The 56445-nt window shown below is 63.6% G+C and carries 53 protein-coding genes, 2 tRNA genes and 3 pseudogenes (2 of these 58 running past the window's edge); 32 read left to right on the forward strand and 26 right to left on the reverse strand.

Annotation, left to right across the window (positions count from 1 at the left end; genetic code table 11):
• Nucleotides 1-140, reverse strand: the start of a protein-coding gene (locus tag JYG34_RS24345) for a sarcosine oxidase subunit beta family protein (protein ID WP_011536148.1). It extends 1111 nt beyond the left edge of the window; the window shows 140 of its 1251 coding nt (coding positions 1-140); it begins with the start codon at nt 138-140; its stop codon lies beyond the left edge, outside the window.
• 15 nt (nt 141-155) lie between these two features.
• Entirely contained in the window at nt 156-1409 is a 1254-nt protein-coding gene (locus JYG34_RS24350) for a serine hydroxymethyltransferase (RefSeq protein WP_213658706.1), read from the reverse strand.
• Between the two features lie 327 nt (nt 1410-1736).
• Here JYG34_RS24350 and JYG34_RS24355 point away from each other — a divergent pair, with 327 nt between their 5' ends.
• Nucleotides 1737-2777: a threonine aldolase family protein gene (locus tag JYG34_RS24355; protein ID WP_213658707.1), complete on the forward strand. Its 1041-nt coding sequence runs from the start codon at nt 1737-1739 to the stop codon at nt 2775-2777.
• 92 nt (nt 2778-2869) lie between these two features.
• Here JYG34_RS24355 and JYG34_RS26780 read toward each other — a convergent pair whose 3' ends face one another.
• The 4 genes and pseudogenes from JYG34_RS26780 to JYG34_RS24370 form a co-directional block, all read right to left on the reverse strand.
• Nucleotides 2870-3607 carry a methyl-accepting chemotaxis protein gene (locus tag JYG34_RS26780; RefSeq protein ID WP_434011796.1) on the reverse strand — a complete coding sequence of 246 codons (738 nt, stop codon included), beginning with the start codon at nt 3605-3607 and terminating at the stop codon, nt 2870-2872.
• Nucleotides 3608-3733: 126 nt separating this feature from the next.
• Nucleotides 3734-4807, reverse strand: a pseudogene (locus JYG34_RS26785) (HAMP domain-containing protein); the annotation flags it as partial.
• A 131-nt stretch (nt 4808-4938) separates the two neighbouring features.
• Nucleotides 4939-5241, reverse strand: coding sequence for a cell division protein ZapA (locus tag JYG34_RS24365; protein ID WP_011536152.1), 303 nt, complete (start codon nt 5239-5241; stop codon nt 4939-4941).
• Nucleotides 5238-5468, reverse strand: coding sequence for a hypothetical protein (locus JYG34_RS24370; protein ID WP_011536153.1), 231 nt, complete (start codon nt 5466-5468; stop codon nt 5238-5240). The genes JYG34_RS24365 and JYG34_RS24370 overlap by 4 nt, the downstream gene beginning before the upstream one ends.
• Nucleotides 5469-5759: 291 nt before the next feature.
• Here JYG34_RS24370 and JYG34_RS26790 point away from each other — a divergent pair.
• Both JYG34_RS26790 and JYG34_RS26795 read left to right on the forward strand, forming a co-directional pair.
• Nucleotides 5760-6515: pseudogene (locus JYG34_RS26790) on the forward strand (MCP four helix bundle domain-containing protein); the annotation flags it as partial.
• The gene (locus JYG34_RS26795) at nt 6507-7370 is read left to right on the forward strand and encodes a methyl-accepting chemotaxis protein (RefSeq protein WP_431196970.1); all 864 of its coding nucleotides are present in this window, start codon (nt 6507-6509) and stop codon (nt 7368-7370) included. The pseudogene JYG34_RS26790 and the gene JYG34_RS26795, both read left to right, overlap by 9 nt.
• A gap of 123 nt (nt 7371-7493) precedes the next feature.
• On the opposite strand, the gene gbcB is transcribed toward JYG34_RS26795, so the two are convergent.
• Nucleotides 7494-8594 (reverse strand): glycine-betaine demethylase subunit GbcB, encoded by a 1101-nt coding sequence (gene gbcB / locus JYG34_RS24380; protein WP_213658710.1) that lies wholly within the window; start codon nt 8592-8594, stop codon nt 7494-7496.
• Between the two features lie 298 nt (nt 8595-8892).
• Here gbcB and gbcA point away from each other — a divergent pair, with 298 nt between their 5' ends.
• The gene (gbcA, locus tag JYG34_RS24385; RefSeq protein ID WP_011536156.1) at nt 8893-10185 is read left to right on the forward strand and encodes a glycine-betaine demethylase subunit GbcA; all 1293 of its coding nucleotides are present in this window, start codon (nt 8893-8895) and stop codon (nt 10183-10185) included.
• 817 nt (nt 10186-11002) lie between these two features.
• Here gbcA and JYG34_RS24390 read toward each other — a convergent pair.
• From JYG34_RS24390 to JYG34_RS24415, 6 genes are all read right to left on the reverse strand, one after another.
• Nucleotides 11003-11773: an electron transfer flavoprotein subunit beta gene (locus JYG34_RS24390; protein ID WP_213658711.1), complete on the reverse strand. Its 771-nt coding sequence runs from the start codon at nt 11771-11773 to the stop codon at nt 11003-11005.
• An 11-nt stretch (nt 11774-11784) separates the two neighbouring features.
• The gene (locus JYG34_RS24395; RefSeq protein ID WP_213658712.1) at nt 11785-13017 is read right to left on the reverse strand and encodes an electron transfer flavoprotein subunit alpha/FixB family protein; all 1233 of its coding nucleotides are present in this window, start codon (nt 13015-13017) and stop codon (nt 11785-11787) included.
• Complete coding sequence (dgcB, locus tag JYG34_RS24400) at nt 13017-14969, reverse strand: dimethylglycine demethylation protein DgcB (RefSeq protein ID WP_213658713.1); 1953 nt, start codon at nt 14967-14969, stop codon at nt 13017-13019. Before dgcB ends, JYG34_RS24395 begins: the two co-directional genes overlap by 1 nt.
• Before the next feature lie 177 nt (nt 14970-15146).
• Complete coding sequence (dgcA, locus tag JYG34_RS24405) at nt 15147-17207, reverse strand: dimethylglycine demethylation protein DgcA (protein WP_213658714.1); 2061 nt, start codon at nt 17205-17207, stop codon at nt 15147-15149.
• Nucleotides 17208-17222: 15 nt separating this feature from the next.
• Nucleotides 17223-17753, reverse strand: coding sequence for a DUF5943 domain-containing protein (locus tag JYG34_RS24410; RefSeq protein WP_028688448.1), 531 nt, complete (start codon nt 17751-17753; stop codon nt 17223-17225).
• Nucleotides 17754-17831: 78 nt separating this feature from the next.
• Entirely contained in the window at nt 17832-18809 is a 978-nt protein-coding gene (locus JYG34_RS24415) for a dipeptidase (RefSeq protein ID WP_011536164.1), read from the reverse strand.
• 286 nt (nt 18810-19095) lie between these two features.
• Here JYG34_RS24415 and JYG34_RS24420 point away from each other — a divergent pair, with 286 nt between their 5' ends.
• Complete coding sequence (locus tag JYG34_RS24420; protein ID WP_213658715.1) at nt 19096-19497, forward strand: lysozyme inhibitor LprI family protein; 402 nt, start codon at nt 19096-19098, stop codon at nt 19495-19497.
• 116 nt (nt 19498-19613) lie between these two features.
• Here JYG34_RS24420 and JYG34_RS24425 read toward each other — a convergent pair whose 3' ends face one another.
• Both JYG34_RS24425 and JYG34_RS24430 read right to left on the reverse strand, forming a co-directional pair.
• Nucleotides 19614-20708, reverse strand: coding sequence for a metallophosphoesterase family protein (locus JYG34_RS24425; RefSeq protein ID WP_213658716.1), 1095 nt, complete (start codon nt 20706-20708; stop codon nt 19614-19616).
• Between the two features lie 76 nt (nt 20709-20784).
• Nucleotides 20785-21735 carry a GlxA family transcriptional regulator gene (locus JYG34_RS24430; protein WP_213658717.1) on the reverse strand — a complete coding sequence of 317 codons (951 nt, stop codon included), beginning with the start codon at nt 21733-21735 and terminating at the stop codon, nt 20785-20787.
• A 145-nt stretch (nt 21736-21880) separates the two neighbouring features.
• On the opposite strand from JYG34_RS24430, the gene choX reads away from it, so the two are divergent.
• The 5 genes from choX (at nt 21881) to JYG34_RS24455 (ending at nt 26017) form a co-directional block, all read left to right on the forward strand.
• The gene (gene choX, locus JYG34_RS24435) at nt 21881-22825 is read left to right on the forward strand and encodes a choline ABC transporter substrate-binding protein (RefSeq protein ID WP_213658718.1); all 945 of its coding nucleotides are present in this window, start codon (nt 21881-21883) and stop codon (nt 22823-22825) included.
• A 111-nt stretch (nt 22826-22936) separates the two neighbouring features.
• Complete coding sequence (locus JYG34_RS24440) at nt 22937-23821, forward strand: 3-keto-5-aminohexanoate cleavage protein (protein WP_213658719.1); 885 nt, start codon at nt 22937-22939, stop codon at nt 23819-23821.
• 127 nt (nt 23822-23948) lie between these two features.
• Entirely contained in the window at nt 23949-24914 is a 966-nt protein-coding gene (locus JYG34_RS24445) for an L-carnitine dehydrogenase (protein WP_213658720.1), read from the forward strand.
• Between the two features lie 10 nt (nt 24915-24924).
• Nucleotides 24925-25395 carry a thioesterase family protein gene (locus JYG34_RS24450; RefSeq protein ID WP_213658721.1) on the forward strand — a complete coding sequence of 157 codons (471 nt, stop codon included), beginning with the start codon at nt 24925-24927 and terminating at the stop codon, nt 25393-25395.
• Nucleotides 25396-25759: 364 nt separating this feature from the next.
• Complete coding sequence (locus tag JYG34_RS24455; RefSeq protein ID WP_213658722.1) at nt 25760-26017, forward strand: hypothetical protein; 258 nt, start codon at nt 25760-25762, stop codon at nt 26015-26017.
• A gap of 118 nt (nt 26018-26135) precedes the next feature.
• Here JYG34_RS24455 and JYG34_RS24460 read toward each other — a convergent pair whose 3' ends face one another.
• Nucleotides 26136-27242, reverse strand: coding sequence for a GlxA family transcriptional regulator (locus JYG34_RS24460; RefSeq protein WP_011536172.1), 1107 nt, complete (start codon nt 27240-27242; stop codon nt 26136-26138).
• A gap of 389 nt (nt 27243-27631) precedes the next feature.
• The gene (locus JYG34_RS24465; protein WP_213658723.1) at nt 27632-29008 is read right to left on the reverse strand and encodes an L-serine ammonia-lyase; all 1377 of its coding nucleotides are present in this window, start codon (nt 29006-29008) and stop codon (nt 27632-27634) included.
• A 443-nt stretch (nt 29009-29451) separates the two neighbouring features.
• Between JYG34_RS24465 and JYG34_RS24470 the strand changes: the two genes are divergently transcribed.
• From JYG34_RS24470 to choV, 3 genes are all read left to right on the forward strand, one after another.
• The gene (locus tag JYG34_RS24470) at nt 29452-30399 is read left to right on the forward strand and encodes a choline ABC transporter substrate-binding protein (protein WP_213658724.1); all 948 of its coding nucleotides are present in this window, start codon (nt 29452-29454) and stop codon (nt 30397-30399) included.
• Between the two features lie 81 nt (nt 30400-30480).
• On the forward strand, nt 30481-31329 hold the full coding sequence (choW, locus tag JYG34_RS24475; protein ID WP_193383931.1) for a choline ABC transporter permease subunit: 849 nt from the start codon (nt 30481-30483) through the stop codon (nt 31327-31329).
• Nucleotides 31326-32504 (forward strand): choline ABC transporter ATP-binding protein, encoded by a 1179-nt coding sequence (choV, locus tag JYG34_RS24480; RefSeq protein WP_213658725.1) that lies wholly within the window; start codon nt 31326-31328, stop codon nt 32502-32504. The genes choW and choV overlap by 4 nt, the downstream gene beginning before the upstream one ends.
• Before the next feature lie 115 nt (nt 32505-32619).
• On the opposite strand, the gene hisF is transcribed toward choV, so the two are convergent.
• The 6 genes from hisF to JYG34_RS24510 form a co-directional block, all read right to left on the reverse strand.
• Nucleotides 32620-33390 carry an imidazole glycerol phosphate synthase subunit HisF gene (gene hisF, locus JYG34_RS24485; protein WP_011536177.1) on the reverse strand — a complete coding sequence of 257 codons (771 nt, stop codon included), beginning with the start codon at nt 33388-33390 and terminating at the stop codon, nt 32620-32622.
• Between the two features lie 9 nt (nt 33391-33399).
• On the reverse strand, nt 33400-34137 hold the full coding sequence (gene hisA / locus JYG34_RS24490) for a 1-(5-phosphoribosyl)-5-[(5-phosphoribosylamino)methylideneamino]imidazole-4-carboxamide isomerase (RefSeq protein ID WP_213658726.1): 738 nt from the start codon (nt 34135-34137) through the stop codon (nt 33400-33402).
• 27 nt (nt 34138-34164) lie between these two features.
• Nucleotides 34165-34425: a DUF2164 domain-containing protein gene (locus JYG34_RS24495; protein ID WP_213658727.1), complete on the reverse strand. Its 261-nt coding sequence runs from the start codon at nt 34423-34425 to the stop codon at nt 34165-34167.
• Nucleotides 34426-35064 carry an imidazole glycerol phosphate synthase subunit HisH gene (gene hisH, locus JYG34_RS24500; protein WP_213658728.1) on the reverse strand — a complete coding sequence of 213 codons (639 nt, stop codon included), beginning with the start codon at nt 35062-35064 and terminating at the stop codon, nt 34426-34428.
• A complete protein-coding gene (hisB, locus tag JYG34_RS24505) occupies nt 35065-35658 on the reverse strand; it encodes an imidazoleglycerol-phosphate dehydratase HisB (RefSeq protein WP_011536181.1) in 594 nt (197 codons plus the stop codon).
• Between the two features lie 200 nt (nt 35659-35858).
• Nucleotides 35859-37517, reverse strand: coding sequence for an OFA family MFS transporter (locus tag JYG34_RS24510; RefSeq protein WP_213658729.1), 1659 nt, complete (start codon nt 37515-37517; stop codon nt 35859-35861).
• A gap of 372 nt (nt 37518-37889) precedes the next feature.
• Between JYG34_RS24510 and JYG34_RS24515 the strand changes: the two genes are divergently transcribed.
• The 6 genes from JYG34_RS24515 to JYG34_RS24540 all read left to right on the forward strand — a co-directional run bounded on the left by JYG34_RS24515 (nt 37890) and on the right by JYG34_RS24540 (nt 43396).
• Nucleotides 37890-40139, forward strand: coding sequence for an AsmA family protein (locus JYG34_RS24515; protein WP_213658730.1), 2250 nt, complete (start codon nt 37890-37892; stop codon nt 40137-40139).
• Nucleotides 40136-41203 (forward strand): A/G-specific adenine glycosylase, encoded by a 1068-nt coding sequence (gene mutY, locus JYG34_RS24520; RefSeq protein WP_213658731.1) that lies wholly within the window; start codon nt 40136-40138, stop codon nt 41201-41203. Before JYG34_RS24515 ends, mutY begins: the two co-directional genes overlap by 4 nt.
• Nucleotides 41200-41472 (forward strand): oxidative damage protection protein, encoded by a 273-nt coding sequence (locus JYG34_RS24525; protein WP_011536185.1) that lies wholly within the window; start codon nt 41200-41202, stop codon nt 41470-41472. Before mutY ends, JYG34_RS24525 begins: the two co-directional genes overlap by 4 nt.
• Nucleotides 41473-41562: 90 nt before the next feature.
• A tRNA-Phe gene (locus JYG34_RS24530) sits at nt 41563-41638 on the forward strand.
• 175 nt (nt 41639-41813) lie between these two features.
• Nucleotides 41814-42815 carry a polyphosphate kinase 2 gene (gene ppk2, locus JYG34_RS24535; protein WP_249746198.1) on the forward strand — a complete coding sequence of 334 codons (1002 nt, stop codon included), beginning with the start codon at nt 41814-41816 and terminating at the stop codon, nt 42813-42815.
• 137 nt (nt 42816-42952) lie between these two features.
• Nucleotides 42953-43396, forward strand: a complete 444-nt coding sequence (locus JYG34_RS24540; protein WP_213658732.1) for a hypothetical protein — start codon at nt 42953-42955, stop codon at nt 43394-43396.
• Between the two features lie 126 nt (nt 43397-43522).
• Here the strand turns inward: JYG34_RS24540 and gabP are convergent, their stop codons facing one another.
• Nucleotides 43523-44908, reverse strand: coding sequence for a GABA permease (gene gabP / locus JYG34_RS24545; RefSeq protein ID WP_213658733.1), 1386 nt, complete (start codon nt 44906-44908; stop codon nt 43523-43525).
• A 606-nt stretch (nt 44909-45514) separates the two neighbouring features.
• Between gabP and JYG34_RS24550 the strand changes: the two genes are divergently transcribed.
• The 5 genes from JYG34_RS24550 (at nt 45515) to JYG34_RS24570 (ending at nt 49847) form a co-directional block, all read left to right on the forward strand.
• Nucleotides 45515-46288 (forward strand): ABC transporter ATP-binding protein, encoded by a 774-nt coding sequence (locus tag JYG34_RS24550; protein WP_213658734.1) that lies wholly within the window; start codon nt 45515-45517, stop codon nt 46286-46288.
• An 11-nt stretch (nt 46289-46299) separates the two neighbouring features.
• The gene (locus JYG34_RS24555; protein WP_213658735.1) at nt 46300-47061 is read left to right on the forward strand and encodes an ABC transporter substrate-binding protein; all 762 of its coding nucleotides are present in this window, start codon (nt 46300-46302) and stop codon (nt 47059-47061) included.
• Between the two features lie 57 nt (nt 47062-47118).
• Entirely contained in the window at nt 47119-47811 is a 693-nt protein-coding gene (locus JYG34_RS24560; protein WP_011536194.1) for an ABC transporter permease, read from the forward strand.
• A complete protein-coding gene (locus JYG34_RS24565; protein ID WP_011536195.1) occupies nt 47812-48501 on the forward strand; it encodes an ABC transporter permease in 690 nt (229 codons plus the stop codon).
• A 110-nt stretch (nt 48502-48611) separates the two neighbouring features.
• Nucleotides 48612-49847 (forward strand): methyltransferase, encoded by a 1236-nt coding sequence (locus tag JYG34_RS24570; protein ID WP_213658736.1) that lies wholly within the window; start codon nt 48612-48614, stop codon nt 49845-49847.
• Between the two features lie 235 nt (nt 49848-50082).
• On the opposite strand, the gene mdtI is transcribed toward JYG34_RS24570, so the two are convergent.
• Nucleotides 50083-50400, reverse strand: a complete 318-nt coding sequence (gene mdtI, locus JYG34_RS24575; protein ID WP_011536197.1) for a multidrug/spermidine efflux SMR transporter subunit MdtI — start codon at nt 50398-50400, stop codon at nt 50083-50085.
• Nucleotides 50394-50753, reverse strand: coding sequence for an SMR family transporter (locus JYG34_RS24580; RefSeq protein ID WP_213658737.1), 360 nt, complete (start codon nt 50751-50753; stop codon nt 50394-50396). The genes mdtI and JYG34_RS24580 overlap by 7 nt, the downstream gene beginning before the upstream one ends.
• Nucleotides 50754-51236: 483 nt before the next feature.
• On the opposite strand from JYG34_RS24580, the gene JYG34_RS24585 reads away from it, so the two are divergent.
• From JYG34_RS24585 to JYG34_RS26400, 8 genes and pseudogenes are all read left to right on the forward strand, one after another.
• Complete coding sequence (locus tag JYG34_RS24585; protein WP_213658738.1) at nt 51237-51815, forward strand: hypothetical protein; 579 nt, start codon at nt 51237-51239, stop codon at nt 51813-51815.
• A 9-nt stretch (nt 51816-51824) separates the two neighbouring features.
• Nucleotides 51825-52031 (forward strand): helix-turn-helix domain-containing protein, encoded by a 207-nt coding sequence (locus JYG34_RS24590; RefSeq protein WP_023629980.1) that lies wholly within the window; start codon nt 51825-51827, stop codon nt 52029-52031.
• 18 nt (nt 52032-52049) lie between these two features.
• Nucleotides 52050-52430 (forward strand): hypothetical protein, encoded by a 381-nt coding sequence (locus JYG34_RS24595; protein ID WP_011536201.1) that lies wholly within the window; start codon nt 52050-52052, stop codon nt 52428-52430.
• Nucleotides 52431-52451: 21 nt separating this feature from the next.
• A complete protein-coding gene (locus JYG34_RS24600; RefSeq protein WP_213658739.1) occupies nt 52452-52703 on the forward strand; it encodes a hypothetical protein in 252 nt (83 codons plus the stop codon).
• 98 nt (nt 52704-52801) lie between these two features.
• Nucleotides 52802-52877: transfer RNA gene (locus JYG34_RS24605), tRNA-Thr, on the forward strand.
• A 163-nt stretch (nt 52878-53040) separates the two neighbouring features.
• Nucleotides 53041-54360 (forward strand): tyrosine-type recombinase/integrase, encoded by a 1320-nt coding sequence (locus tag JYG34_RS24610; RefSeq protein ID WP_213658740.1) that lies wholly within the window; start codon nt 53041-53043, stop codon nt 54358-54360.
• Between the two features lie 928 nt (nt 54361-55288).
• The gene (locus JYG34_RS24615; RefSeq protein WP_213658741.1) at nt 55289-56269 is read left to right on the forward strand and encodes an integrase domain-containing protein; all 981 of its coding nucleotides are present in this window, start codon (nt 55289-55291) and stop codon (nt 56267-56269) included.
• A pseudogene (locus JYG34_RS26400) lies at nt 56266-56445 on the forward strand (hypothetical protein) (its annotated part continues 90 nt past the right edge of the window); the annotation flags it as partial. The gene JYG34_RS24615 and the pseudogene JYG34_RS26400, both read left to right, overlap by 4 nt.

The following is a 56445-nucleotide window of genomic DNA, read 5'->3' on the forward strand; positions in this document are numbered from 1 at the left end:
GTGGCCAGGCCATGGCCGCCACCGCCGACGATGACCACGTCATAGACCTTTTTCGGGGTTGGCGTGCGCCACATGCGCTGCCAGTTCTCGTGGTGGCTGAGGGAGTGCTTGAAGAGGCCGAAGCCTGAATAACGTTGCATGGTGTTCTGCTCCACTCAGCGGTAGACCGGGAAGTCGGCGCACAGGGCGGCGACGTTCTTGGCCACATCGGCCTCGACATCGGCGTCGCCCAGGTTGTCCAGCACATCGCAGATCCAGCCGGCCAGCGCCACGCACTGGGCGACCTTGAAGCCACGGGTGGTGACGGCCGGGGTGCCGATGCGCAGGCCCGAGGTGACGAACGGCGACTGCGGGTCGTTGGGCACGGCGTTCTTGTTGACGGTGATGTGGGCGCGGCCCAGAGCGGCGTCGGCGTCCTTGCCGGTCAGGCCCTGGCGAATCAGGCTGACCAGGAACAGGTGGTTGTCGGTGCCGCCGGAGACCACGTCGTAGCCGCGGTCGATGAACACCTGGGCCATGGCCTGGGCGTTTTCGATCACCTGCTTCTGGTAGGCCTTGAAGCCTGGTTCCAGCGCTTCCTTGAAGCACACCGCCTTGGCGGCGATCACGTGCATCAGCGGGCCGCCCTGGGCGCCGGGGAACACCGCGGCGTTGAGCTTCTTCTCGATCTCTTCGTTGCTCTTGGCCAGGATCAGGCCGCCACGCGGACCGCGCAGGGTCTTGTGGGTGGTGGTGGTGACCACGTCGGCGAACGGGATCGGATTCGGGTACAGGCCGGCGGCGACCAGGCCAGCAACATGGGCCATGTCGACGAACAGCAGCGCGCCGACTTTATCGGCGATCTGGCGGAAGCGTGGGAAATCGAGGGTCTTCGAGTAGGCCGAGAAGCCGGCGACGATCATTTTCGGTTTGTGCTCGACGGCCAGGCGCTCGACTTCGTCGTAGTCGATCAGGCCGGTGGTGGTGTCGATACCATATTGAACGGCGTTGTACAGCTTGCCCGAGGACGACACCTTGGCGCCGTGGGTCAGGTGGCCGCCGTGGGCCAGGCTCATGCCCAGGATGGTGTCGCCGGCCTGCAGCAGGGCGAGATACACGGCGCTGTTGGCCGAGGAGCCGGAGTGTGGCTGGACGTTGGCGTAGTCGGCGCCGAACAGCTGCTTGGCGCGCTCGATGGCCAGGGCTTCCACCTTGTCGACGTGCTCGCAACCACCGTAGTAGCGCTTGCCCGGATAGCCCTCGGCGTACTTGTTGGTCAGGCCGCTGCCCTGGGCCTGCATCACGCGCTTGCTGGTGTAGTTCTCCGAGGCGATCAGCTCGATGTGATCTTCCTGGCGCTGCTCCTCGGCATTCATCGCCGCCAGCAGTGCGTCGTCGTAACCCTGGATCTGGTCTTGCTTGCTGAACATCGTGTATCTCCCGGCAGCGATCGTTTCTTGTCTGGTGAGGGTTTTCCCACCCTTTGCAGCGATGGTATGACCGGGCACGGCGGTACAGATGCCTGCGCGCGCCTTGCAATGGCGCGTTTACGACATTCACCTGCAGACTTCGCGAATCCTCTGCAGGAGCGGCTTCAGCCGCGAAAGGGCTGCACCGCAGCCCCCAACGATTCGCGCCTTGCCATGGATCCAGGGGCCGCTTCGCGCCCCTTTCGCGGCTGAAGCCGCTCCTGCATAGGCAACCGCTGAATCGATGGTTTAGAGTGCGTTCCTGCGTCGTACAAAAGGACAGGCGTCATGACCGATAACAACCAACAATTCGCCAGCGACAACTACTCCGGCATCTGCCCCGAAGCCTGGGCGGCCATGGAAAAGGCCAACCACGGCCACCAACGCGCCTACGGCGACGACCAGTGGACCGAACGCGCCTCGGAATACTTCCGCAAGCTGTTCGAGACCGACTGCGAGGTGTTCTTCGCCTTCAACGGCACCGCCGCCAACTCCCTGGCCCTGGCCTCGCTGTGCCAGAGCTACCACAGCGTGATCTGCTCCGAGACCGCCCACGTCGAGACCGACGAATGCGGCGCGCCGGAGTTCTTCTCCAACGGCTCCAAGCTGCTGACCGCCGCCAGCGTCAACGGCAAGCTGACGCCTGATTCGATCCGCGAAGTGGCGCTCAAGCGCCAAGACATCCACTACCCCAAGCCCCGCGTGGTGACCATCACCCAGGCCACCGAAGTGGGCACCGTGTATCGCCCTGAAGAGCTCAAGGCGATCAGCGCAACATGCAAGGAGCTGGGCCTGAACCTGCACATGGATGGCGCGCGCTTCACCAACGCCTGCTCGTTCCTCGGCTGCTCGCCGGCCGAGCTGACCTGGAAGGCCGGCGTCGATGTGCTGTGCTTCGGTGGCACCAAGAACGGCATGGCGGTGGGCGAGGCGATCCTGTTCTTCAACCGCCAGCTGGCCGAGGACTTCGACTACCGCTGCAAGCAGGCCGGGCAACTGGCGTCGAAGATGCGCTTCCTGTCGGCGCCGTGGGTGGGCCTGCTGGAAGATGGCGCCTGGCTGCGCCATGGCAAGCACGCCAACCACTGCGCGCAGTTGCTGGCAACGTTGGTGAGTGACTTGCAGGGGGTGGAACTGATGTTCCCGGTGGAAGCCAACGGGGTGTTCCTGCAGATGCCGGAGCATGCACTGGAGGCCCTGCGCAACAAGGGCTGGCGCTTCTATACCTTCATTGGTAGCGGTGGCGCGCGGTTCATGTGTTCGTGGGATACGCAGGAGTCGCGGGTGCGCGAACTGGCGGCGGACATCCGCGCCATCTTCGGCGCCTGACAGGCCTCATTCGCGGCTAAACCCGCTCCCACAGGGCTCGACGAAACGCCTGTGGGAGCGGGTTTACCCGCGAAGAGGCCAGCACCCTATGCCTAAAGCCTGAACCCACCCATCTGCCGCGCCAGGTCATCGGCCAACCCACGCAACGCCTGGCACTCCTCGCGACACCCCTGCACTTCACTGGCCGTCTGCCGCGCCAGGTCGGAAATCCCCTGCACGTTGCGGTTGATCTCCTCGGTCACCGCCGACTGTTCCTCGGTCGCCGTGGCCACCTGGTGGTTCATGTCGCTGATGCGCTCGACCTGGTCGGTGATCGCCCCCAGCGACGTGCCCGTACGCTGGCTTGCTTCGACACCGCTACCGGTTGCCTGCTGTCCCGCCTGCATCGACGCCACGGCGGTGCCCGCGCCTTGCTTGAGACGGTGGATCATCTGCTGCACCTCGTCGGTGGACACCTGGGTGCGCCGCGCCAGGGTGCGCACCTCATCGGCGACGACAGCGAAGCCACGCCCCATTTCGCCAGCCCGCGCAGCCTCGATGGCGGCATTGAGCGCCAGCAGGTTGGTCTGTTCGGAAATGCTGCGGATCACCGCCAACACCTCATCGATCGAGGCGACTTCGTCGGCCAGTTGCGCGACGGCCTCGGCGGCACGGCCGATCTCGCCGGACATGCCCTCGATACCGTGGATCGAACGACGCACCACCTCCCGCGCCTGCAACGCCTCGTCGCGTGCAGACTGCGAAGCGTGCGCGGCAGCGCCAGCGTTCTGCGCGATGTCCTGCACGGTCAGGCCCATCTCATGCACCGCAGTGGCGACCATCTCGGTCATTTCCTGCTGCCGCCCGGAGCGGTCGGCGGTGTTGTCCACCACCTGGGTCACCTGCTCGACCGACAGGTGCAGGCGCTCGGTGGTGCGCAGCACTTCGCCGATCAGCCCGCGCTGGCTGTCGAGGAAGCGATTGAAGCCCCGGGCCAGGTCGCCCAGTTCGTCCTGGCGCGAGTCGTCCAGGCGATGGCTGAGGTCGCCTCCACCGCTGCCAATCTGCACCAACGCCGCGGTGACCTGACGGATCGGCCGCACCAACCCGCGGGCCAGCAGCACCACCAGCAACAGCGACACCAGCGCGACCGCGCCGCCAATCAGGCTGGTCAGCCAGACGGCATGGCGCATCTGTGCATAGATCTCGGCTTCCGGGACCTCGGCGACCAGGGTCCAGTTCAGGTCGCGCAGGGGCAGGCCCAGTGCCAGATAACGCTCCCCGTCGCGGTCGAAGCGGGTGTTGCGCAGTCCAGCGGCGCCGCTCATCACAGCCTTGGCCGCCTCCGCGTCCAACTGCTCGGCCAACTGACGCTTGCCGCTGAACTGCTGGTCGGGATGGACCTGGATCAAGCCGTCGTTGCGCACCAGGAACACCTTGCCGTGCTCGCCGAAGCTGAAGTCATGGATCAGCTTCGACAGTTCGGTCATGCGCAGGCCCATGCCGGCCACGCCGACCAGTTGGCCAGCCTTCTCCACTCGATAATCGATGAACAGCGCCAACTCGCCCGTGGAGCCATCGATGTCGATGTTGATCAGGCGCTCGGCGCCACTGTCGATGTAACCGTAGAACCACTTGTCCTTGGGGTTGGCGCGGCTGAGGGTGCGGTCCAGCCCCTTCTCGTTGTAGTAGTGGCCGGTGCTGGTGGAGGCGAACAAGGTGGTGAAGGCCTTGTTGCGCTGCTTGGCGGCCTCCAGGTATTCGATGAAGCGCGGCAGCTCGGCGGGATCTTCCCCGGCAGCCAGCCAGTCACGCAGCAGGGTGTTGCCGGCAATGTCCGCCGCCGCCACCAGCGGCTGGCCGAGCATGCGCTCGATGTCATTGCGAATCGCCTCGACGCTGGCCGGCAGCGCCGTGTCGACCAGGTAGCGCTCGGTGAGGCGGTTGACCGCCACCGTATAGATCGCCACCACTACCAGAATGCTCGCCAGCAGGGCGCCGCCCATGCTCGCGATCAGTTGCCACTGGATACTCCGCCGCCAGATACGCATGCCAATCTTCCCCGCCAATTATTGTTTTTGGGAAAGTGTATACACTCAAGTATCCGATCAATCCACCGATATTGAACAATACAAATACCCCCTGTAGGAGCCGGCTCCTACAGGGGTTGCGCATTCTTTTGTTATTGGTCGCCGATGGTTCGGCTGATGGCATCGACGGTGGCGTCGATCTGCGCCTGGGTGCGCTCGAGGGTGCGGTCGTGCTCGCGCTGCAACTCGATCTGCTTGGAGCACAGGTTCAGGGCCGCCAGCACCAGCAGCTTGTCGCCGATCAGGGTCGGGAACTGGCGCTTGGTCTCGGCCAGCGCGACATTGAGCATGCGCACGGCCTGGTTCAGGGTGTCTTCCTGGCCCTCGGGGGCCTTCAGCGAATAGTCGTTGCCGAGGATCGACACGACATTGATCGGCTGTTCTGGCCGTCTCATGCGTTCACGACACCCGCGCTGGCGCGCTCGACCAGGGCCTGGATGCGGGCGGCGGTGGCGCCGTGCTTCTCTTCCTGTTCCATCAGCGACAACTGCAGGCTGTCGTTCTCTTCCTTGGCCTGGGCCAGTTCCTGGCTGAGGCTGGCGTTCTGCTCGGCCAGTTGCGCGTTCTTGTGCATCAGGTCGCTGACCAGTTGCTCGAGTTGATTCAGGGAAGTTTCCAACATGCGTCTATCTCGGGTTGTTGCAAAGGGCGCACACGATAAGGAAAAACCTGCGCCCCCGCCATTAAATATCGGATTCAAAAGGTTTTTGCCTGGGGAGGTTGACCGGATATCGCCCCCCTTGTTCCAACCTGCGGCAACCGCTGGTCAGGAAGTTCGTTAGCGACTTCACACTTTCACCATCGGCCACTCAAGACTGGCCGGTCACGACCGATAGGCAGGTAGGTCTTTTTCCGTCGCATGGATCGCGGCCCCCTCACTGCCTTGGATACCGCCTCCATGTCCCTACGCAACATGAACATCGCCCCGCGTGCGCTGCTCGGGTTTTCGGTCATCGGCCTGCTGATGCTCGGCCTGGGTGTGTTCTCCCTGATCCAGATGGGCAACATCCGCCAGGCCGGCGTGACCATCGAAGAAGTCAGCGTGCCCAGCATCAAGACCCTCGATGAGCTGACCGCGCTGAACCTGCGCCTGCGCACCCTCTCCTACCGCCTGCTGCTCAACCGCGAGCCCGCCACCCAGCAGGAGACGCTGCGCCTGCTGGACGAACGCAACGCCCAGATCGACAAGGCCCGCCGTGCCTACGAGCCGCTGATCAGCGCCGCCGACGAACAGTCCGCCTACGACCAGTACAGCCAGTTGCTGAACCAGTACCGCCAGCTCGAGGCGCGTATGCGCACCCTGGGCCAGGCCGGCGACCTCGACGCCCTGCGCGACCTGCTCAACCGTGAGCTGCTGGACAACTCCGAGCAGATCAACAAGGTCATGGACACCCTGGTACGTATCAACACCGACCAGACCAGCGCCACCAATGAAGCCGCCGCCAGCCAGTACAGCGGCGCCTTCGGCCTGGTGATCAGCCTGCTGGTGGCCGCCACCGTGCTGACCCTGCTGTTCGCCTTCCTGCTCACCCGCAGCATCGTCAAGCCCATCGACGAAGCGCTGAAATCCGCCGAGCAGATCGCCGAGGGAGACCTCACCCACCACATCGACGCCGAAGGCACCGACGAGGCCGCGCGCCTGTTGAAAGCCATGGCCAAGATGCAGGACAAGCTGCGCGACACCCTGCAGTTGATCGCCGGTTCCGCCACCCAACTGGCCTCGGCCGCCGAGGAGCTCAACAGCGTCACCGACGAGAGCGCCCGTGGCCTGCAGCAGCAGAACAACGAGATCGAGCAGGCCGCCACCGCCGTCACCGAAATGACCAGCGCGGTCGAGGAAGTGGCGCGCAACGCGGTGAGCACCTCGGAGGCCTCCAGCGAAGCCAGCCGTTCGGCCGGCGATGGTCGTGACCTGGTGATGGAGACCGTGGGCGCCATCGAGCGCATGAGCGGCGACGTGCAGGCCACCGCCAAGCTGATCACCCACCTGGCCGAGCAATCGCGCGATATCGGCAAGGTGCTCGACGTGATCCGTGGCCTGGCCGACCAGACCAACCTGCTGGCGCTCAACGCTGCCATCGAAGCCGCCCGCGCCGGTGAAGCCGGCCGTGGCTTCGCCGTGGTCGCCGACGAGGTACGCGCCCTGGCGCATCGCACCCAGCAGTCCACCAGCGAGATCGAGCGGATGATCGGCAGCATCCAGGGTGGTACCGAGCAGGCCGTGGACTCGATGCGCACCAGCACCGAGCGCGCCGAGTCGACCCTGAACATCGCCCGTGGCGCGGGCCTTGCGCTGGATACCATTGCCGGGGCGGTGGCGCAGATCAACGAGCGCAACCTGGTGATCGCCAGCGCCGCCGAGGAGCAGGCCCAGGTCGCCCGCGAGGTGGACCGCAACCTGGTGAACATCAACGACCTGTCGGTGCAGAGCGCCACCGGGGCGAACCAGACCAGCGCGGCGAGCGCCGAGCTGTCGCGCCTGGCGGTGGACCTGAGCGGGCTGGTGGCCCGGTTCCGTACCTGAAAAAGCCGGGGCCGCTTTGCGGCCCTTTCGCGGCACAAGGCCGCACCTACAGGAAAACGCGTAACCCTGTAGGAGCGGCCTTGTGCCGCGATGGGCTGCGCAGCAGCCCCATGCACTCTCGGATCAGTACTCGATCCGCACATCCCCCTTCGGTACGCTGCAGCACGACAGGATGTAGCCCTCGGCCTCATCCTCTTCAGTGATCCCGCCGTTGTGCTCCATCTCCACTTCGCCACCCAGCTTGAGCACCTTGCAGGTGCCGCAGATCCCCATCCCGCAGGCCTTGGGAATCATCAGCCCGACCTTGGCCGCCGCCGCGTGCACGGTCTCGCCCGGGGCCACGCGGATGCTCTTGTCGCTGCCGACGAACTCCACCAGGTTGAGGTCGGCCACATCCACTTCCGGTGCATCGGCGGCCTGCTCGGCGTGCTCGACCGCATCGGCCTTGGCCTCTGGCGGCGTCGCGCCGAACGATTCCTCGTGGTAATTCTTCATGTCGAAACCGACGGCTTCGAGCATGCGCTTGACCGCGCTCATATAGGGCGTCGGGCCGCAGCAGAAGATGGTGCGTTCGAGGTAGTCCGGGGCGATCAGCTCCATCAACCGCTGGTTCAGGTAGCCGCGATAGCCCGCCCACGGCTCGCCCAGCCCGTGCTTCTCGCAAATGATGTGCAGGCTGAAGTTGGGGATGCGCGAGGCCATCTGCTCCAGCTCGCGGTGGTAGATGATGTCCTTCGGTGAACGGGCACTGTGCACGAACACCATGTCGACATTGGCGTTGGTGTCGTAGAACCAGCGCGCCATGGACATCACCGGGGTGATGCCGACACCGCCGGAGAGGTAGAGCACCTTGCCCGCCGGGTAGTCGATGGCGTTGAACAGCCCCACCGGCCCGTGCACCGGCAGCTCTGCGCCTTCGTGCATGGTGTCGTGGAGGAAGTTCGACACCAGCCCGCCCGGCACGCGCTTGACGGTGATGGAGAAGCTGTAGGGCACCGACGGCGAACTGGAGATGGTGTACGAGCGCATCACCGGCTTGCCTTCGATCTCCAGTTCAAGAGTGACGAACTGCCCGGGCTTGAAGAAGAACATGATCGGCTGGTCGGCCATGAAGCAGAAGGTGCGCACGTCCCAGGTCTCCTGGATGACCTTGACGCAGCGCACGATGTGGCGGCCATTGGCCCAGGTCTGGGTGGTGACCGGATTGAGGAAGGTATCGGACATGTTCATCTCCAGCAGCCGACTGTCGGCCTTTCTTATGGCTCCGATAATGCGCAAGCCTGGGGCTGTGTACATTCCCATCCGCGACATCGGCGTGCTTATCGCGACCAGCCCCGCGCTACAAGGGTTGGCGCGTCGGAATTCGATTCGGCCATGTCGCCCGTGGACATGGCCGTTTCCCGGCTCGAACGCACACTCCGGCAAAAGAACAGGTTGTTTATCCACAGCAGCCTTGCGGCATAAAAACAACGAAACGATTAGCCACCTTTCGCCGGCCGACCACGGCCCTGAGGACCACACGATGGACGTCACCGCAACCCTGAGCCTGGGCGATCCACTGGAACCTGCACGCAAGGCCACCGCCGAGATGCTGCAGACCCGCGAGCGCACCTACTCGCTGCCGCAACCGTTCTACAGCGACGAACGCCTGTTCCAGATCGACATGCAGGAGATCTTCCACAAGGAGTGGCTGATCGCCGGCCTGGTATGCGAGATCCCGGCCAAGGGCAACTACATCACCCTGCAGATCGGCAAGAACCCGATCATCGTGGTGCGTGGCGCGGAAGGTAAGGTGCATGCCTTCCACAACGTCTGCCGCCACCGCGGCTCGCGCCTGTGCGTCAGTGAAAAGGGCAAGGTGGCCAAACTGGTGTGCCCGTACCACCAGTGGACCTACGAGCTCGACGGCCGCCTGCTGTTCGCCGGCACCGAGATGGGCGCCGACTTCGACATGAACCAGTACGGCCTCAAGCCTGTGAACGTGAAGGTGGCCGGTGGCTACATCTTCATCAGCCTGGCCGAGAACCCGCCGGCCATCGACGAGTTCCTGGCAACGCTCGACCACTACATGGAACCGTACGACATGGAGAACACCAAGGTGGCGGTGCAGACCACCTTGATGGAAAAGGCCAACTGGAAGCTGGTGCTGGAGAACAACCGCGAGTGCTACCACTGCAACGGCTCGCACCCCGAGCTGCTGAAGACGCTGCTGGAGTGGGACGACACCAACGACCCCCGCGCCAGCCAGGAGTTCAAGGACCACGTGGCCGCCTCCGCCGCCGCCTGGGAAGCCGAGAAGATCCCGTACCTGCACAAGAGCCACGGCCTGCGTAACCGCATCGTGCGCATGCCGCTGCTCAAGGGCACGGTGTCGATGACCATGGACGGCAAGCAGGCCTGCCAGAAGCTGATGGGCCGCATCAAGAACCCGGACCTGGGCTCGATGCGCATCCTGCACCTGCCGCATTCGTGGAACCACTGCATGGGCGACCACATGATCGTGTTCACCGTGTGGCCGATCAGCGCGCAGGAGACCATGGTCACCACCAAGTGGCTGGTGCACAAGGATGCGGTGGAGGGGGTCGACTACAACCCCGAGGACATGCGCAAGGTCTGGGACGCGACCAACGACCAGGACCGCCGCCTGGCCGAAGAGAACCAGCGCGGGATCAACTCCACGGCTTACCAGCCAGGGCCCTATTCGAAGACCTATGAATTCGGCGTGGTGAACTTCATCGACTGGTACAGCCAGCGTTTGTTGAACAATCTTGGCGCCGAGCCTGCGTCCTACCTCAAGGAGATCAAGGCGCAATAATCTGTAAACACTCCCCATCCCGTAGGAGCCAGCCTGCTGGCTCCTACACGGGTTGCGCTGCCTACGTTACATCCAGCCTCAATGTCGCGCCGCCCCCAGATAGTCCGATATCCAGACGCTCCCCTGCGCAGAGGAGATCACGGATGACAATCGCCCGCCCATGCCCACCGCTTGAGAACTACCCGCTATAGCGTTCGCAACGCAGCTTGCGCAACTATCCACACGGGGACGCGGTGTGGCTCTGATCAAAAAACGTTCAAAATCTTGCAGCCCACGTCCCTCAAGGCGCGCAGATACCCACCAACACTTTATCCACAGCGCGACCAACAGCAACTGTGGAAACTCTTCGGAAAACTGCAAGCACTAAACTGATCAAATTTCGATCAATTTTGTGTAAGCCAATGAATTCAATGGTTCCAGAGTTATCCAAACAACTTGTCCACACCTTCGCCAACAGACTTTGTGAGCAAAACGGTCCCTGTGTGAAAATCTACTGTGGATAACGCCACAACCCCCTGAAAATACTGATTTCCAGGCAGAACGAAGGCCTACTGATCACTTTTTGACCAAAACTGTCAAAGCCAATGAAATCAATGCCTGTAGCGCACACCAAACATATTATCCACAGACCAGCCAACAGCCATTGTGGGCAATATTCACTCTCCACCCCAGCGCAGAAACGAAAAAGCCACGAACGGGTCGTGGCTTTAACTGATCAAAAATCGACCAACACCTTGTAAGCCCTATGAACAAAGGCCTGCAGCAATACGCAAACACTTTATCCACAGACCCCCCAACAGATTTTGGGTACAACAGGTCAGCGCAGCACCCCCTCCTCCACCAGCAGTTTGAGGATGGCCTCAGCCCCTTCCTGTGGAGAAACATCCTTGAGCACCTTGCCGCCTCCACCACTGGCCTTGGCCGTGGCAGCCTTCATGCGGTCGGCGCCACTCTTGGCCTTGATCACCTTGAGCCGTTTCGGCCGTGGACGAGCGGGTTGCAGGGCATCTTCGCCCAGCACCGGGTCCTCCACCACCGTCACGTTGCGCGCCGCCAACACACCTCGACGCGCCGGGCCAAAAGCACTCTGGCGTGGTTTGGGCGCGGCGTTATCCACAGTCGCCAGCAACGGCAGGCGCACTTTCAAGCGACGCCGCTGACCCCGGGGCAAGGCCTGCAGCACCTGCGCGGTGCCGTTCTCGATGGATTCCACCTCGGCCAGCCCGACCACCAACGGCCAACCCAGCTTCTCGGCCAGCAGGAACGGCAGCATGCCCGAACCTTCACCCGTCTCGGCCTGGCTGCCTGCCAGCACCAGCTGGGCGCCGGCATCACGCAGGTAGTCGCCCAGCACGCCGAGCACATCGGCGCCGGCAGGCTGCTCCAGGACATCCAGATGCGCCAGGCCCATGCCCAGGTATGCACGCAGGGCCTCTTCACGCGGATCGCCGGCATGTACTACCAGCAAGTTATCCCCAGCCAGCTGCAAACCCAGTTCCACGGCGCGCGCGTCCTGCTCAGCGCGGCGGGCGCGGCCGGAGCTGGGGTGGGCGCCGATCGAGACCAGGCTGATGACTTTCGTACTCATGCTCGCTGCCCCTATGCCGCGTCGCGCTGGCCGCCGCTGCGGTAGTTATCCACAGCGTCGATCAATGCCTGAAGAATTGCCGAGCTGTCGCCGATCACCGACAGGTCGGCCCGCTTGATCATGTCGCAACCCGGGTCCATGTTGATCGCCACCACCTTGTCGCAGGCGCCGATGCCCTGCAGGTGCTGGATGGCGCCGGAGATACCCACAGCCACGTACACCCGCGCCGTGACCCAGGTTCCGGTGGCTCCGACCTGGCGATTGCGCGGCATGAAGCCGTCATCCACCGCTACCCGCGAGGCGCCTTCGGTGGCGCCGAGCGCCGCCGTGGCCTTGTGGTACAGGTCCCAGTCCTTGACGCCGTTGCCACCCGAGACAATGAACTCGGCCTCGGCCATGGCGATGGCGGCCGGGTCCACGGCCACCGAACCAAGGTCCTCGATGCGCGACAGGCTGCGCGCCACACCTGTGGACAACTCCACGGGCAGCGCTTCGTGGCGGGTTTCGCTAACCGGTTCGGCGCATTCGGTGGCGCCCAGGATCAACCGTGGCAGATCGCGTTGAATATCTTGCTGACCGGCCCCGGCACGGCCGATGCACTGGCCATCCTTGACCTGCCACACCCGCGTCGCCGGGCGCTCGCCCAGGGCCGCGGCGAAACGCCGGCCCAGTTCGCCGCCACCGCTGCGGCTGTCGGGTAGCAGCCAGTGGCGTGGGGAGAACTGGTTATCCACAGCGCGCAGGCCCTGCACCAGCTGCTCCGGTGCATACCCCTCGAACGCCTCGCCCTCGATGACCAGCAAACGGTCGACGCCGGCTGTGGAAAAGTTGTTTTCCTTATGTTCGCCAAAGACGATGGCCAGCACCGCGCCGTGGCTGCCGGCCAAACTGTGGGCCAGGCCGAGCAGGTCGCGGTCGTGGCTGCCCAGGCGGCCGCCGACCATGTCCGGCACCACGGCGATGTAGAAGGCAGGCTCCGCCACCTGGTGCAGCGGCAACTGCACCTCGGCGGCAGCCGTGCGCCGCCCTCCCACGCCGGTGCCCTGCTGGGCGCCGCTGCGGTCGATGCGCTTGAGACCGTTGGGGCCGATGAAACCGGCGGCGATCGCGTGCGGGTTCTTGCGGATGACGCCATTGGGGCCCATCCAGCTGGTCTGTTGCGTCTGCATCGCCGCATGCAAAGGGTGCAGGCGGTTACGGGCGATCCACTCGGCGCGTGGGTCGCGGCGGATGATGTCGCTCATCAATGCACCTCCGCAGGTTCACGTTTTGCGGCCTGCGCCTTGGCGGTTGCAGGCGCGTCTTCTTCGATCAGCACGTCGGCCACCAGCTCGGCGATATCCTTGATCTGTGGGCGCGGTTCGACCACGCCCTCGAGCATCGCCGTGCACTGTGGACACCCCACCGCCACCAGCTCTGCCTGGGTCTCGCGGATATCGTCCATGCGCATGTCGGGAATGCGCTGCTTGCCGGGAATATCGGTGATCGGCGCACCGCCGCCGCCACCGCAGCAACGGGAGCGGAAGCCCGAACGTTGCATTTCGCGCACTTCGATGCCCAATGCCCTGAGCACGTCGCGCGGGGCTTCGTACTCGCCGTTGTAGCGGCCCAGGTAGCAAGGGTCGTGATAGGTGACACTGCCGCCCTTGTGCTGCCCGAGGTTGAGTTTGCTCGCGGCGATCAGTTCGGCGATGTAGGTGCTGTGGTGCTGCACCTGGTACTCGCCGCCCAACGCGCCGTACTCGTTCTTCAGCACATGGAAACTGTGCGGGTCGCAGGTGACGATGCGCTGGAACCGGTACTTGGCCAGGGTCTGGATATTGCGTTTGGCCAGTTGCTGGAAGGTCGCCTCGTCGCCCAGGCGCCGGGCCACGTCGCCACTGTCGCGCTCTTCCAGGCCGAGCACGGCGAAGTCCACGCCCGAGGCCTTGAGCACTTTGACGAACGCACGCAGGGTGCGCTGGTTGCGCATGTCGAAGGCGCCGTCGCCGACCCAGAACAGCACGTCGGTGCGCTTCACGTCGGACAACAGTTTCAGGTTGAGGTCGGCAGCCCAGTTCATCCGACCGCCAGGGGCGAAGCCGCCAGGGTTGTCAGTGGCGATCAGGTTGTCCAGCACCTCGGCGCCCTTGTTCGGGGTGGCGCCCTTCTCCAGGGTCAGGTGGCGGCGCATGTCGACGATCGCGTCGACGTGCTCGATCATCATCGGGCACTCCTCCACGCAAGCGCGGCAGGTGGTGCACGACCACAGCGTCTCGGCGTCGACCAGGCCGTTGACGATCGGCTGGTGCGGGTGGCCGCCATGCTCACCGACCGGCTTGCCCGGATAAGGGCTGCCAGCGAACTGCGCATCGGTGCCACCGGCCAGGCCGATGACCATGTCCTGGATGAGCTTCTTCGGGTTCAACGGCTGGCCGGCGGCGAACGCCGGGCACATGGCCTCGCACTTGCCGCACTGCACGCAGGCGTCGAAACCGAGCAGTTGGTTCCAGGTGAAATCGACCGGTTTTTCCACACCCAACGGCGCATTCGGGTCTTCCAGGTCCAGCGGCTTGAGGCCGGTGGACCGACCGCCGCCGAAGCGCTCGGCGCGGCGGTGCCAGGCCAGGTGCAGGGCGCCGGCGAAGGCGTGCTTCATCGGGCCGCCCCAGGTCATGCCGAAGAACAGCTCGGACACGCCCCAGAACACGCCAATCCCCAGCACAACGACGAGCACCCAGCCACCCGTACCCTCCGGCAGGATGCCGGCCACCGGCAACGTGGCGATGAAGAAGCTCGCCGCGAACATCAGCAGGCTCTTGGGCAAGCGCATCCAAGGGCCCTTTGACAGGCGCGACGGCGGGTTCAGGCGGCGTTTGAAGACGAAGATCGCACCGGTGAACATGATCACCGTGGCCACCAGCAAGGCGTAGCCGAGAATCTTGCTGTGCAGGCCGAAACCATGCACCAGAATCGCCAGCACGGCCGACAACACGAAGCCGCCTGCGGTGGCCACGTGGGTCTTGGACATGTACTTGTCGCGCTCGACCACATGGTGCAGGTCCACCAGGTAGCGCCGCGGCATGGCCAGCAGGCCTTTGATCAGGTCGACCTTGCTCGGCCGCCCGCGCCGCCACATGCGCACCCGGCGCAGGGCACCGAGCACCGCCAGGGCCAGCGCGGTGAACAGCAGGATGGGTAGAAGGGTGTTCAACATGGGAGGCTCCCACAACAGCTGGATTCTTGCGCCGCTCCCAAGAGCGGCGCGGAGCCCTGTAGGAGCGGATTCATCCGCGATGGCGTCGGCAGCGACAACACATCCGCCTGAGCCGGCCTCATCGCGGATGAATCCGCTCCTACAGGGGGGCCAATCCCGCCTCTAGAGGCGGTGCGATCAGAAGTCCTTGCACAACCGCAAGGCGTCGTAGATCGCCGCATGCACGTTGCGCTGGGCCACGCAGTCGCCGATGCGGTACAGCAGGTAGCCCTCGCCCGGCTGGCCGAGGATCGGCTGCGGCTTGATGGCGAACAGCGCCTCCACGTCGATCTGGCCCTTGTTGCGCGAACCGTCCTTGAGGGCGTAGTACAGCTGCTCGTCAGGACGCACGCCGTTCTCCACCACCACCTGGTCGACCACGCGCTCTTCCTTCGCGCCGGTGTATTCGTTCTCCAGCACCGCCACCAGCTTGTCGCCTTCGCGGTAGACCTTTTCCAGCATCATGTCGCCGGTCATGATCACTTCTTTCGGGTACATGCTGCGGTAGTAGGTGGGGAAGGTCGTGCCGCCCATGGCCACGCCCGGTTTGATGTCATCGGTGACGATCTCGACCTGGCTGCCCTTGTCGGCGATGAAGTCAGCTACCGACATGCCGGTGAATTCACAGATGGTGTCGTACACCAGCACGTTCTTGCCCGGCGCGACCTTGCCGTCGAGCACGTCCCAGCTGCTGACCACCAGCCCTTCGGCGGCGCCCCAGTGCTCGTTCTGCTCGAGGAACGAATGCCCACCCACGGCCAGCACGATGATGTCCGGACGCAGGTCCTGGATGGTCGCCACATCAGCGGCGGTGCCCAGGCGCAGGTCGATCTTCAGGCGGGCGAACTCCAGCTGGTACCAACGGGTGATGCCGGCGATCTGGTCGCGCTGGGGTGCCTTGGCGGCAATGGTGATCTGCCCGCCAATCTGTTCCTTCTTCTCGAACACGGTCACGTCGTGGCCACGCTCGGCGGCCACCCGCGCCGCTTCCATGCCGGCAGGGCCGGCACCGACGATCACCACCTTGCGTTTCGGCCCGGTGGATTTCTCGATGATGTGCGGCACGCCCATGTATTCACGGGAGGTCGCGGCGTTCTGGATGCACAGCACGTCCAGGCCCTGGTACTGACGGTCGATGCAGTAGTTGGCGCCCACGCACTGCTTGATCTGGTCCACCTGGCCCATCTTGATCTTGGCGATCAGGTGCGGGTCGGCGATGTGGGCGCGGGTCATGCCCACCATGTCCACGTAGCCGCCCTCGAGAATACGCGTGGCCTGGTTCGGGTCCTTGATGTTCTGCGCGTGCAGCACCGGGACCTTGACCACTTCCTTGATGCCCGCCGCCAGGTGCAGGAACGGCTCCGGCGGGTAGCTCATGTTGGGGATGACGTTGGCCAGGGTGTTGTGGGTGTCGCAGCCCGAGCCGACCACGCCGATGAAATCGAGCATGCCGGTGGCGTCGTAGTAGGCGGCGATCTGTTTCATGTCCTCGTGGCTGAGGCCATCGGGGTGGAATTCGTCGCCGCAGATGCGCATGCCCACGCAGAAGTCGTCGCCGACTTCCTTGCGCACCGCCTTGAGCACTTCCAGGCCGAACTTCATGCGGCCTTCGAAGGTGCCGCCCCACTCGTCGGTACGCTTGTTGACCCGCGGGCTCCAGAACTGGTCGATCATGTGCTGGTGCACGGCCGACAGTTCGACGCCGTCCAGGCCGCCCTCCTTCGCCCGGCGCGCCGCTTGCGCGTAGTTGCCGATCACCCGCCAGATCTCTTCCGGCTCGATGGTCTTGCAGGTGGCGCGGTGCACCGGTTCGCGAATACCCGACGGCGACATCAGCGTCGGCCAGTTGAAGCCGTCCCAGCGCGAGCGACGGCCCATGTGGGTAATCTGGATCATGATCTTGGCGCCATGCTTGTGCATGGCGTCGGCGAGGTTCTGGAAGTGCGGGATGATGCGGTCGGTGGACAGGTTGACCGACGACCACCACTCCTGCGGGCTGTCGATGGCCACCACCGACGAGCCGCCGCAGATCGCCAGGCCGATGCCGCCCTTGGCCTTCTCTTCGTAGTACTTCACGTAGCGGTCGGTGGTCATGCCGCCGTCAGTGGCGTAGACCTCGGCGTGCGCGGTGCTCAGCACGCGGTTGCGGATGGTCAGTTTGCCGATCTGGATCGGCTGGAACATTGCTTCGAATGCCATGACGCTGTCTCCGGCTTACAACGGCTTCGTAACGAACAGGCCATCTTCGTGGCCTTCTTCCGACCCGCCGTAGACCTGTTCGGCCACGGTGCGGATCGAGCTGCCGCGGGCAGCGAGAATCTGGTCCATGGCCCCGGCGAACCAGCCGGTGAACATGTAGTCGACCTTGCGGCCGCACTTGCCATAGACGTACACGAATGCGGAGTGCTTGAGCTTGACGCTGCAGGTGCCCTTGTCGAGGTCGATGTCCTGGATCTGGAACAGGCCCCAGCCACGCTGCGACAGGCGTTTCATGTAGTGCTCGAACACCGCCACGCCTTCCAGGCCATGGCACTCGGCTTCTTTCTCGCACCAGTGCCAGGCGGACTTGTAGCCGGCCTTGTAGAGAATTTCGGCGTACTTGTCGGCGCCCAGCACTTCCTCGATGCCCATGTGGTTGTTGACGAAGAAATGCCGCGGCACGTACAGCATCGGCAGGGCGTCGCTGGTCCAGACACCGGTCTCGCTGTCGACTTCGATTGGCAATTGCGGGGCGATCTTGGCCATGGAAACTCAACTCCATACAAATTTTTATTGGTGTGCCCCGGCGTTGCTGGCAGGGGCTTTCAGGCTCGGAGTGCGGCTTTACTCGCCCCACACATCCTTGAGGACATTGACCCAGTTTTCGCCCATGATCTTGCGCACCACGCGCTCGGAATGGCCGCGCTTGAGCAGGGTCTCGGTGAGGTTGGGGAACTCGCCGACAGTGCGGATGCCCAGCGGGTTGATGATCTTGCCGAAGTTGGTCAGGCGCCGGGCGTAGCCCTTGTCGTGGGTGAGGTATTCGAAGAAGTCCTGGCCATGGCCCTGGGTGAAGTCGGTGCCGATGCCGATGGCGTCTTCACCGACGATGTTCATGGTGTACTCGATGGCTTCGGCGTAGTCGTCGATGGTCGAGTCGATGCCCTTGGCCAGGAATGGCGCGAACATGGTTACACCCACGAAGCCGCCGTGGTCGGCGATGAACTTCAGCTCTGCGTCGGACTTGTTGCGCGGGTGTTCCTTAAGCCCGGAAGGCAGGCAGTGGGAGTAGCAGACCGGCTTCTTCGACTCGAGGATGACTTCTTCGGAAGTCTTGGAGCCCACGTGCGAGAGGTCGCACATGATGCCCACGCGGTTCATCTCGGCGACGATCTCGCGGCCGAAGCCCGACAGGCCGCCGTCACGCTCGTAGCAACCGGTGCCCACCAGGTTCTGGGTGTTGTAGCACATCTGCACGATGCCCACGCCGAGCTGCTTGAACACGTCGACGTAGGCGATCTGGTCCTCGAACGCATGGGCGTTCTGGAAGCCGAAGAGGATGCCGGTCTTGCCCAGCTCCTTGGCCTTGCGGATGTCGGCGGTGGTGCGCACCGGCATCACCAGGTCGCTGTTCTCGCGGATCAGTTTCTGGCTGGACGCGATGTTGTCGACGGTGGCCTTGAAGCCCTCCCACACCGACACCGTGCAGTTGGCCGCGGTCAGCCCGCCCTTGCGCATGTCCTCGAACAGCTCGCGGTTCCATTTGGCAATGATCAGGCCGTCGATGACGATGCTGTCGGCGTGAAGTTCGGCTGGGCTCATCAGGCTGTCCCCTTTTATCGAGTGTGACCGCGCCGAATCCTGTGCCGGCGCTTTGGGGCCAGCATATGCCTGCGGCTGGATGCGCCCCGATGCAAAAACGACAGGGGGTTTGCCGAAAGCGTCAATGGCCGCCCCGGCGCGCTCTGGCACGGTGCTCGGTGATGAGAGCCAGTCTCGACAACCGGGGTTTGTAAGGCTTTGATGAACTTTTTGTCAGGGAGCTATCGCCGCTGCCGCCGGCTGAGCGAGAATCCTGCGATTCGTCAGCCTGATCGGGAGAAAACGGATGAAATCAATGGCATGGCTGGTTCTGCTGGCTGTCGCGTGCGGCGCTCAGGCCGCCGAGGAAGAAAGCACACCCTGCGACAACGTCGAGAGCGACCAGCAAGGCTATGCGTGCGCCGCCTACAACAAGCAGACCGCCGAGCGGGAGCTGAAGTCGGCCTACGACGACCTGATCCAGCGCATCCGCGACCAGTACGCGGACGAGAGCGACAAGGCGGCCGCCCTGAGTTCGAAGATGGAAGCCGCGGAAAAACTCTGGGCCCAGTTGCGCGACGCCGACTGCAAGGTCGAGACCTATGCCGAGAAGCCCGGCAGCAAGGCCTTCGAGGCGGCGTGGAACACCTGTGTGGCGCAGCGTAGCGATGAACGCTCGGAGTATCTGCAGTCGATCGGCCAGCAGTAAGGCGTCACGCCAACATCCCGTAGGAGCCAGCCTTGCTGGCGAACCAAACGCTGCGGTGGATGGCACCGGCCATGCCGGTGTTCGCCGGCAAGGCCGGCTCCTGCAGGGGGAAGCGATCAGGCCGCTGACGGTTTCAGCTCAACCACATGGGTCTTGTTGAAGTGCCCATCCATGCTCACCTCATCGACCAATAGCTGCTGCGCTGGCCAATCGAAAGTCAAACGCAGGTAGGTGCCCGCGTTCAATGCCCCTGTCTTGAAGTTAGGCACACTGCCGAAGCCTTGATGGTACTTGCCGACGTTCCAGTGGGTATGGCCAGAGAACACCGCCACCACGCCATGCTTCTCCAGCAGTTGGGGAAATGCGTCGTAACGAATGTCCATGTCCTGCCACTCCGAGTCCTTGTGCATGTTGACGATCACCGTCTCGCCCTGGGCCTGAGCCTCCTCCAACTGCCGCGCCAGCCAGTCCAGCGAGCGGTTGATGGCAAAATGGCGCTTGGGCTTGAATGACCAGCCTCCCCCCGTACTCCACTGCCGCTCATAGGTCGGTTCGTTGTTCAACTGAATGATGCGCACACGGCCCACTGTGACCGAATAGGACAGCGACCCCTCATGCGTGTCGTTCTCATACCGGTAATCGAAGGCGTTGACCGGCCCGAGGGCCTTGACCCAGGCAATGTGGTCGCAAACGGCATCACGGGCGCAGCCATTGTTGCCGCAGTCGTTCACATTGTTGTCATAGTCATGGTTGCCCAACCCGGGCAGCATCAACGGCCCGCCCACGCCAGCCGCCATCTTGCGGAACATCTTCTGCACGGCGCGGCGCTCGTCGCCATGGCCAAACTCGGTGATATCGCCATTGATCACCACCGGCACGTGGTAGGGCTCGTCACGCTCGCGGGCGATCGCCTCGTAGACCGGAGCGGTCTTGTGCCAGCCAGCCGAGTCGACCTCCTCCTGATACTCGTCGAAACGCTGGCTCATGTAGCGGAACCCTTGCGAATCCGAAGCGATGATCATCTTCTGTCGGCCTTGCGGGTACTCGGCCAAGTGGTTCCAGCCGGAACGGTGGTAATCCCCGTAGGTGTCGGTGGTGGTGTCTTCGCAGCCAGCCACGGCAGCGTTGGCCGAACCAGCCGGCATCACCAGCGACGATGCCAGCACCAGTGCGGGCAACAACGCGCTTGAGTTAGGTAGTGTAAGAAACATCCAGGCAATCCTCGTGCAATGAGTGGACTGCCTACGCTAGACATAAACATTGCCAACAATAATCAGGAAGCAAGTCCTACTGAGACGCTGCGTTCGCCTGACGATCCTGGCGCGGACAGCGCTCGAAGCGCGCCCGGTAGCAGCGGGTGAAATACGAAGCCGACTCGAAGCCGCAGGCCACGCCCACCTCCAGCACGCTCATGTCGGTCTGGCGCAACAGTTGCCGGGCCTTGTCCAGGCGCAACCTCAGATAGAAGCCGCTGGGCGTGTCGTCCAGGTGCAGGCGGAACAAGCGCTCCAACTGGCGCCGGGTGACCTGCACCGCGTCGGCCAGCACCTGGGTGTTCAACGGCAGCTCGGTGTTGCGCTCCATCGCGCCGATCACCTTGACCAGCTTCTTGTTGCGCAGCCCGTAGCGCGTGGCGATCTGCATGCGCTGGTGGTCCTGGCGCGGACGAATGCGCCCGAGCACGAACTGCTCCGACACCTGCACCGCCAGCTCGCTGCCATGGGCCTGGGCGATAAGGTCGAGCATCAGGTCGATGGACGCGGTACCGCCCGCGCAAGTGATGCGCCGACGGTCGATCTCGAACAGCTCCTGGGTGGCCTGCAAGCGTGGATAGCGCTCCTTGAACGCCTCCAGCGCCTCCCAGTGCAAGGTGGCGCGGTGGCCGTCGAGCAGGCCGGCTTCGGCGAGCACCATGGCGCCGGTGTCGATACCACCGAGCACCACGCCTTCATAATCGAAGCGACGCAAATGCTGCTGCAGTACCGGCCCATGACAGGCCAGCGGCTCGAAGCCGGCGACCACCAGCAGCAGCCGGGGATGCTCACCCTCGCCCAGCACGCCATCGGCATTCACCGACATGCCATTGCTCGCTTGCACCGCGCCGCCGTCCAGGCTGAGCACGCGCCAGCGATACAGCGGGCCACGAAAGCGATTGGCCACCCGCAGCGGCTCGATGGCGCAGATGAAACCCATGGCCGAGAAGCCCGGCAGCAGCAGGAAATCGATAGTCTCGGGCATTGCTCGCTCCACAGTGAAAGTGGTCGCCTCCGTGCAAGTCTTGGTCGCCAGGGTGCGATTTTCCACCCCGCTGCCAGCGTAGCTTGTTCACACGGCCCGCAGAGGCCGGCACCCATAAAAAACGCACTGCCGATGGAGAGCCACCATGCAACGCTTTATCCGCCGCAGCCTGTTGTCCCTCGCACTCAGCACCACCCTCGCCACACCACTGTTTGCCGCCGAACCCACCGCCTGCAAGGACGTGCGCCTGGGCGTGGTCAACTGGACCGACGTGATCGCCACCAGCGCCATGGCCCAGGTGCTGCTCGACGGCCTGGGCTACCAGACCAAGCAGACCAGCGCCTCGCAGCAGATCATCTTCGCCGGCATCCGCGACAAGCGCCTGGACCTGTTCCTGGGTTACTGGAACCCGATCATGACCCAGACCATCACCCCGTTCATCCAGGCCAACCAGGTCAAGGTGCTCGACAAGCCCAGCCTGGAAGACGCCCGCGCCACCCTCGCCGTCCCCAGATACCTCGCCGACAAGGGCCTGAAGACCTTCGCCGACATCCACAAGTTCGAGAAGGAGCTCGGCGGCAAGCTCTACGGCATCGAGCCGGGCTCGGGTGCCAACACCCAGATCAAGGCGATGATCGCCAAGAACCAGTTCGACCTGGGCAAGTTCCAGCTGGTCGAGTCGAGCGAGGCCGGCATGCTCGCCGCCGTCGACCGCGCGGTGCGACGCAAGGAGGCGGTGGTGTTCTTTGGCTGGGCGCCGCACCCGATGAACGTGAACATCGACATGGTCTACCTCGGCGACAGCCAGGACGCTCTCGGCCCGGACGAGGGCCGCGCCACGGTGTGGACGGTGACCGCGCCGGACTATGCCGAACGCTGCCCCAATGCCAGTCGCCTGCTGGCCAACCTGAGCTTCAGCGCCGAGGACGAGAGCCGGATGATGCAGCCGCTGCTCGACCACAAGGACGCCCTGGAGTCCGCCCGCCAGTGGCTCAAGGACCACCCCGAGGACAAGGCCCGCTGGCTTGAAGGGGTAACGACCTTCGACGGCAAACCCGCCGCGGACAACCTCAAGCTCACCGCCAACTGACAGATCGCATCGCGGAAGAATCCGCTCCTACACCGCCCAGGAGGCAACACGCCTGCTGTAGGAGCGGATTCATCCGCGAAAAGCCCACAAACGATTCCACAAGGAACCACCATGAACCACGACGTCATCATCACCTGCGCCCTCACCGGCGCCGGCGACACGGTCGCCAAGAGCCACCTGGTCCCGGTCACCCCGAAACAGATCGCCGAATCCGCCGTCGAGGCCGCCAAGGCCGGCGCCACTGTGGTCCACTGTCACGTCCGCGACCCGCAGACCGGCCGCTTCAGCCGCGACGTGAACCTCTACCGCGAAGTGATGGAGCGCATCCGCGAAGCCGACGTGGACATCATCGTCAACCTCACCGCCGGCATGGGTGGCGACCTGGAGATCGGCGCGGGCGAGTCGCCGATGGCGTTCGGCCCTGGCACCGACCTGATCGGCCCGCTGGAGCGTCTGGCCCACGTCGAGGCATTGCTGCCGGAAATCTGCACCCTCGACTGCGGCACGCTCAACTTCGGCGACGGCAACGCCATCTACGTCTCCACCCCCGCCCAGCTGCGTGCCGGCGCCAAACGCATCACCGAGCTTGGCGTGAAGGCCGAGCTGGAAATCTTCGACACCGGCCACCTGTGGTTCGCCAAGCAGATGATCAAGGAAGGCCTGCTGGACGACCCGCTGTTCCAGCTGTGCCTGGGCATCCCCTGGGGCGCGCCGGCCGACACCACCACCATGAAGGCCATGGTCGACAACCTGCCCGCCGACGTGACCTGGGCCGGTTTCGGCATCGGCCGCATGCAGATGCCCATGGCCGCCCAGGCGGTGCTGCTGGGTGGCAACGTGCGGGTGGGGCTGGAAGACAACCTCTACCTGGACCGCGGCGTGCTGGCCAGCAACGGCCAGTTGGTCGAACGGGCGGCGCAAATCATCACCCGCATGGGCGCCCGCGTGCTCACCCCGGCCGAAGGCCGGGAAAAGATGAACCTCAAGCGCCGCTGAAACACGCCTGTACAGCGTCCTGTGAGAGCGGGTTTACCCGCGAATCAGACGGCGCTGTGGGTGGCGGGTAAACCCGCTCCCACAGGGCCTGCGCCCAAGTCATGAATTTTTCCAGTGAGAGCCTGACATGCCTTTCATCACCGACATCAAGACCTTCGCCGCCCTGGGTAGCGGCGTGATCGGCAGCGGCTGGGTCGCTCGCGCCCTGGCCCACGGCCTGGACGTGATCGCCTGGGACCCGGCGCCCGGCGCCGAAGCAGCCCTGCGCAAACGCATCGCCAACGCCTGGCCAGCCTTGCAGAAACAGGGCCTGGCTCCCGGCGCCTCGCAGGGCCGCCTGACCTTCGTCGCCACCATCGAGGAGTGCGTGCGCGACGCCGACTTCATCCAGGAAAGCGCCCCCGAACGCCTGGACCTCAAGCTCGACCTGCACGCGAAGATCAGCGCCGCCGCCAAGCCAGACGCAATCATCGCTTCCAGCACCTCGGGCCTGCTGCCCAGCGAGTTCTACGAGTCCGCCACGCACCCCGAACGCTGCGTGGTCGGCCACCCGTTCAACCCGGTATACCTGCTGCCACTGGTGGAAATCGTCGGCGGCCGCAACACCAGCCCCGACGCCATCGAAGCGGCGAAGACCCTCTACACCGCGCTGGGCATGCGCCCGCTGCACGTGCGCAAGGAAGTCCCCGGTTTCATCGCCGACCGCCTGCTCGAAGCGCTGTGGCGCGAAGCCTTGCACCTGGTCAACGACGGGGTGGCCAGCACCGGCGAGATCGACGACGCGATCCGCTTCGGCGCGGGCTTGCGCTGGTCGTTCATGGGCACCTTCCTCACCTACACGCTCGCGGGTGGCGACGCCGGCATGCGCCACTTCATGGCCCAGTTCGGCCCGGCGCTGAAGCTGCCCTGGACCTACCTGCCGGCGCCGGAGCTGACCGACAAACTGATCGACGATGTGGTGCAGGGCACCTCGGAACAACTGGGTGAACGTAGCATCGCCGCCCTGGAACGCTATCGTGATGACACCCTGCTGGCAGTACTGGAAGCGGTACGCAACAGCAAGGCCAGCCATGGCATGGCTTTCGGCGACTGAGGAGAACCCGATGCCCGCTCTGATCACCTACCGAACCCCCGTCCAGGAGGACTGGGTGGACTACAACGGGCATCTGCGCGATGCCTACTACCTGCTGATCTTCAGCTACGCCACCGATGCGCTGATGGAGCGTATCGGCCTGGATGCCGACGCCCGTGGGCAGACAGGGCACTCGCTGTTCACCCTGGAGGCGCACATCAACTACCTGCACGAGGTGAAGCTCGGTAGCGAGGTGTGGGTGCAGACGCAGATCATCGGTTTCGACCGCAAGCGCCTGCACCTGTACCACAGCCTGCACCGGGCGGGGTTCGACGAGGCGCTGGCGGCCAGTGAGCAGATGCTGTTGCATGTGGACCTGGCGGGGCCGAGGTCGGCGCCGTTTGGGGAGCGTAGTAGCGGACTGCTGCATGCCATAGCCGATGAGCAGCGCAACCTGCCGAAGCCCGAGTTCGCCGGGCGTGTCATGGCCCTGCCGGCATAACACCGAACAGTTGCGCCCTCTTCGCGGGTGAACCCGCTCCCACAGGTACACCACTGCCCTCAACAGCGGTGGCGTACCTGTGGGAGCGGGCTTGCCCGCGAAGAGGCCAGTACAGGCAAAAAACAACCCCGGAAAGCCGTGAGCATCCGGGGCCAAGAGCGAGCAACATCCACTGTGCATGAAGTGAGGGTGACCAAGCCCTCTGTGCCGTGAATGACTTCAGTGTGCGGCCTTCCTTCCCCGGCGATTTAGCCGTAAACGACCTGTTCTTAGCCAAAGCGGCCATCGCGACAATCTATCCTTGCCGCGCTGGTGTGGCGGACACAGAATCGATCGCAAACAACAGCGGCAAAGGACAACAGTCATGATGCATGCGGACTTGATCGACCAGGACGACCTGCTGGGCCAGTTGCGCTCACGGGGTTTCGACATTCCGGCCGGCGCCAGCGCCGAGCAGGCCTGCGAGGTAGTGATACGCGGGCTGACCGAGCCCAATGCCCGCGCCCTGAAGGGCATGGTGGAGCAGATGTACACCGGCAGCGCGACCATTCTCCCAGCCGTGCGCCAGGCCATCGACAAGCAGTTGCTGCCGGCGTTGGCGCAGTACAGCAAGCGCGCCTGACGTCCAATTTTCATTGGCCGCTTCGCGGGTAAACCCGCTCCCACAGGTGCTGCATCGCTCTTGAAGAGGGTGCAGTACCTGCGGGAGCGGGTTCACCCGCGAAAAAAGCGACGCGGCGTCAGAGCCTGACGCTGGCAAAGGTCGACTCGTTGCGCGCCTGGCTCAGTGCCGCCATCGGCCCGCTGTGCGGCGACAGGGCCATGGCCTGCGGGATCGGCATCATCGCCACCTGCTGCGTGGTGTTCGAACCCACGCGCTCGTCACGCGGCGGAATGCCGAAGTACTCGCGGTAGCACTTGGAGAAGTGCGGCGTGGAAACGAAGCCGCACACCGACGCCACCTCGATGATCGACATCGGCGTCTGCTTGAGCAGCTGCCGCGCGCGGATCAGGCGCAACTTGAGGTAGTAGCGCGACGGCGAGCAGTGCAGGTACTTCTGGAACAGGCGCTCGAGCTGGCGCCGCGACACCGCCACGTAAACCGCCAGTTCGTCCAGGTCGATCGGCTCTTCCAGGTTCGCTTCCATCAACGCAACGATTTCCTGCAGCTTCGGCTGGTTGGTGCCCAGCATGTGCTTGAGCGGCACGCGCTGGTGATCCTGCTCGTTGCGGATACGCTCGTAGACGAACATCTCGGAGATTGCCGCCGACAACTCGCGACCATGATCGCGGCTGATCAGGTGCAGCATCATGTCCAGCGGCGCGGTGCCGCCGGAACTGGTGAAACGGTTGCGGTCGAGGGTGAACAGGCGGGTGCTCATGTTCACCCGCGGGTAGGCTTCCTGCATCGCCGCCAGGCATTCCCAGTGCACGCTGCAATCGAAACCGTCGAGCAGCCCGGCACAGGCCAGCGCCCAGCTGCCGGTGCACACCGCGCCCAGGCGACGCGATTGGCGGGCCTGGGCCTGCAGCCAGGTGACGTGTTCACGGGTGACGGTGCGCTGGATGCCCACGCCACCGCAGACGATCACGGTGTCCATGGGCGGAGCATTGTGCATGGCGGCATCGGGGGTGATCTGCAAACCATCGCTGGCCCACACCTGGCCACCGTCGACGGTCAGCGTGTGCCAGCGGTACAGCTCGCGGCCAGACAGCTGGTTGGCCATGCGCAGCGGTTCGACGGCCGACGCCAGGGAGATCAGGGTGAAGTTGTCCAGCAGGAGAAAGCCGATGGACTGGGGTGCTGTGCGGTTCTGGGTTGGGGTCCCGGAGGTGTACGACGTCATCGCGATTTCTCCTCACACAATGCAGGGTGTGCCTCAGGCGAGCACTGTTCTTGTAGTGGCCCCGTTTCGTATGCAGGGGCTTTGCCAATCCCGACGCAAATGGCATGCCGGAAATTGAACGCTCATCCAATAAAACCTAAAAGCGACGTTGGCATGCGCCTTCCAGCAGGGTCAGGAAGGAGCGTAGCCCTAAACGCAAATCGGCGCGCCAGCGCCATTGCGTGTCACGGCTGAGCAGTTCGGTAGCACTTGTGGGAAGGATGCCCAGATGCGACAGATTTGAGTGTCACCGACAATGACCCTGCTGGTAACGACAGGCGACGGCCGGTAGATGACAGCCGTTGCGCCAGAATGTGGCGCAACGGTCAGGCGTGGGCAAAAACGGCGCATCAGCACTCGATGACGCTGACCGCCAGACCTCCACGCGAGGTTTCCTTGTACTTGTCGTGCATGTCGGCGCCGGTGTCGCGCATGGTACGGATCACCTGGTCGAGGGAGATGAAATGCTCGCCGTCGCCGCGCAAGGCCATCTGCACCGCGTTGATCGCCTTCACCGCGGCGATGGCGTTGCGCTCGATGCACGGCACCTGGACCAGGCCGCCGACCGGGTCGCAGGTCAACCCCAGGTTGTGCTCCAGGGCGATCTCGGCGGCGTTCTCCAATTGTGGCGGCGTGGCACCCAGCACTTCGGCCAGGCCCGCCGCGGCCATGGCGCAGGCCGAACCGACTTCGCCCTGGCAACCGACCTCGGCGCCGGAGATCGATGCGTTCTTCTTGCACAGGATGCCCACCGCCGCCGCGCCCAGGAAGAAATCCACCACGTTGGATTCGTCCACCACATCGGAGAAACGCATGTAGTAGTGCAGCACTGCCGGAATGATCCCTGCGGCGCCGTTGGTGGGTGCAGTGACCATGCGCCCACCAGCGGCGTTCTCTTCGTTCACGGCCAGGGCGTACAGGTTGACCCATTCCATGGCGCTCATGGTCGAGCCAATCACATTGGGCTTGCCCAGTTCCTGCAGGCTGCGGTGCAGCTTGGCGGCGCGGCGGCGCACATTGAGCCCGCCGGGCAGGATCCCTTCGTGCTTGAGGCCGTTGTCCACGCACTCCTGCATGGCCTGCCAGAGCTTGATCAGGCCGCTGCGGATCTCGGCCTCGCTGCGCCAGACCTTTTCGTTCGCCATCATCAATTGCGACACACTCAGGTCGTTTTGCTTGCACAGGCGCAGCAGCTCGGCGGCACTGTCGAAATCGTAGGGCAACACCGTCTGGTCGGCATCCAGCACGCCGCTGGCGGCCTGGGCGGCATCGACCACGAAGCCGCCGCCCACCGAATAGAACGTGTCACGGTGCAGCTCGCCACCCTCGCCTTCGGCGATCAGGGTCATGGCGTTGGGGTGGTACGGCAGGTTCTCGTCCAGCAGCAGCATGTCGCGGGCCCAGACGAACTCGATGGGCAGCCGGCTATCGAGCTGCAACACGTTGGTTTCGCGCAGGTCGGCGATGCGCGGGGTGATCTGGCTGGGGTCGATCGCGTCCGGCCACTCGCCCATCAACCCCATGATCGTGGCGTTGTCGGTGCCATGGCCGACACCGGTGGCCGACAACGAGCCGTAGAGCCGCACCTCGACGCGCCGCACCTGTTCCAGCTCGCCGCGCTCACGCAGCCCCTGGACGAACAGCGCGCCAGCACGCATGGGGCCGACGGTGTGGGAGCTGGAAGGCCCGACACCGATCTTGAACAGGTCGAACACGCTGATGGCCATGGCCGATTCACCTCTTGATGGGCTTGTCTCACGGCGCCGAACACCGCCTTGCACAACTGCTAGGCTGAAGTTCGAGCCGCCTTGGAATGCTCGCATCATCGGGCTTTTGCCCACCCCCTCGCCGTCTGCAACCGACGTACTTTTGCCCAGCAGCGCCGCCGCTGAACCGGCCCTGCGTGCGCCGTTTTCCAGCGCCCGGGCGCCGTAAAAACCGAGGCGTGGGGGTGGAAAAATCCAGTTGCGACATCGTCCATACTGGATGCGACCCGTCCTGTACTGGATACGACGCCACCAGTAGGCGATTGCCGAACGCTGGAGGATTATCGAAAGCGACTCGTATTGCACGGCCTCGCATCCTGCCCTCTGCAGGCCTGGTCGACCGGAGCCCTGAGAACGCCCGGCGACCCACGCGAACCCGAAGATAAAATCACAGGAGTCCATCCATGAAAGGTAAACCCTCGCTGTTGCTGGTCGCGTTGCTGTCCGCCCCGCTGCTGGCCCAGGCCGCAGAGCCCGAACAGTGTCAGACGGTACGTTTCTCGGACGTCGGCTGGACCGACATCACCGTGACCACCGCCATGACCAGCGTCGTGCTCGAAGCCCTGGGCTACAAGACCCACACCAACATGATCTCGGTCCCGGTAACTTACAAGTCGCTGGCCGGGGGCAAGGACCTCGACGTCTTCCTCGGCAACTGGATGCCGACCATGGAAAACGACATCAAGCAGTACCGTGACGCCGGCACTGTCGAGACCGTGCGCGCCAACCTGGAGAACGCCAAATACACCCTGGCCGTGCCCCAGGCACTGTACGACAAAGGGCTGAAAGACTTCGCCGACATCGTCAAGTTCAAGGACGCGCTGGGCGGCAAGATCTACGGCATCGAACCAGGCAACGACGGCAACCGCACCATCCAGAGCATGATCGACAAGGACGCCTTCGGCCTGAAGAGCGCCGGCTTCAAGCTGGTGCAGTCCAGCGAGGCGGGCATGCTGTCGCAGGTCGACCGCTCGCAGAAACGCGGCGAGGCGGTGGTGTTCCTGGGCTGGGAACCGCACCCGATGAACAAGCGTTTCGCCATGAAGTACCTCACCGGCGGCGACGAGTTCTTTGGCCCCGATTTCGGCAAGGCCACCGTGCTCACCAACACCCGCAAGGGCTATGCGCAGGAATGCAGCAACGTCGGGCAACTGCTGAAGAATCTGTCGTTCACCCTCGACATGGAAAGCGAGCTCATGGGCAATGTCCTGGACGACAAGATGAAAGCCGATGCCGCCGCCAAGGCGTGGCTGAAGAAAAACCCGCAAGTGCTCGACACCTGGCTGGCAGGTGTGACCACCGTGGATGGCAAACCCGGCCTTGAGGCGGCCAAGGCCAAGCTGACGCAATAACGCAAGACGCAATGGCAACACCGCGGGGCGGGACCGTGCCCGCCCCGGACTGATTTCAATCTTTGCAGGTGGAAGCTCGCTATCATGCTTATCGATCAGAAAATACCCTTGGGGCAGTACATCGCCTCATTCGTCGAATGGTTGACCCAGAACGGCGCCAGCTACTTCGACGCTATCGCCCAGGGCCTGGAGTTCATGATCCATGGCGTCACCAGCGCCCTGACCTGGTTCAACCCGTTCGTGCTCATCGCCCTGTTCGCCGCCCTGGCGCACCTGATCCAGCGCAAGTGGGCCCTCACCGTCTTTGTCGCCCTGTCGTTCCTGCTCATCCTCAACCTGGGCTACTGGCAGGAAACCATGGAAACCCTGGCGCAGGTGACCTTCGCCACGGTGGTCTGCGTGGTCATCGGCGTACCGCTGGGCATCGCAGCCGCGCACAAACCGATGTTCTACACCGCCATGCGCCCGGTGCTCGACCTGATGCAGACCGTGCCCACCTTCGTCTACCTGATCCCCACGCTCACGCTATTCGGCCTGGGCGTGGTGCCGGGGCTGATCTCCACCGTGGTGTTCGCCATCGCCGCGCCCATCCGCCTGACATACCTCGGCATCTGCGACGTGCCGCAAGAGCTGCTCGACGCCGGCAAGGCCTTCGGCTGCTCGCGCCGCCAGTTGCTGACCCGCATCGAACTGCCCCACGCCATGCCGAGCATCGCCGCCGGCATTACACAATGCATCATGCTGTCGCTGTCGATGGTGGTGATCGCCGCCCTGGTGGGCGCCGACGGCCTGGGCAAACCCGTGGTCAACGCACTGAACACCGCCGATATCTCCCTGGGCTTCGAAGCGGGCCTGGCGATCGTGCTGCTGGCGATCATGCTCGACCGAATCTGCAAGCAACCGGAACTGCCGGTAAGGGGTGAGGCATGAGCATCATTCGTTTCGAAGACGTCGACGTCATCTTCTCCAGCAAGCCGCGCGAAGCGCTGTCTCTGCTCGACCAGGGCAAGACCCGCGAACAGATTCTCAAGCAGACGGGCCTGGTGGTCGGCGTCGAGAAAGCCAACCTGGACATCAACAAGGGCGAGATCTGCGTGCTGATGGGCCTGTCCGGCTCCGGCAAGTCCAGCCTGTTGCGTTGCATCAACGGCCTGAACACCGTCAGCCGCGGCAAGCTGTTCGTCGAGCATGAAGGCAAGCACATCGATATTGCCCACTGCACCCCGGCCGAGCTGAAGATGATGCGCACCAAGCGCATCGCCATGGTGTTCCAGAAGTTCGCCCTGATGCCCTGGCTGACCGTGCGCGAGAACATCAGCTTCGGCCTGGAGATGCAGGGCCGCCCGGAGAAGGAACGGCGCAAGCTGGTCGACGAGAAACTCGAGCTGGTGGGCCTGACCCAATGGCGCAACAAGAAGCCCGACGAGCTCTCGGGCGGCATGCAACAGCGCGTGGGCCTGGCCCGGGCGCTGGCGATGGACGCCGACATCCTGCTGATGGACGAGCCGTTCTCGGCCCTCGACCCACTGATCCGCCAGGGCCTGCAGGACGAACTGCTGGCCCTGCAGAGCAAGCTGAGCAAGACCATCGTGTTCGTTAGCCACGACCTGGACGAGGCCCTGAAGCTGGGCAGCCGCATCGCGATCATGAAGGACGGGCGGATCATCCAGTACAGCAAGCCGGAAGACATCGTGCTCAACCCGGCCGACGAGTACGTGCGCACCTTCGTCGCCCACACCAACCCGCTCAACGTGCTGTGCGGCCGCAGCCTGATGCGCAGCCTGGACAACTGCAGGCGGGTCAACGGCTCGGTGTGCCTGGACCCGGGTATCGATTCCTGGCTGGACCTGGGCGAAGGCAACTCGATCAAGCGCGCCCGCCAGGGCCAGAACGGGCTGGACATGCAGAACTGGGCACCGGGGCAGGACGTCGAGCTGCTGGAGCGCAGGCCCACCGTGGTGCACGCCGACATCGGCATGCGCGAGGCGCTGCGGATTCGTTACCAGACCGGCAACAAGCTGGTGTTGCAGGATAACGACAAGGTGGTGGGGATTCTCGGGGATACCGAGCTGTATCACGCGTTGCTCGGCAAGAATCACGGGTGATGCACTGGGGCCGCTTTGCGGCCCATCGCGGCTGAAGCCGCTCCTACAGGGGGCACGCGCCTTCTGTAGGAGCGGCTTCAGCCGCGATGGGCTGCAAAGCAGCCCCAATCATGGTTCAGCGTACGACAATCCCACGCGAAGCCATGTAGGCCTTCGCTTCCGGCACCGTGTACTCACCGAAGTGGAAGATGCTCGCCGCCAGTACCGCGCTGGCATGCCCTTCCAAAATCCCGTCCGCCAGGTGCTGCAGGTTGCCCACGCCACCGGAGGCAATCACCGGGATCCCCAGCGCATCGCTGATCGCCCGGGTTACCCCCAGGTCGAAACCGTTCTTCATGCCATCCTGGTCCATGCTGGTGAGCAGGATTTCACCAGCCCCCAACCCTTCCATCTTCTTCGCCCACTCCACCGCATCCAGCCCGGTGGGCTTGCGCCCGCCATGGGTGAAGATCTCCCAGCGCGGCGCTTCGCCCGGGCCGGAGACTTTCTTCGCGTCGATGGCTACCACGATGCACTGCGAACCGAAACGGTCCGCCGCCTCGCCCACGAACTCCGGGTTGAACACCGCAGCGGTGTTGATCGACACCTTGTCGGCACCGGCATTGAGCAGGTTGCGGATGTCCTGCACGGTGCGCACGCCACCGCCCACGGTCAGTGGGATGAACACCTGGCTGGCCATGCGCTCGACGGTATGCAGGGTGGTGTCACGGCCATCGACGCTGGCGGTGATGTCGAGGAAGGTGATCTCGTCCGCGCCCTGCTCGTTGTAGCGACGGGCGATCTCCACCGGGTCGCCGGCATCGCGGATGTTCTCGAACTTGACGCCCTTGACCACCCGGCCGTTGTCCACGTCCAGGCAAGGGATGATGCGCTTGGCCAGTGCCATGGTCGTTCCTCAGCCTTGGTAGTTGTCGCAGAAGGCCTGGGCCTCGGCGACATCGAGGGTGCCTTCGTAGATGGCGCGGCCGGTGATGGCGCCGATGATGCCAGGGGCTTTCGCCTCCAGCAGGGCCTTGATGTCACCCAGGTTGTGGATGCCGCCCGAGGCGATCACCGGGATCGAAGTGGCTTCGGCCAGGGCTTTGGTGAAGGGCACGTTGCAGCCCTGCATCATGCCGTCCTTGGCGATGTCGGTGTAGACGATCGCCGAGACGCCATCGGCCTCGAAACGCTTGGCCAGGTCGATGACCTGCACCGAGCTCACCTCGGCCCAGCCATCGGTGGCGACGAAGCCGTCTTTCGCATCCAGGCCGACGATGACCCGGCCCGGGAAGGCTTTGCACGCTTCGGCGACGAACGCCGGCTGCTTGACCGCCTTGGTGCCGATGATCACGTGGCTGACGCCCGCCTTGACGTAGTGCTCGATGGTTTCCAGCGAACGGATGCCGCCGCCGATCTGGATCGGCAGGTTCGGGTAGCGCTTGGCGATGGCGGTGACCACTTCACCGTTGACCGGCTGGCCTTCGAAGGCGCCGTTCAGGTCGACCAGGTGCAGGCGGCGGCAGCCACCCTCGACCCATTTGGCGGCCATGCTCACCGGGTCGTCGGAGAATACGGTGGAGTCTTCCATGCGGCCTTGGCGCAAACGTACGCAGGCACCGTCCTTGAGATCGATAGCGGGGATAATCAGCATCTTGATGACCTGTCTTGTTCGTTGAGTTCAGGGCTTCTCGAGCGCCCACAGGTCGCTTTCGATGCTCTCGAACCGCTCCTTGAGGTGCAGCTGAACATCGGCAATCGCCCTGTTGTAGTAATACGGAGCCACTTCCCTGGAAAACAGCTCGAGGACCTCGGCCACCTCGAACGACCCCAGCTCCAGCTCGAAACGGTCTTCGAGGAAGCGCTTGAGCTTGTCGAGCGCCTCGCGCTCCTGCTCAGGGGCCAGCGTGATGATCGGGGCCTTGGTCTTCGATCGGCTCATTTACCAGCGCCCATCCCAGGCGACGAAGTTCTGCAGCAGTTGCAGGCCGTGGGTGTGGCTCTTTTCCGGGTGGAACTGCACGGCGAAGCGCGAACCGTCGGCCAGCGCGGCGGCGAAGTCGACGCCATAGTGACCACGACCGACCACCTGGCCTTGCTTGCCGGCATTGATGTAGTAGCTGTGCACGAAGTAGAAGCGTGCGCGATCAGGGATGTCATGCCACAGCGGGTGGTCGATGGTCTGACTGACCTCGTTCCAGCCCATGTGCGGCACTTTCAGGTGCTCGCCCTCTTCCTTCAGGTCTTTACCGAAGAAGCGCACCTGGCCGGGGAACAAACCGATGCAGTCGACGCCATCGTTCTCTTCGCTGTGGTCGAGCAGCGCCTGCATACCCACGCAGATGCCCAGGAACGGGCGGTCCTGGCTGACTTCGCGCACCAGGCTGTCGAAGCCCAGGCGGCGGATTTCGGCCATGCAGTCGCGGATCGCGCCGACGCCCGGGAACACCACGCGGTCGGCCTCACGAATCACCGCAGCGTCGCTGGTGACCAGCACCTTGCCGGCACCCACGTGCTCCAGGGCCTTGGCCACCGAGTGCAGGTTGCCCATGCCATAGTCGATTACAGCTACCGTCTGCATTTACAGGCACCCTTTGGTGGAAGGCATCTGCCCGGCCATGCGCTCGTCCTGCTCGATGGCCATGCGCAGCGCGCGGCCAAAGGCCTTGAACACGGTCTCGATCTGGTGGTGGGTGTTGTGGCCACGCAGGTTGTCGATGTGCAGGGTCACCAGGGCGTGGTTGACGAAGCCTTGGAAGAACTCCTGGAACAGGTCGACATCGAAGCCACCTACCGATGCGCGGGTGTAGGGCACGTGCATCTGCAAGCCCGGGCGGCCGGAGAAGTCGATGACCACCCGCGACAGGGCTTCGTCCAGCGGCACATAGGCGTGGCCGTAGCGGTAGATGCCTTTCTTGTCGCCAATGGCCTGGGCGAAAGCCTGGCCGAGGGTGATACCGACGTCTTCGACGGTGTGATGGTCATCGATATGCAGGTCGCCCTTGCACTCGATGTCCAGATCGATCAGCCCATGCCGGGCGATCTGGTCGAGCATGTGTTCAAGGAAAGGCACACCGATATCGAATCGGGCCTTGCCGCTGCCATCGAGGTTGATCGAGCACTTGACCTGGGTTTCCAGGGTATTGCGCTCGACGGAAGCCTTACGTTCGACCATCACCAGCTCCGCAAAATCATTGGGCGAAAAGGGTTCCATTATAGGCCCAGAATGCGCCGGCTTGAAACGCGGATGACATATGGCGGAGCAAGCAATTACGGGGGCTGGACAGGTCTACAGGTCTATACAACCGCCCCCCGTGGGGCTGCTTTGCAGCCTTGTGCCGCGAAAGGGGCGCATAGCGCCCCCGTCGATCTCAATCAATGAAACAACACTGCCGTCTTCTGCAGGGTAATCCACACCCCCCAGGCCAGCGGAATCACCACCACGGCCCAGGCCAGCAGCACCAGCGGCAGGCTGCCCGGCGCCGCATGCCATTCCAGCGCACGCGCAGAGTCCGCGCCCTTGTCGTGGCTCAAGGCCCGCTCGGCAGCCAATTCGGCATCGGTCATGAAGTACTTGTCCGCCACCGGCCGCACCAGCATGTTGCAAATGAAGCCCAGCACCAGCAGGCCGGCCAGGATGTACAGGGTCATGTCGTAGGCTGCGGCCCGCTCGACGCCCGCCGCCAGCTGCGCCTCGCGCAGGTAGGTGATCAACACCGGCCCCAGCACGCCGGCCGCCGCCCAGGCAGTCAGCAGACGACCGTGAATGGCACCGACCATCTGCGTACCGAACAGGTCGGCCAGGTACGCCGGCACGGTGGCGAAGCCGCCGCCGTACATCGACAGGATGATGCAGAACGCGGCCACGAACAGCGCCACGTTGCCGATATGCCCCATGTTCGGCACCAGGCTGTACAGCCCCACGCCCAGAGCGAAGAAGGCGAAGTAGGTGTTCTTGCGTCCGATGTAGTCGGAGAACGAAGCCCAGAAGAAACGCCCACCGATGTTGAACAGGCTGAGCAGGCCGGTAAAGCCTGCGGCGATGGCGGCGATCTGCGCCAGTTGCGCGGCGTTCAGCTCGCTGAAGGTCAGCTCGTTGCCCAGCAGCTTGCCGGCAAACACCTCCTGCAGCAGCGGCGACGCCATACCCAGGATACCGATACCCGCCGAGACGTTCAGGCACAGCACCAGCCACACCAACGCGAACTGCGGCGTCTTCCAGGCCACGCTGACATGCACGTGACGGTCGGTGACCATGGCATTGGCTTTCTTCGCCGGCGCGGTCCAGCCTTCAGGCTTCCAGCCGGTCGGCGGCACCCGGTACGCCAGGGCGCCGGCGGTCATGAACACGAAGTAGATCGCGGCCATGGCCACGAAGCTCTGCCACACACCCACCTCGGTCGGGCTGGAGAAATGCCCCATCAGCGCGGTGGCCAGCGGCGCGCCCACCATGGCACCCCCGCCAAAGCCCATGATCGCCATGCCGGTGGCCATGCCGCGCTTGTCCGGGAACCACTTGATCAGCGTCGACACCGGCGAGATGTAACCCAACCCCAGGCCGATCCCCCCGATCACCCCCGACCCCAGCCACATCAGCCACAGCTGGTGGGTCTTCACGCCGATCGCCGAGATCAGCAGGCCGCCGCACCAGCACAGCGCCGACACCAGGCCGGCCTTGCGTGGGCCGGCGTGTTCCAGCCAACCGCCGAGCACCGCGGCCGAGCAACCGAGGAACACGAAGAACAGGGTGTAGATCCAGCTGAGCATGGAGATCGGCCAGTCGCACTCGGCGCTGAACAGGCGGGCGACGAAGCCCATGTCCGCGGCGCAGGCCACCGGTGCACTGACACCCAGGGCCTGGGACAGCGGCAGCCAGAACACCGAGAAACCATAGGCCATGCCGATGCACAGGTGGATGGCCAGGGCCGCCGGCGGTACCAGCCAGCGGTTGAAGCCCGGGCGGGCGATGATGCGCTCCTTCGACAGGAAGCCCGGCGTGCTCGCCGCCGCTCCCGCCGTGATACTGCTGTTCATGGATTGTTCCTTTTTTGTAGGTGGGCGGTGCACGCGCAGGGCTCTGTACGGTTGCACGCAAGGCAACCCGGCCGCTTCGGGCGACAACCCCGCGACAATGGGTCGCGGGGGCTCCACGGGCGGCGCAAGATTACCAGCAGCCAGTGACATGAAAGCAATCTGATATCGTGTTTTTTTCGCCAGCTGAAACGGTATTTCTCAGGGCGTATCGTCTGGTTCGCCGGCAAGCCGGCTCCTGCGAGCTTTGGCAGGAGCCGGCTTGCCGGCGAACAGGCCAGCGCACGCACTGTCGAAACGTCGAATGCGCAGAGCCAGGCGACACGGCGCTATACTCGCCGCTGAATTTCACTTTCGGACTACAAGGATTCGCCCATGAAAGCGTTCGGCAAAATCCTGGGGCTGGGGCTGCTCGGGTTGTTGCTGATCATCGTGGCGCTGGGCTTCGCCCTGACCCACCTCTTCGATCCCAACGACTACAAAGACGAGATCCGCCAGCTGGCCCGCGACAAGGCCCATGTGGAGCTCACGCTCAACGGCGACATCGGCTGGAGCCTGTTCCCCTGGCTGGGCCTTGAGCTGCACGAGGCGAGCATCGCCACGCTGAACAACCCCAAGGTGCCGTTCGCCGACCTGCAGATGCTCGGCCTGTCGGTACGCGTACTGCCCTTGTTGCGCCGCGAAGTGCAGATGAGCGATGTACGCGTCGAGGGGTTGAACCTGACCCTGACCCGTGACGCCAATGGCCACGGCAACTGGGAAGACATCGGCAAACCACTGCCTGACGCGACGCCCGCCAATGCACCTGCCGCCACCCCGGGCGAGGCATCGGCCAACCCACCTGCCAAGCCCGAAGCCAGCGAGCGCATGGTCAAGCTCGATATCGACAGCCTGACCGTCAACAACGCCCGGGTGCTGTACACCGACGAGAAGGCCGGCCAGAGCTACGGTGCCGAAAGCATCCAGCTGAGCACCGGCGCCGTGCACGAAGGCATCAACATTCCGCTCAAGGCCAGCGCCTTCCTCAGTGCCAGTCAACCGAACATCAAGGCACGCACCGAACTGACCGGCGAACTGCGCTTCGACCGCAAGCTCAAGCGCTACAACCTCGAAGACATGCGCCTGTCCGGCGAAACCTCGGGCGAGCCGCTGGCCGGCAAGACCCTGACCTTCGTCGCCCAGGGCCAGGTGCTGGTGGACCTGGCCGCCAACGTCGCCTCATGGAGCGGCCTGAAAGTCTCGGCCAACCAACTGCGCGCCCTCGGCGAGCTGAACGTGCGTGACCTGGACAAGGCGCCGCAGGTCAGCGGCGGGCTGTCCATCGCCCAATTCGACCTGCGTACCTTCCTCGACGGCATCGGCCACCCACTGCCGGCCACCGCCGACCCGGCCGCGTTCAAGAAGCTGGAGCTGGTGACCCGCCTCGACGGCACCCGCGACAGCCTGGCGCTGGAAGACCTGGCGGTGAAACTGGACGACAGCACCTTCACCGGCCGCGTGGCCGTGGAAGACTTCGCCAAGCAAGCCCTGCGCGTACGCCTGAAGGCCGACAAGTTCGACGCCGACCGCTACTTGCCAGCCAAGAGCGACGAGGCCAAGGGCGCCACCGCGGCGCGCCAGGCCGAAGTGAAACAGCAGGAAGCCAGCGCCGTCGCCGGTGCAGGCACCACCCCGCTGCCCAACGCCCCGACGCAGCAGGCCTGGAGCAACGACAAGCTGCTGCCGGTGGACCGCTTGCGCGCCCTCGACCTGCAGGCCGACCTGTCCTTCGGCGCCCTGGTGCTGGACAAGCTGCCCATCAGCGACGCCCAGCTCACGGCCACCGGCCAAGGCGGCCTGGTCACCCTGCAGACCCTGCGCGGCGGCCTGTACGATGGCAGCTTCGAAGCCAAGGGCACGGTCGACGTGCGCCCCGCCGTGCCGCAGATCGGTGTGAACACCAAGATCAATCGCGTACCGGTGGAGCACTTCATCAAGCGCGAAGGCCCCGACCAGGCGCCGCCCGTCAAAGGCCTGCTGACCCTGAACAGCGACCTGACCGCCACCGGCAACAGCCAGAAGGCGCTGGTCGAAACCCTCAACGGCAACGCCAGCTTCACCATCAACGACGGCGTGCTGGTCAACGCCAACCTGGAACAGCAGCTGTGCCAGGCCATCGCCACCCTCAACCGCAAGCAGCTCAGCGGCGAGGCCCGGGGCAAGGACACGCCGTTCCAGGAACTGCGCGGCAGCCTGGTGATCCGCAACGGCGTGGCCAGCAACCCAGACCTCAAGGCGCGCATCCCGGGCCTGACCGTCAACGGCAATGGCGACCTCGACCTGCGCGTGCTGGGCATGGACTACAACGTCGGCATCGTCGTCGAAGGCGACCAGCGCGCCATGCCCGACCCGGCCTGCCAGGTCAACGAGCGCTTTGCCGGTATCGAAGTGCCGCTGCGCTGCCGTGGCCCGCTGGAACTGGGCGCCAAGGCCTGCCGCCTGGACCAGGACGGCCTGGGCAAGGTTGCCGCGAAGCTGGCCGGCAACCGCCTGAAGGACAAGATCGATGAAAAACTCGAAGAAAAACTCGGAGACAAAGTGAGCCCGGAACTCAAAGATGCGCTCAAGGGGCTGTTCAAGCGATGACACCCCAGCAGTTCTCCAGCGCCGTGCTGGAGTGGTATGACCAGCACGGCCGCCACGACCTGCCCTGGCAACAGGGCATCACCCCGTACCGGGTGTGGGTCTCTGAAATCATGCTGCAGCAGACGCAAGTCAGCACCGTGCTCAACTACTTCGACCGCTTCATGCAGGCCCTGCCCACCGTGCAGGCCCTGGCCGAGGCGCCGGAGGACGAGGTGCTGCACCTGTGGACGGGCCTGGGCTACTACACCCGCGCCCGCAACCTGCAAAAGGCCGCGAAGATCGTCGTCGCGCAACATGGCGGCGAGTTCCCGCGCAGCGTCGAGCAGCTCACCGAGCTGCCCGGCATCGGCCGCTCCACCGCAGGCGCCATCGCCAGCATCAGCATGGGCATCCGCGCGCCGATCCTCGACGGCAACGTCAAGCGCGTGCTGGCCCGCTTTACCGCGCAGGCCGGCTACCCCGGTGAGCCCAAGGTGGCCAATCAGCTATGGGCCACCGCCGAGCGCGTGACCCCGATGACCCGGGTCAACCACTTCACCCAGGCGATGATGGACATGGGCGCCACGCTGTGCACCCGCAGCAAGCCCAGCTGCCTGATCTGCCCATTGCAGCGCGGCTGCGAAGCGCACCTGCACGGCGAAGAGACCCGCTACCCCGAGCCCAAGCCGCGCAAGGCCCTACCCCAACGCAAGACCCTGATGCCGCTGCTGACCAACCCCGAAGGCGCGATCCTGCTCTACCGCCGGCCCTCCACGGGCCTGTGGGGCGGTTTGTGGAGCCTGCCGGAGCTGGACAACCTCGCGCAGCTCGACGACCTCGCCTACCAGCACGGCCTGCGCCTGGCCGGCAGCCAGGCACTCGCAGGCTTGACCCACACCTTCAGCCATTTCCAGCTGGCCATCGAGCCCTGGCTGGTGCGTGTCGACCCCGTCGGGCCGCACGTGGCCGAGCCCGACTGGCTCTGGTATAACCTCGCCACCCCGCCGCGCCTAGGCCTCGCCGCCCCGGTCAAGAAGCTGCTGCAACGCGCGGCCGACGAACTGATTGCAGGAGAAAAACCATGACCCGCACCGTGAAGTGCCGCAAGTACAACGAAGAACTCCCCGGCCTGGACCGCCCACCGTACCCGGGCGCCAAGGGCCAGGACATCTTCGAGCACATCTCGCAGAAAGCCTGGAAGGAGTGGCAGGACCACCAGACCATGCTGATCAACGAGAAGCGCCTGAACATGATGAATGCCGAGGACCGCAAATTCATCCAGGCCGAGATGGACAAGTTCTTCGCCGGCGAGGACTACGCCCAGGCCGAAGGCTACGTTCCGCCCTCGAATTGACCCCGGAAAACGTAAGCGACGGAATTAATTTAAATTTTTTCAAAAAAGTCGTTGACGATCGGTTCGGAAATCTATTTAATGCACCTCGTCGCCCAGATAGCTCAGTCGGTAGAGCAGAGGATTGAAAATCCTCGTGTCGGCGGTTCGACTCCGTCTCTGGGCACCACCTTCAAGCTTCTGGTGGTTGCAAAGTTACCCGAAGCGACACAAGAAACCCGCCTAGTGCGGGTTTTTTGTTGCCTGTGTTTTTTCGTTCCGACCTGTTGATTGATATCAAGAAGCCACCCATCGCTACCCCCTAGCATGCCGAGTGGAAAATCGAATCGATCGAAAGGACCGCCATGAGCGACGAATCCCCCTTGCTGCTCCCCTCGCCCGCTGAAGCCGTAGCCCCCATCGCTCAGCCAGCCATCCGTGCCCGCCGCCCCCGCTCCCGCAAACCTGCCAGCAAACCGGAAACCATCACCCAGGTCAGCCAGCAGCCTGCGGCCCTGGAAGTGGCCAACGCCCGCAAAGGCAGCAGCGAGGACAGTACCTCGGCGCGCCTGCCGGCCAGCTACCCGTACCGCACGCGCATGCGCCGCCAGGACTACGAAAAGGCCAAGCACGACCTGCAGATCGAGCTGCTGAAAGTGCAGAACTGGGTGAAGGAAACCGGCCAGCGCATCGTGGTGCTGTTCGAAGGCCGCGACGCCGCTGGCAAGGGCGGCACCATCAAGCGCTTCATGGAACACCTGAACCCGCGCGGCGCGCGCATCGTCGCCCTGGAGAAGCCCTCCGAGCAGGAGAAGGGCCAGTGGTACTTCCAGCGCTATGTCCAGCACCTGCCCACGGCCGGTGAAATGGTGTTCTTCGACCGCTCCTGGTACAACCGCGCCGGGGTCGAGAAGGTCATGGACTTCTGCTCGCCCCTGCAGTACCTGGAGTTCATGCGCCAGGCGCCGGACCTCGAGCGCATGCTGTGCAACAGCGGTATCCTGCTGTTCAAGTTCTGGTTCTCGGTGAACCGCGAGGAGCAGTTGCGCCGCTTCATTTCCCGCCGCGACGACCCGCTCAAGCACTGGAAGCTCTCGCCCATCGACATCAAGTCGCTGGACAAGTGGGAGGACTACACCGCCGCCAAGGAGGCGATGTTCTTCCATACCGACACCGCCGACGCGCCATGGACGGTGATCAAGTCGGATGACAAGAAGCGGGCGCGGATCAACTGCATCCGTTACTTCCTGCATTCGCTGGATTACCCGGGCAAGGACCTGCGCGTGGCACATGCGCCGGACCCGCTACTGGTAGGCCGGGCCTCACGGGGGTTCGAGGAAGACGAACCGGCACCAGGCCCCCTGTAGGAGCCAGCCTTGCTGGCGAACAGTCCACCAGCAAATACATGGGCCCTGTTCGCCAGCAAGGATCACCGAAACCCTTGGGTTTCCCGGGCAACTACGCTTCAATACGCGCCTTTACCAGACACCCCAAGGATCCACCCATGGCCACCAACACCAAACAACAGAAACGCGCCAAGCGCGCCGCCGCCAAGGCCAAGCAGAACCGCATGGTGCGCAGCGGCCAGGCGGTCAAGGCCAGCGCCGGCGACAGCGCCAGCGTCGAGCAGGTGTTCAACAAGGCCATGGAATCGGGCAGCTACAACAGCCTGTTCGAAAAGATGAAGGAAGCCCAGGAAAACGGCCTGGTGCCGATGATCTCGGTGTTCCTGGTCGATCCGCTGCTGGCACTGGTGCTCAAAGGCCACAAGGAAGAGCATTCCACCGACTACATCGTCATGGTCTTCACCGCCTACCGCAAATGGCTCGACGGCACCGACGAGGACGCGACCATGGCCTGGCTGGAGAGCGATGAGTTCCAGGACGCCTATGTCACCGCTTCCGAGGTGGTCGCCAAGCAGCAGCAACAGCAGAAGCAGTTCGGCTGACCTTTCGGGCCCTGTTCGCCGGCAAGCCGGCTCCTACTCGCCCCTTGCCGGCAAAAGGGGCCGCCCAGGCAAACGAAAAGGCCGCGCCCTTCACAGGTCGCGGCCTTTTCATTTCACATCAGCGAATCAGCTATCCAGCGCAACCCGCGCGGCGGTGCCACGCTTGCGGTGCACCAGCAGGCCGGTCGCAACCACACCGATGCTCAGGATCGCAGTGGCGATGATCTCGGCACGGTGATCCTCACGCAGCGCCATCACCACCAGCACGGCAATGATGAAGGCGATGGTCGCCCAGGTCAGGCCCGGGAACATCCACATCTTGAACGAGATCTTCTCGCCCTTGGCTTCACGCTGGGCACGCATGCGCAGTTGCGACACGGCGATCACCAGGTACACCAGCAGGGCGATGGCGCCGGAGCTGGCCAGCAGGAACTCGAACACCTCGGCCGGGGCCACGAAGTTGGCGAACACGGTCAGGAAGGCCGCGGCGGTAGACAGCAGCACGGCCCAGTGCGGGGTACCCGCCTTGGTGGTGCGCTGGGCGACTGCCGGGGCGTCGCCACGCTTGCTCAGGGAGAACAGCATGCGCGAGGAGGTGTACAGCGCCGAGTTCAGGCAGCTGGTCACGGCGATCAGCACGACGATGTCGACGATCAGCTTGGCGTTCGGTACGCCGATCAGGCTGAGGACGGTCTGGTAGGAACCTTTCTCGGCCAGGGTCGGATCGTTCCACGGCACCATGGCCACGACCAGGAAGATCGACACCAGGTAGAACAGGCAGATACGCCAGATTACCGAGTTGGTGGCCTTGCTGATCTGTTTGCCCGGGTCTTTCGATTCGGCGGCGGCGATGGTGACGATCTCGGTACCCATGAACGAGAACATGGTGGTCAGCATGGCGGCCAGCACGGCGCCCAGGCCGTTGGGCATGAAGCCTTGGGTGTCGAACAGGTGGCTGATACCGCTCACCTGGCTGCTTGGCACCATGCCGAACATGGCGGCGCAACCGACGATGATGAAGCCGATGATCGCCAGTACTTTGAGCAGGGCGAACCAGAACTCGAACTCACCATAGTTCTTCACGCTGAACAGGTTGGTGACGGTCAGCGCCAGGGTGATGATCAGGGAGAAGGCCCAAAGGTCCACGGCCGGGAACCAGGCATGGAGGATGGCCGCAGCGGCGTTGGCTTCCAGCGGGATCACCAGGACCCAGAACCACCAGTACAGCCAACCGATGGTGAAACCGGCCCAACGCCCGATGGCGCGGTCGGCATAAGTGGAGAAGGAGCCGGTGTCCGGCGAGGCGACCGCCATTTCACCGAGCATGCGCATCACCAGCACGACCAACGTACCCGCGGCGGCATAGGCCAGCAGCACGGCAGGGCCGGCGGCAGCGATGGCGTGGCCGGAACCGACGAACAGGCCGGCGCCGATGACGCCAGCGATGGACAGCATGGTCACATGCCGTTGCTTGAGCCCCTGAGCGAGGTCATTGGAATTGTTACCGCTCATAAAACTACCTTTGTAAGGAGGTGGACTACACGAATGACTGCCGGCGCGCCGAGGGTGTAAGTGGGCGCTGCCGCATTCAGTGGTTTCCAGATGGCAATAAGCGGGCCAGGTGAAAACCACTTTCGTCTGAAATCTGTCAGCCGCCAATAACGACGCGGCTTGCAGGGCATTCTGCCAAGCTTTGACCGAAAGGCCACCAAAACCCCATGCCAAGTCCGGATTACTGAAATACCCACTTACAAACGCACCAAAGGTGCTCCCCGGTAACACCTGCGCACGATTGATGGGCACACGAAAGCGCAACCACCAGGCGCAACCTCCTCCCGAGACAATCATGAACAAAGCGCCACCCGGGCAAAAACGGCTTCCCAGACAGGGCCAAAGCTGGCACCATCGCGCCTTTTTTCATCAAGGCTCCGGCGCTGGGCAAAACGCCGTTGCGGACATCCTCGCGACAGTCCACTGCAACGATGCGACAAACTGTCCCACCAGCGACCTGAGCCCCCCGCGACCCGGTTGGCCGCCGTTATGCCGCTATGCTAGCGTGGCGCTCGCCAGGAAGGCCGCCAACAGCTGGGAACGCACCCGAACACATGAGGACCGCACATGGCCCAGGCCACGCCCGCGCTGGAAATCCGCAACCTGCACAAACGCTACGGCGAGCAGGAAATTCTCAAGGGCATTTCGCTGACCGCGCGCGACGGTGACGTGATCTCCATCCTGGGGTCGTCCGGCTCCGGCAAGTCCACCCTGCTACGCTGCATCAACCTGCTCGAGAACCCGCATCAAGGCGAGATCCTCGTCGCCGGCGAGGCACTCAAGCTCAAGGCCCAGAAAAACGGTGACCTGGTCGCCGCCGACAACCGCCAGATCAACCGCCTGCGCAGCGAGATCGGCTTCGTCTTCCAGAACTTCAACCTGTGGCCGCACATGTCGATCCTCGACAACATCATCGAGGCGCCACGCCGCGTGCTTGGCCAGAGCAAGTCTGAAGCCATCGAGCACGCCGAGGCGCTGCTGAACAAGGTCGGCATCTTCGACAAGCGCCACAGCTACCCCGCCCAGCTTTCCGGTGGCCAGCAGCAGCGCGCCGCCATCGCCCGCACCCTGGCCATGAAGCCCAAGGTCATCCTGTTCGACGAACCCACCTCGGCGCTCGATCCGGAAATGGTCCAGGAAGTGCTTAACGTCATCCGCGCATTGGCCGACGAAGGCCGTACCATGCTGCTGGTGACGCACGAGATGAACTTTGCCCGCCAGGTGTCCAGTGAAGTGGTGTTCCTGCACCAGGGCCTGGTCGAAGAGCAGGGATCGCCGCAGCAGGTCTTCGAGAACCCGACCTCGGCGCGTTGCAAGCAATTCATGTCCAGCCACCGCTAACGGAGCAATACATGCAGACTTACAAGAAGTTCTTCCTGGCAGCTGCTGCCACGCTGGTGATGTCGGCCAACACAATGGCCGCGGAAAAACTGCGCATGGGTATCGAAGCTGCCTACCCACCGTTCAACAACAAGGATGCCAGCGGCCAGGTCGTCGGCTTCGACAAGGACATCGGCGACGCCCTGTGCGCCAAGATGAAGGTCGAGTGCGAAGTGGTCACCTCCGACTGGGACGGCATCATCCCGGCCCTGAACGCCAAGAAGTTCGACTTCATCGTCTCGTCGCTGTCGATCACCGATGAGCGCAAGCAGGCGGTGGACTTCACCGACCCGTACTACTCGAACAAGCAACAGTTCATCGCACCGAAGAAGGTCGACTTCAAGACCGACCGCGCCTCGCTCAAGGGCAAGACCATCGGCACCCAGCGCGCCACCCAGGCCGCGACCTGGCTGGATGACAACGGCGGCATGGACGGCGAGTTCAAGGTCAACCTGTATGATGGCCAGGAAAACGCCTACCTGGACCTGACCTCCGGCCGTGTCGACGCCATCCTGGCCGACAAGTACGCCAACTACGACTGGCTCAAGTCGAAGGCTGGCCAGGACTACGAGTTCAAGGGTGAGCCGGTCAACGAAAGCGACAAGGTCGGTATTGCCGTGCGCAAGGGTGACAACGAGCTGCGCAACAAGCTCAATGCCGCACTGAAGGAAATCGTCGCCGACGGCACCTACAAGAAGATCAACGACAAGTACTTCCCGTTCAGCATCTATTGATTCGCCCCGACAGGCATCGCCGCCATGGCGATGCCTGTCCCTTGAACAAACTTACCCATGAATATCGACCTGCACGGCTTCGGTCCGGCCATGATGGCCGGCACCCTGATGACGGTAAAACTGGCGCTCTGCGCCCTGCTGCTGGGGCTGGTCCTGGGCCTGCTCGGCGCCCTGGCCAAGACTTCTTCGGTCAAGCCGCTGCAATGGCTTGGCGGCACCTATTCGACACTGGTGCGCGGTGTACCCGAACTGCTCTGGGTGCTGCTCATCTATTTCGGCACCGTCGGGCTGATGAACAGCCTCGGCGCGCTGTTCAACATGCCGGGCCTGGAACTCAGCGCCTTCGCCGCCGGCGTGATCGCCCTCGGCCTGTGCTTCGGCGCCTACGCCACGGAAGTGTTCCGCGGCGCGATCCTGGCCATCCCCAAGGGCCACCGTGAAGCGGGCCTGGCCCTCGGCTTGTCGAAAGGCCGCATCCTCTCGCGGATCATCCTGCCGCAGATGTGGCGCATCGCCCTGCCGGGCCTGGGCAACCTGTTCATGATCCTGATGAAAGACACCGCGCTGGTCTCGGTGATCGGCCTGGAAGAGATCATGCGCCACGCGCAGATCGGCGTGACCGTGACCAAGGAGCCGTTCACCTTCTACGCGGTCGCCGCGTGCATCTACCTGGGCCTGACCGTCATCGCCATGACGGGCATGCACTTCCTGGAAAAGCGCGCCGCTCGCGGCTTCATGAGGGCCGAATAAATGAACTGGGAAGTCATCATCAAGTGGCTGCCACGCCTGGCCCAGGGTGCGACGCTGACCCTGGAGCTGGTGGCCATCGCGGTCATCGCCGGGCTGATCCTGGCCATTCCGCTGGGCATCGCCCGCTCGTCGCGCCACTGGTACGTGCGCGCCCTGCCCTACGGCTACATCTTCTTCTTCCGCGGCACCCCGCTGCTGGTGCAGCTGTTCCTGGTCTACTACGGGCTGGCCCAGTTCGACCTGGTGCGCGACAGCTCACTGTGGCCGTACCTGCGCGATCCGTTCTGGTGCACGGTGCTGACCATGACCCTGCACACCGCCGCCTACATCGCCGAAATCCTGCGCGGCGCGCTGCAGGCGATCCCCAGGGGCGAGATCGAAGCCGCCCGGGCGCTGGGCATGTCCCGCGGCAAGGCGCTGTTCTACATCATGCTGCCGCGCGCCGCGCGCATCGGCCTGCCAGCCTACAGCAACGAAGTGATCCTGATGCTCAAGGCCAGCGCCCTGGCCAGTACCGTGACGCTGCTGGAACTGACCGGCATGGCGCGGACCATCATTGCCCGGACCTACCTGCCGGTGGAGATCTTCTTTGCCGCCGGGGTGTTCTACCTGCTGATCTCGTTCTTCCTGGTGCAGGGCTTCAAGCTGCTGGAGCGCTGGCTGCGCGTGGACGCCAGCCAGGGGCGTTGAGCCTGTGACGATCGCGCACCATCGCCAGGTGTTGCGCGGTCCCTGTAGGAGCGGCCTTGTGCCGCGATGGGGCGCGAAGCGGCCCCTATCGACAGCGCCCCGGTGCTTGAATGAACACGACGCCCTATCTGCAAAACGACCAACTCCAAGAGCGCTTCCAGGCCCTCGACCACTTCCTCGTTGAGCATCAGCACCTGTGGCGCCCCCGCCCCTTCACTCACGTGCGAATAGGCTGGGAAACCGAGCACCCCGAACTGTCCCACTGGCTGCGCCAACGCACCCTGGAACAAGCCGAAGCCGCCCAGCAACACCCCGAGCACCTCTGCGCCCCGGCACCCTTTGCGCAGCTGGCCGAGCGGGCACAGCACCTGTCCGAGGTGGGCGAACTGCCCGACGCCGGCCTGCACCCCGCCGGCCACCGCCTCGACGTCAACGTCCCCGGCCGCAAGTGGCAACAGATCGAAGCCTTCGCCAGCCGCCTGACGTTCGCGCAGCCCGCGCACCACTGGCTCGACTGGTGCTCCGGCAAAGGCCACCTGGGCCGCCGCTTGCTGCAGCCCGGCCAACAACTGACCTGCCTGGAGTACGACGTCGACCTGGTCGACGCCGGCCAGGCCCTGAGCGACCATCACCACCTGCCCGCCACTCATGTGCACCAGGACGTCATGGCTGCCGACAGTATCCAGCACCTTGATGGCGGCAAAAGCGCAGTCGCCCTGCACGCCTGCGGCGACCTGCACGTGCGCCTGTTGCGAGCGGCCAGCCAACAGGGGTGCCAGCAGATCGCAGTGGCCCCCTGCTGCTACAACCGCATCCAGGGCAAGCATTACCATGCAATGTCAGCAGCCGCGCAGGCCTCGACCCTGGCTCTGACTCAGGAAGACCTGGGCCTGCCGCTAAGCGAGGCGGTGACGTCCAGCCTCAGGACACGCCGCCAGCGCGACACCTCCATGGCCCGCCGCCTGGGCTTCGACTTGCTGCAACGCCAGCAACGCGGCGTGGACGACTACCTGCCGACCCCCTCGCTACCCGTCAGCTGGCTGGCAAAGCCCTTCGAGCAGTACTGCCGCGACCTGGCCGACCTCAAGCAGGTGGCGCTGAGTGGAGATCCCGATTGGACCAGCCTGGAGGCGATGGGCTGGCAGCGCCTGGCCCAGGTGCGCAACCTCGAGCTGGTGCGCAACCTGTTCCGACGACCGTTGGAGATGTGGCTGGTGCTCGATCGCGCACTGTTCCTGCGCGAGCAAGGCTACGCAGTACGCGTCGGCGTGTTCTGCGACTACCCCCTCACGCCACGCAATCTGTTGTTGCTGGCCGAGCGCGACGGATCGCCGCAGGAGGCTTGACAACCTGTGGATAAGTCTGTGAACAAGCTTGTGATGAAAATCGGCTGGTCTTGGAGAAAAGCGCTATTTGCGCCGCGTTGCTTATTCCACTGAAACCGTGAAAGCCAGAAAAAACAGGCCTTTGCGCAAAGACAGGTGGTAGCGTCGGCCGGCATGCCTTTTGTGCAAGGCGCAAATGCTCCTTGTGCATAAGCATTCCAGCCAAACGCTCTAACCACCCTCGAACGAGGGGATTTCAGGCCAGTTTCAGCAGGCTCATGCCCACCAGCAGCAGCACCAGCCCCAGCCAGCCGCGACCGGCCAGGCGCTGGCCGAACAAGGCCCAACCCATGGCCACGGTGGCGAGGATGCCGAAGCCACCCCAGATGGCATAGGCCAGCGACAATTCGATGTCCTGCACCGCCTGGGCCAGCGCGGTGAAGGCCGCCAGCACGCAGAGGATCGAGGCCACGCCCAGGCCCTTGCGGCGGAAGCCGTCGGAGTACTTGAGCAACAGGTTGGCCAGCACTTCCAGCGCGATGGCCAGGCCCAGCCAGGCGAACGGGATCAACATGGCAGCGCCTCCCCTTCACGATCGACAGCCTTTGACCGGGTACCCGCCTTTACCAGCAGGATACCGGCGATCATCACCGCCAGGCCCAGGGCCTTGGTCCAACCCAGGCTTTCACCCAGCCACAGCACGCTGATCAGGGTGATCAACACGATGCCGAACCCCTCCCACAGCGCGTAAGCGACGCCCACCGGCACCCGCTTGACCGCCAGGGCCAAGAAGAAATACGACAGACAGATCATGACGTACATGACCACATGCCCCATCACGGGGAAATGAGTGGCGGCGAGTTTCATCGACGCCGTGCCGATCACCTCGAAGGTGATGGCGACGATCAGATAGATCCAGGAACGCATGGTGCCCTCCCATGGGCGACAGCAGCCGGGCGCGCAGTCATCGGCGCCGGAAAAAGACGTTTAAGGCTGAAGAGGGAGGGAGGAACTAGAGGTCGCCGGTCCAGTGACGTTCACGGGAAACCAGGCGGGAGGTGGAGAGGAGCTTGAAAGCTTTACTGTTCAACATAATGAACACAAGATTAGCTGAGCTGATCGAATAAGTCAAAACGATAGACTCAGACTAATTATTTGTCGCGAGCAATCGTCCACAAACAGTGAAAACCCCTTAAAGCCTGCTGAAAGCTTCGTAAATTATATTATCCAGCCCAAACCCCGCCCCTGTAGGAGCCAGCCTTGCAGGCAAAAAGGCCGCCGCAAACCCCACAAGGCGCCACCTCCCCTGCGGCAAAGTGTCACCATCAGCACAATCATCCAATTAATTATTGTATTACGATAATTATTCAAGAATAATCCGCCCCGTTCATCACTGTACGGAGGCACCCCATGAACAGTAGATCCGTGGCCTATGCGCGTTCGCGCCTACGCACCATTGGCGCATTCGCCGCCTTTCTCGCCTGGACGACCGCTGCGGTAGAACTGCTCGGCACCCCCATGCTATGGCTGTTCGACTTCCCCGAAGTGCAGTCCGCCTACCTGCAGGCCCACGGCGACCAGATGCCCCTGCTGCTGGCGCCCGACTTCCAGCCCTCGCCCCTGGCCATCGGCCTGGTCCTGACACTGGACATGATCCCCACCAGCATCTCGGCCGTGGCCTTGGGCATGACCGGCCTGTTCTTCCACCGGCTGTCCAAGGGCCAGACGTGGACCAACGCCAACATCAAGCTGCTGTGGTGGGTCGGCCTGCTGTGCATTGGCATGCCACTGCTGTGGCCGGTGATCGACACCTTCCAGGGCCTGGCCCTGGCCATCGACCTGCCTGCCGGGGAAAGGAGCTTCAGCGTCTCGATCGGTGTATCATCGCTGGCTGTCTACGAGATCATGAAAGGCATCCTGCTGTGTGCCTTCTCGCTGCTCATGCGTGACGCCAAGACCATCAGCGATGAACACAACTGTTATGTCTAACCGCTCCCTATGCCGATAATCATCCGCCTCGACGTCGTCATGGCCCGGAACAAGATGCGTTCCAAGGACCTGGCGGAAATCATCGGTATCACGGAAGCGAACCTGTCGCTGCTGAAGAACGGCAAGATCAAGGGTTTCAAGATCGAGACCCTGGAGAAGCTGTGTCGCGCACTGAACTGCCAACCGGGCGACCTGCTGGAGTTCAGCGACGAATGATCAAGGACTGCACCCCGAATGGCATTTTCCCGCAAGGGCCTCGCGGCCCTGCTACTGGCCTGCCTGCCGCTGGCCGGCTGTGGCCCGAGCTACAGCTATAGATACTCGCCACCGCCCAGCGCGCATGGCATGAACTGCATCAACAGCTGCTCCGCGCAGCGCAACCACTGCCAGCAGATGGCGCGGTTGCAGGAAAACAGCGAACGCGCGCTGTACCAGGCCGAGATGAGGGCCTACCAGTACTGCCAGAACGGCAAGAGCAAGAAGGAAGCGCGTCACAGTTGCTACCACCCGAGCTACCCCTTCTCGACGGGGAGCAGCTACAGTTGCGGCAACGACTACGATTCCTGCTACATGGCCTGCGGCGGCACCATCCAGCGCATTTTGAACAAAGACTGATCCCGGAACGGACTCGAACACGTGAAACACGCCAAGCCCTTCGCCCTGCTGACCCTCGCCCTGGCCATGACCGGCTGCGCCGGCAACACCGCCAGCAGCCAACCCGCCCCGCTCGACTGGAACATGCCCGGCATGCAGCTCGGCGGCGACCGCGGCCTGCCGCTGCACAACGTCGACGGCAGCTGCCGCAAGCGCGGCTGTGACAACGGCAAGCTGTTCTTCAACCCAGGCAAGCCTGAGCCGAGCATCAACAGCATCCACCGTGGCTGGTAGGAAAATTCTCCTTTCGCCTCGGTGACTTAGGGGTTTTAGCGATGAATGCAACGAAGTGGTTTACAGCCGCGATTCCATCGCTATAATGACGCCCCTGTGCCGGTATAGCTCAGATGGTAGAGCAACTGACTTGTAATCAGTAGGTCCCGGGTTCGATTCCTGGTGCCGGCACCATTCAAGGTTCCATAGAAAGCTTTCAAAATCTCTGGACCCCCCGAAAAACCCGCCTTCTGGCGGGTTTTTTCGTTTTGGCGTTCCGTCGGATTCCGAGGGTGGCCAGCGCTAATAAGGGTAGTTTTAAGGATAGAGGTCCGTTTCGATATCGGAGACTACCCTTATGGCACGCACCACTGCCCCGCTTACAGACACCACCTGTCGCACGGCAAAGCCCAGAGAGCGCGAGTACAAGCTCTTCGACGGCGACGGTCTTTACCTGCTTGTGCAACCCAACGGCCGCAAGGGCTGGCGGCTCAGGTACGTGAAACCCGATGGCCGCGAAGGCCTGACCGCCCTCGGCAGCTATCCGGTGGTTGGGTTGGGCGACGCACGCCGCAAGCGCTTCGAGATCAAGCAGCAGCTCGCCAGCGGCATAGATCCCATCCAGTACAAGCAACAAACCAAGACCCAGGCCGTGATCAACGGCCGCACCTTCGAAAGCGTTGCGCTCGAGTGGCACGCGAGCATGGTGCCGAAGTGGGCGCCCGGCCACGCCAAGACAGTGCTCAGCCGTTTGAAGACTCACGTATTCCCTTTGATCGGTGCCAGAGCAATCGTTGAGTTGGACACCCACGACCTCATGCAGCCACTGGAAGCCGTGACGAAGCGCGGCACCATCGACGTGGCGCTCAGGATCAAGAACTACCTGCAAAGCATCATGCGCGAAGCCAAACGGCTGCGGCTGATCACAGCGAACCCAGCTCACGATCTCGATGGCTCGATCAAGACACCACGGGTAACTCACCGACCCGCACTACCCCTATCGCGGCTCCCAGAGCTATTGGCATGCATCGAGGACTACAGAGGTCGCCCGCTCACGCGCCTCACGGTGATGCTGTCGTTGCATGTATTCGTACGCTCCAGCGAACTGCGCTTCGCCCGCTGGAACGAGTTCGACCTCAAGCGCGGAATCTGGGAGATCCCCGACACCCGCCCGGCGCTGGACGGAGTGCCCTTCTCCACAAGGGGTACGAAGATGGCCGGTGACATCCACGTTGTACCCTTATCGCCACAGGCTGTGGCCTTGCTTGAGCAGATCCACACGATCACCGGCAAGTTCGACCTGGCGTTCGCGGGGGATGCCAAGCCATGGAAACCGATGTCCGAGAACACGGTGAACGCCGCGCTAAGGACGATGGGCTATGACACCAAGGTGGATATCTGCGGCCACGGGTTCCGAGCCATGGCATGCAGTGCGCTGGTCGAGTCCGGGCTGTGGTCGGAGACGGCTATCGAGCGGCAGATGAGCCACAAGGAACGCAACAACGTACGGGCCGCGTATACCCACAAGGCCGAGTTCCTCGAAGAGCGCCGGATGATCATGACCTGGTGGAGCCGGTTTCTGGAGGCGAACCGCGAGGACCATGTGACGCCGCACGAGTTTGCCAAACAGACGGGCGAGAACGTCACGCGCCTTCGCAGTGCCAAGAGGACCGAGTAACCCGCCGCACCACCATCTCAAACTCGCTGTGAAGTTACCCACAGCACCGTATGAAGCTCCCCGCGGGTCCTTTCAAACGGGGCTGCAAAGCCGCCCCGTTTGAAAGGACCATACCTAAGAAAAAAACTGCTGGCACAGCTTACGTCTGTGGAAAACCACTGATGTCCACCGGGGGATAGTTTTATCCACAGGCGCTAAATCCCTGAAATCGCTTTGCTTGACGAACATTGTCCACAGGCGTAGACCGGGAGTTGCAAGCGCTGTCGATGACAGCACCCCAGGTGACCCGAACCTTAAAGGTCACGCCGCTCTGGCGGTGGTTCTCCCCAAGGGCGATTCGCATCCGGCAGCTCGCCCGGTCACTACCCATGTGATGGATGCTCTTACACATATAGCGCTCGTGCGCCAGATACACCGTACCTCGCTGCCCTGCAGCAACCTATCCGCTTGGCCGAATATTGCGCCAACCTGTGCCCGTCTCTTTCTTCTGGAAAGAGACGGGCACTTCTACCACTGCTGCAGCCCTGATCGCACAAGGCTTTGCGGCAATCCCCCTCGTGACAATCGGCGTGACAAACGCCGATGTCACCAGCAACAGCGATGTAGATGATGGTGCCGCAGACCAAGGAATGGACTGCACCTGACTGACAGTCAGGCATGCCCCGGTCATCGCAGTGCTGCGTTCACCCGGCTCAGGATCTTCAGGCGCTGGTCTCGTCAGCCAGTGCTGCTTCCACCCGCCCACCGGTAACGGTGTTCAGGAGGTCAGATCATTGAGATGCCCTTGCTCCCGGACGTAAGGAGCCGCCAGTCCCGCGTAGAGGACATTCCCCACAGGTCGCAGGGGCCTTGATCCCTGATAACACTCAGCATTCTTGGCGGGATGACGTGGGGCGAGGATCGGAGAACGGCAGATGAGGTGATCGATATGGCATTGGTGGGTAGACGCGATGGCCGTAATTTCGGCTACGGCAGACAGTTAAGCTACGCCGGGCCGCAAGCTCTGAAAGACATGTTTGGCCGCGGCCACTACGGCACGGTGAAGGCACACAGTGATCGGTGGCAGGCATTCGTGAAGTGGTGCCGCTCCGAACAGGGGCCCAGTATCAATGATGCGCGGCAGATTGATCGCAAAGTGTTGGCAGACTACGCGGCGTATCTGCGCGACCTGGTTCGGCGCAGTGACCTCGCCGTCAGCACCGCACAAAACCGGCTATCCAGCGTTAACAGGACCATGGCGGCGCTTCGCGGTGATCAGTGCGTGAAGGTGCCAAGTCCGAGCAAGGCGTTGGGTATGCAGCGCACCCGGGTACGACAGTCTGTGCCACAGGGCCGAGACCGCAAGCAGGTTACGCAGATCGTCGATGCACTTTGCCGCCAACATCAGCAACGCGCCGCCGCGATCGTTCTGCTAGCGCGAGCCGCCGGAATGCGTTTGCGTGAGGCCATCCTAGCTGACCTGCCACGGCTGAGCCGTGAGGCTAAAGAGCTAGGTAGGATTAACATTCAGGATGGCACCAAAGGCGGCCGTGCCGGGGCAACGGCTCCCCGTTGGATATCAGTGGACAACCATGTTCGAGGTGCTATTGAGTTTGCACGGCAAGTGTCGCCTGCAGGTAGTCGCAACCTGATTGCGCCACACGAAAGCTACGTGGATCTTCTGCAAAAAATCATCCGTCCGGCACGGGACATCCTGCATGCACACAACCTCAAGGGCTTTCATGAGTTACGGGCAGCGTTCGCATGTGAGCGTTATGAGCATATAACCCAGCACCGCGCGCCTATCAACGGTGGCCAATGCTTCTTGGCAGATAGAAACCTTGATCGTGAAGCCCGACGGCAAATCAGCTATGAGCTGGGGCACGGTCGGATTGACGTGGTCGCTGCCTATATTGGGGGACGGGTGTGAACAAGACATTTGATATGGGAGTATTCCTAGCTGGCGTACTGACCGGATCGCAAGCGACACGGCAACGTCACCTACGGCAGGCGCAAACCATACAGAATAAAATTGCACTGCGCTGGCAGCGAGCGACACCCTGGGCTTGGCAGCGAAAGCATTTGATTTGGTTCATGGAGCATTGT

Source organism: Pseudomonas entomophila (assembly GCF_018417595.1).
Lineage (GTDB): Bacteria > Pseudomonadota > Gammaproteobacteria > Pseudomonadales > Pseudomonadaceae > Aquipseudomonas > Aquipseudomonas entomophila_C.

Excerpts from the sequence above, each read along its gene's own strand:
- JYG34_RS24590 (WP_023629980.1), top strand. The coding sequence starts at position 51,825 with ATGCCGATAATCATCCGCCTCGACGTCGTCATGGCCCGGAACAAGATG.
- hisA (WP_213658726.1), bottom strand. The coding sequence starts at position 34,137 with ATGCTGATTATCCCCGCTATCGATCTCAAGGACGGTGCCTGCGTACGT.
- JYG34_RS24430 (WP_213658717.1), bottom strand. The coding sequence starts at position 21,735 with ATGCCCGAGACTATCGATTTCCTGCTGCTGCCGGGCTTCTCGGCCATG.
- JYG34_RS24425 (WP_213658716.1), bottom strand. The coding sequence starts at position 20,708 with ATGTTTCTTACACTACCTAACTCAAGCGCGTTGTTGCCCGCACTGGTG.
- mdtI (WP_011536197.1), bottom strand. The coding sequence starts at position 50,400 with ATGTTGATCCCGTTCGCCTGGCTGGGCCTGGCCATCGCGCTGGAAGTG.
- JYG34_RS24465 (WP_213658723.1), bottom strand. The coding sequence starts at position 29,008 with ATGGCCATCAGCGTGTTCGACCTGTTCAAGATCGGTGTCGGGCCTTCC.
- JYG34_RS24420 (WP_213658715.1), top strand. The coding sequence starts at position 19,096 with ATGAAATCAATGGCATGGCTGGTTCTGCTGGCTGTCGCGTGCGGCGCT.
- JYG34_RS24450 (WP_213658721.1), top strand. The coding sequence starts at position 24,925 with ATGCCCGCTCTGATCACCTACCGAACCCCCGTCCAGGAGGACTGGGTG.
- choV (WP_213658725.1), top strand. The coding sequence starts at position 31,326 with ATGAGCATCATTCGTTTCGAAGACGTCGACGTCATCTTCTCCAGCAAG.
- JYG34_RS24415 (WP_011536164.1), bottom strand. The coding sequence starts at position 18,809 with ATGAGCCCAGCCGAACTTCACGCCGACAGCATCGTCATCGACGGCCTG.
- JYG34_RS24365 (WP_011536152.1), bottom strand. The coding sequence starts at position 5,241 with ATGAGACGGCCAGAACAGCCGATCAATGTCGTGTCGATCCTCGGCAAC.
- gbcA (WP_011536156.1), top strand. The coding sequence starts at position 8,893 with ATGGACGTCACCGCAACCCTGAGCCTGGGCGATCCACTGGAACCTGCA.
- JYG34_RS26780 (WP_434011796.1), bottom strand. The coding sequence starts at position 3,607 with ATGACCGAGATGGTCGCCACTGCGGTGCATGAGATGGGCCTGACCGTG.
- JYG34_RS24495 (WP_213658727.1), bottom strand. The coding sequence starts at position 34,425 with ATGAGCCGATCGAAGACCAAGGCCCCGATCATCACGCTGGCCCCTGAG.
- JYG34_RS24460 (WP_011536172.1), bottom strand. The coding sequence starts at position 27,242 with ATGACGTCGTACACCTCCGGGACCCCAACCCAGAACCGCACAGCACCC.
- JYG34_RS24560 (WP_011536194.1), top strand. The coding sequence starts at position 47,119 with ATGAATATCGACCTGCACGGCTTCGGTCCGGCCATGATGGCCGGCACC.
- JYG34_RS24515 (WP_213658730.1), top strand. The coding sequence starts at position 37,890 with ATGAAAGCGTTCGGCAAAATCCTGGGGCTGGGGCTGCTCGGGTTGTTG.
- hisH (WP_213658728.1), bottom strand. The coding sequence starts at position 35,064 with ATGCAGACGGTAGCTGTAATCGACTATGGCATGGGCAACCTGCACTCG.
- mutY (WP_213658731.1), top strand. The coding sequence starts at position 40,136 with ATGACACCCCAGCAGTTCTCCAGCGCCGTGCTGGAGTGGTATGACCAG.
- dgcA (WP_213658714.1), bottom strand. The coding sequence starts at position 17,207 with ATGGCATTCGAAGCAATGTTCCAGCCGATCCAGATCGGCAAACTGACC.
- JYG34_RS24585 (WP_213658738.1), top strand. The coding sequence starts at position 51,237 with ATGAACAGTAGATCCGTGGCCTATGCGCGTTCGCGCCTACGCACCATT.
- JYG34_RS24550 (WP_213658734.1), top strand. The coding sequence starts at position 45,515 with ATGGCCCAGGCCACGCCCGCGCTGGAAATCCGCAACCTGCACAAACGC.
- JYG34_RS24595 (WP_011536201.1), top strand. The coding sequence starts at position 52,050 with ATGGCATTTTCCCGCAAGGGCCTCGCGGCCCTGCTACTGGCCTGCCTG.
- choX (WP_213658718.1), top strand. The coding sequence starts at position 21,881 with ATGCAACGCTTTATCCGCCGCAGCCTGTTGTCCCTCGCACTCAGCACC.
- JYG34_RS24445 (WP_213658720.1), top strand. The coding sequence starts at position 23,949 with ATGCCTTTCATCACCGACATCAAGACCTTCGCCGCCCTGGGTAGCGGC.
- JYG34_RS24565 (WP_011536195.1), top strand. The coding sequence starts at position 47,812 with ATGAACTGGGAAGTCATCATCAAGTGGCTGCCACGCCTGGCCCAGGGT.
- hisF (WP_011536177.1), bottom strand. The coding sequence starts at position 33,390 with ATGGCACTGGCCAAGCGCATCATCCCTTGCCTGGACGTGGACAACGGC.
- JYG34_RS26795 (WP_431196970.1), top strand. The coding sequence starts at position 6,507 with ATGCAGGACAAGCTGCGCGACACCCTGCAGTTGATCGCCGGTTCCGCC.
- JYG34_RS24370 (WP_011536153.1), bottom strand. The coding sequence starts at position 5,468 with ATGTTGGAAACTTCCCTGAATCAACTCGAGCAACTGGTCAGCGACCTG.
- JYG34_RS24525 (WP_011536185.1), top strand. The coding sequence starts at position 41,200 with ATGACCCGCACCGTGAAGTGCCGCAAGTACAACGAAGAACTCCCCGGC.
- JYG34_RS24410 (WP_028688448.1), bottom strand. The coding sequence starts at position 17,753 with ATGGCCAAGATCGCCCCGCAATTGCCAATCGAAGTCGACAGCGAGACC.
- JYG34_RS24555 (WP_213658735.1), top strand. The coding sequence starts at position 46,300 with ATGCAGACTTACAAGAAGTTCTTCCTGGCAGCTGCTGCCACGCTGGTG.
- gbcB (WP_213658710.1), bottom strand. The coding sequence starts at position 8,594 with ATGTCCGATACCTTCCTCAATCCGGTCACCACCCAGACCTGGGCCAAT.
- JYG34_RS24540 (WP_213658732.1), top strand. The coding sequence starts at position 42,953 with ATGGCCACCAACACCAAACAACAGAAACGCGCCAAGCGCGCCGCCGCC.
- dgcB (WP_213658713.1), bottom strand. The coding sequence starts at position 14,969 with ATGTTGAACACCCTTCTACCCATCCTGCTGTTCACCGCGCTGGCCCTG.
- gabP (WP_213658733.1), bottom strand. The coding sequence starts at position 44,908 with ATGAGCGGTAACAATTCCAATGACCTCGCTCAGGGGCTCAAGCAACGG.
- JYG34_RS24395 (WP_213658712.1), bottom strand. The coding sequence starts at position 13,017 with ATGAGCGACATCATCCGCCGCGACCCACGCGCCGAGTGGATCGCCCGT.
- JYG34_RS24610 (WP_213658740.1), top strand. The coding sequence starts at position 53,041 with ATGGCACGCACCACTGCCCCGCTTACAGACACCACCTGTCGCACGGCA.
- JYG34_RS24580 (WP_213658737.1), bottom strand. The coding sequence starts at position 50,753 with ATGCGTTCCTGGATCTATCTGATCGTCGCCATCACCTTCGAGGTGATC.
- JYG34_RS24510 (WP_213658729.1), bottom strand. The coding sequence starts at position 37,517 with ATGAACAGCAGTATCACGGCGGGAGCGGCGGCGAGCACGCCGGGCTTC.
- ppk2 (WP_249746198.1), top strand. The coding sequence starts at position 41,814 with ATGAGCGACGAATCCCCCTTGCTGCTCCCCTCGCCCGCTGAAGCCGTA.
- JYG34_RS24390 (WP_213658711.1), bottom strand. The coding sequence starts at position 11,773 with ATGAGTACGAAAGTCATCAGCCTGGTCTCGATCGGCGCCCACCCCAGC.
- hisB (WP_011536181.1), bottom strand. The coding sequence starts at position 35,658 with ATGGTCGAACGTAAGGCTTCCGTCGAGCGCAATACCCTGGAAACCCAG.
- JYG34_RS24350 (WP_213658706.1), bottom strand. The coding sequence starts at position 1,409 with ATGTTCAGCAAGCAAGACCAGATCCAGGGTTACGACGACGCACTGCTG.
- JYG34_RS24570 (WP_213658736.1), top strand. The coding sequence starts at position 48,612 with ATGAACACGACGCCCTATCTGCAAAACGACCAACTCCAAGAGCGCTTC.
- JYG34_RS24615 (WP_213658741.1), top strand. The coding sequence starts at position 55,289 with ATGGCATTGGTGGGTAGACGCGATGGCCGTAATTTCGGCTACGGCAGA.
- JYG34_RS24455 (WP_213658722.1), top strand. The coding sequence starts at position 25,760 with ATGATGCATGCGGACTTGATCGACCAGGACGACCTGCTGGGCCAGTTG.
- JYG34_RS24470 (WP_213658724.1), top strand. The coding sequence starts at position 29,452 with ATGAAAGGTAAACCCTCGCTGTTGCTGGTCGCGTTGCTGTCCGCCCCG.
- JYG34_RS24355 (WP_213658707.1), top strand. The coding sequence starts at position 1,737 with ATGACCGATAACAACCAACAATTCGCCAGCGACAACTACTCCGGCATC.
- JYG34_RS24440 (WP_213658719.1), top strand. The coding sequence starts at position 22,937 with ATGAACCACGACGTCATCATCACCTGCGCCCTCACCGGCGCCGGCGAC.